Source organism: Thiomonas sp., from assembly GCF_054608695.1.
The window spans coordinates 1-53,338 of the sequence record NZ_JBTRXV010000019.1; the positions used below are offsets into that span (position 1 = coordinate 1).

Genomic DNA, 53,338 nt, shown 5'->3' on the forward strand with positions numbered 1-53,338 from the left:
CGCGGTGCTCCTGCACCATCCGCACGGCGCGCTCGCGGACTTCAGGGGAAAACTTGTTTGACTTGTTCATGGCTCCATTCTCTTCAAGGTTGGAGCCTCCTCAAAAACCGGGGCGGTTCAGTGTCGCGCGGCGGTGCCACCAACTCGCCGGCCGCCGTCTACGCGCTCACCAAGTATGTCGACTGGATGAAGAAGTACGCGCCGAAGGAAGCGATCGGCATGACCTTCGGCGAAGCCGGTCCGGTGCCTGCACAAGGCCAGATCGCACAGCAGATCTTCTGGTACACGGCCTTCACTGCAGACATGACCAAGCCCGGCCTGCCGGTGGTCAACGCCGACGGCACACCGAAATGGCGCATGGCCCCCGGCCCGAACGGTCCGTACTGGAAGCCGGGCATGCAAAACGGCTACCAGGACGTGGGCTCGTGGACCTTCTTCGCCAACCACGACGCCAACCGGACGGCTGCGGCCTGGCTGTACGCGCAGTTCGTGACCGCCAAGACCACCTCGCTGAAGAAAACCATCGTCGGACTGACGCCGATTCGCCAGTCCGACATCCAGTCCAAGGCGATGACCGACCTGGCACCCAAGCTCGGCGGCCTGGTCGAGTTCTACCGCAGCCCGGCGCGCGTGGCCTGGACGCCGACCGGCAACAACGTCCCCGACTACCCCAAGCTGGCGCAGCTGTGGTGGAAGAACGTCGCCGTGGCCGTGACCGGCGAGAAGACGCCGCAGCAGGCGATGGACAACCTGGCCACCGAGATGGACGACGTGATGGGGCGCCTGCAGCGCGCCGGCATGGCGCATTGCGCACCCAAGCTCAATCTCAAGAGCGACCCCGCCAAGTGGCTGAGCGACAAGCACGCGCCGTGGAAGAAGCTGGCCAACGAGAAGCCGAAGGGCGAGACCATCGCCTACGCCACGCTGCTGAATGCGTGGAAAACCGGCAAGGTGCGCTGACCGGACGCAACTGCTGATCCGACACCGCAGCGGCGCACGCCGTTGCGGTTCGCGCCTCCTCGACACGATCTGGCCCTGCTCGACGAACGAGCGGAGACACATGCCGAGTACCAGCCAGCAAAGCGGCGCAGATTGCCCAGTTGCTGGGTTGGTCCACGGCCACCGTGCATGGGATCCACTCGCGCTGGGCCAAGGAGGGCGATGCGATCTTCGAACTGTCAGTGCAGCAGCTTGATGATCGTCGCTTATTTAACATAATGCCAATATGCTCCGTATAAACGGCAGTCGTTAGCGCCTTACCAATGGGCCCGAACTGGCTCTTTGGAGTCTTTGGGCTCTTCAGGTTGATAGCTGGCAAGCAAATTCGCCGTGTCTTTGTGGTCACGCTGCTGGGCCAGATCCAGGGCGGTAAAACCCATCTGGTTCTTCAAGCTAGCGTCGGCACCTTCGTCCAGCAGCAGTTTGACGGTGGCACTGTGACCAAAATAGGCGGCCATCATCAGAGGCGTCGTGCCGTTGGGGGCTGCGGCGTCGATGGAGGCTGAATGGTCGAGCAGGTATTTGACGATCTGGGTATGCCCGTTCGTCGCCGCGTAGGCCAGTGGCGTCCAACCCGGCTTGTTGATTTCCGCGCCGCGCTCGACCATGAGTCGGACCAAGCTTTCATCACCGAGCAGGCTGGCGATCATCAAGGCGTTTTCATCGCTTGGGTTGAGTTGGTCCAGATTGATTTTCGGCTGCTCAATCAATAACTTGGCAACCTTCAACGACTTGTCGCGCAGGGCCAGGTACAAAGCTGAATCACCCTTGACATTCACCGCATTGGGGTCAAAACCCTGGGCAAGCAGAGACTGAACGGCGCCGACATCATCCACATCAACGGCGCGAAAAAAATCGGTGAACGAACCAGCTTGAGCCAATCCAAGAAAAAAACTCAATAATGCTGCTAAAACAATGGTATAAAAGCTTCTGTTCATGTTATGCATGAGAAGTGTTGAATGTACTTTCAGGCATGAAAAGACGGTTGAAATTCTGCTCCGTGAAATCTTCAACCTCGTCTTCAGCACATTGGCGCAATTCGGCAAGGCAACGCGCGACGAAGCGGGTGTAAGCCGGTTGGTTGGTTTTGCCACGGTAAGGCGTGGGGGCGAGATAGGGGCTATCGGTCTCGACCAGAATACGATCTTCAGGTAATTTCTTCGCAACCTCTTGCAACTCTTTGGCATTCTTGAATGTCAAGATGCCGGAGAGTGAGATGTAGAAACCCAAGTCGAGCGCCTGGCGGGCAACGTCCCAGCTCTCGGTGAAGCAGTGGAACACCCCGCCGACACCCTCGGCGCCCTGCTCTTTCAAGATGGCCAGCGTGTCGTCGGCCGACGATCGGGTGTGGATGACCAGCGGTTTTTGCGCTTGGCGCGCTGCGTCGATATGGGCACGAAAGCGGTCGCGCTGCCATTCCATATCGGCCACGCTGCGACCGTCGAGTCGGTAGTAGTCGAGTCCGGTTTCGCCCAAGGCGAGGACGCGGGGATGGCTGGCCAACAAGGCCAGTTGCGCGGCCGATGGCTCGGTCAGCCCCTCCTGGTCGGGGTGGACGCCAACGGTGGCCCAGATGTGCGGGTGCTTCACGGCGCAGGCCAGCACGTCGTCGAATTCCTCGATCTGGGTGCAGATATTCATGGCTCGCGTCACGCCGTTGTCGCGCATGGCGGCAAGCACGCTGTCCATCTGTTCGCGCAGGCCGGGAAAATTGAGGTGGCAGTGGGAATCGGTCAGGGCCATGCTGGGTGCGGCGCTGCTCGCGGGTCGAGCCGTTGCAGCTTTATAGGGTATGGGTCGCGCGGCTGGCGATTTCGGCCGTGGGACCGAGGATTTCTTCAATCACCTGGCGCAATTGCCGGGCTTTTTCGTCGGCTGGAAAACGCACACCGATTCCTTGGGTCTTGTTACCCGCCGCATTGGCCGGTGTGATCCATGCGACTTTCCCGGCCACCGGGAAGCGCTGGGGATTGTCCATGATGGTCAGCAGCAGATAAACGTCGTCACCCAGGCGATATTCCCGCGTCGTCGGAATGAAGATGCCGCCTTCGGTCAAAAACGGAATGAAGGCGGCGTACAGCGCGGGTTTTTCCTTGATCGCAAGTTGGATCACGCTGGGGCGGGCGGTGGAGGCCCCAGGTGGGGCGGCTGCATTGGGTGTGGCCATATCAGTGCGCGCTCCGAGTGAACAGTTGTTTGAATTCTAGGATCAGGGCTTCCGCCGTGAGATTCGCATGGAGGGGAAAGGTGGCGGTGCGGCTGTAATCGCCGAGTCGCTGCCAGAAAGCCAGAAGACGAGGCGCAGAGGCGATGCTCGCCAAGCGTCCCAGCACCGATTGGTCAGCCGGTAAATACAGGGGTTGTTGGCGGAACTGGGTGCGCATCATGTCGACGCAGAGTTTTTGCAGTGCGGCCACGGCGACCGGCATCTGTGGCGTGGAACCTGCCGCGCTGGCTGCGCTGGCCCCCTGCCCCGCAGTCACGGTTTGCAACAGGCTGCGCGCCCAGTCCATTCCGCTCGCGGGTTCGGGTTCATACACGGCGTGATGACACCAATGGGCGACCTGCTCGGGTTGCGCGATCTCCCGCGCCTGCAATGCGCGCAATGCATCCACTGCCTGGGGCCTGGGCATGGCCTGGAGCTGGCAGCGGCTGCGCAAGGTGGGCAGGACTCTGTCGAGTCGATGAGTTCCCGTTAGAAAATAGAGGCTTGGAGGTGGTTCTTCCAGTGTTTTAAGAAGTGAATTGGCCGCGGGCGCGCCCATGGCATCGAGCGGATAGACCACAGCCACCTTGAAACCGCCGCGGTGGCTGGTGGTGTGCGACCAGTCCACCAAACTGCGTACCGCGTCGATGCTGATGTCCTTGCTGGGGTTGCGCTTCTCGGCACTCGTTGCCTCTTCCGTGTCGGCCGCCTGCCCCATGCCCAGTTCCAGGGCCAAGGCCTCGGGCAGCAGCCGCTTGAGGTCCGGGTGGGTACCGGCTTGGCGCAAGCGGCATGCCGGGCATTGGCCGCAGGCCTGGTGTGCAAAGCCGGGCAAGGGTATGGGGCTAGTGGCTTTCGCCGGCATCGGGCTTTCACACAGCAGCGTTGCGGCTGTGCTGTCGAGCGCATCCCAAACACCGATGCCAGTGGCTCCATGCAAGAGAAGTGCCGGAAAATCCTGCATATCAATCATGGAGTTGCAATTTTTTCTTCAGGTTTTGGATCACGTCCTGACGCACCTGATCCAAGCCCTGCGTGCCGTCGATCACAACCCAACGTGCGGGTTCTGAAGCGGCAAGATGGAGATACTGCTGACGCACACGAGCGAAAAATTCGAGCGGTTCGCGCTCGAAGCGGTCCGGCTGGCGCTGCTGCGTTTGCAAGCGGCGTGCGGCCACCTCGGCGGGCACGTCGATGAGGAGGGTGAAATCCGGCTTCAAACCGGGGTGGACCCAGCGCGCCAGGGTTTGCAAGCGATCTTGCGGGATACCCTTGCCGGCGCCCTGGTACGCCAGCGTGGCATCGGTGAAGCGGTCGCAGACGACATCGTGCCCTTGCAGCAAGGCCGGTTCGATCACCCGCAGCACATGCTCCTGGCGTGCGGCGAACATCAACAGCGCTTCGGTGGTGGTGGTCATGGGCTCGGCCAGCAAAATCTCGCGGATGCGCTCGCCCAGCGGTGTGCCGCCCGGCTCACGCGTGGCCGTCACATGTCGGCCCGCAGCGCGCAAAGTGGCGACAACGGCTTCGAACTGGGTGGTCTTGCCGGCGCCGTCGATGCCCTCCAGCGTGATGAACAGGCCTTGGTGCGAAGTTGGTTTCACGGAGATCTCTTGAGGATGTAACGGTCGACCGCCGCATTGTGCTCGGCCAAAGTATCGGAAAACGCGCTGCTGCCATCGCCACGCGCGACGAAATACAAGGCCCGGGTGGCAGCCGGATGCAGCACGGCCTGCAGCGCAGCGTCCCCGGGCAGGGCGATGGGCGTGGGCGGGAGGCCGGCATGCACATAGGTGTTGAACGGCGAGTCGGTCTGCAGATTTTTACGCGTGAGCGCCCCGGTATAGCGCGTGCCCAGGGCGTAAATCACGGTGGGATCGCTTTGCAGCGGCATGCCATTGCGCAGGCGATTGATGAAGACACCGGCAATTTTGCTGCGGTCGCTCGGGCTTCCGGTTTCCTTCTCCACGACCGAAGCCAGGATCAGCGCCTGGTACGGGGTTTGCAGCGGCAAGCCGGGTTCGCGCGCATCCCAAGCGCTGGTCAATTGGCGCTGCATGGCGTGGTAGGCGCGCTTGAGGACGGTGAGTTCCGAAGAATTGCGAGCGTACAAATAGGTATCGGGGAAAAACCAGCCTTCGGGCGGCATATTCGGCGGAGCGCCGATGCGTTGCATGATTTGCGCATCACTCAGCCCGGCGGCATCGTGATCGAGCCCCGGGGCCAGGTTGAGTTCCTGCAGAAATTGGGCGAAGGTCCAGCCTTCGGGCACGGTCACGGCCAGCAAGGATTGGTCGCCACGCGCCATTTTCTGCAGCAGTTGCCAAGGGCTCGTGCCCTGCTCGATTTCATAGCTGCCGGCCTTGAGTTGCGTGCCCTGCCCACTCAGCCGCGCCAGCCAATAGAACAGGCGCGGCGAGAGATCGGCGCCCTGGGTTCGAATTTGCGCGGCGGCCGCACGCGCCGTGCTGCCGGGCTTGACGGAGAAGTCCAGCGGCGTTGCGCTCAGCCGCATCGGTGCCAGCGCCCAGTAAGCGAACAGGGCAAAGGCCAGGAGGCCTGCGGTCAAGCCGAGCAGGAACAAACGAACAGGCCAGCGGGTCTTCAAAGACGGGCTCACTCATGAACACATGGAAACGCCGCTCCAGCGCTGGCACGCTGGTTGGAGCCGGCAGCTGGGCAGCATGAAACCCTGGGGCAAGCGCAAGGTGGACAGCTTTCTATACTAGCCCAGCACTTCGCTGAAAGTGCCTGAAGAAACGATGCACTGTACCGCGCCCGACTGCCGCGTAACCGGCTCGTGCCATACCCTGCTTCATAACCGCCACCTTGGCTTTGCGCCCATAACCCGACGCTCCCCGAATGCCATCCACCATCACCCCCCTGCCCCATCTGGCCATGCTGCGAGCCCATGGCCCGCAAGCTGCCGATCTGCTGCAAGCCCAGCTCACCCAGAGCGTGCAAAACTGGCCCGAGAAAACGGCGCGCATGGCTGCGATGTGCACGCCCCAGGGTCGCATGCTGGCTGATTTTTTGCTGTGGAGGGAAGCCGACGGCGCGATTGCCATGTTGCTGGACGCCACCCTTGCCGAGGCCACGCTCAAGCGCCTGCGCATGTTCATCCTGCGCCTGCAATGCAAGTTGGACGACGTGACCCCGGAGCGTGCGCTGTTCGGCTTGCTGCTGCCCCAGGGCGAGGCACCTGCCGGACTGCCCTGTCCTGCCGCTCCCTGGTCGCTGCTGCGGGAGGCGGGCCTGTGCGTGGTGCGCCTGGCCGATGCGCCCGGCCTGCGACGCCTGCTCCTGGTGGCCGAATCGCCGGAAGGACGATCCGCCGCCGCGCAGTGGGTCGCAACCATGGCCGCCGGTTCGACCGAGGCCTGGTCGCTCGGCGAGATTCGTGCCGGCATCGGTCATGTCACGGCCGCCACGGCACAGCAGTTCGTGCCGCAAATGCTGAATTACGAAGCCCTGGGCGCGGTCGACTTCAAGAAGGGTTGCTATCCGGGGCAGGAGATCGTCGCGCGGACGCAGTACCGTGGCACCATCAAGCGGCGCACTTACCGGCTGCTCAGCCCAACGGCCCTGGCGCCGGGGGACGAGATCGTCCACAGTGCCGATCCCGCGCAGCCCTGCGGCTTGGTGGTGAACGCCGCGCCGGCCGAGACCGGCTGGGAAGCTTTGGCGGAGCTGAAAATCACCGCGGCGACCGAGCCCGGCAGTCTGCACGCTGGCACGGCGGACGGCCCGGCGCTGCGCCTCGCGACACTGCCCTATATCCTGCCCCCGCAAGATTGAGAGGGCGGCCGCGATGTGCCTCATCGCCTGGTCATGGCAACCCGGGCGGCCGCGAACCCTGCTGCTCGCCGCCAACCGCGACGAATGGCTGGACCGCCCGACCCTGCCGATGCGCTGGTGGCGCCCCGACGCCGCACCGGCGACCGAAGTGCTCAGCGGCCAGGACTTGCGCAGCGGCGGCATCTGGCTGGGGCTGACACGTCGCGGACGTTTCGCCGCCGTCACGAATGTGCGCGATCCGGCGCTGGAGCGCGCCGAAGCCCCCTCGCGCGGACTGCTGCCCTTGCGCTATTTGCTCGGCCTGCATCCGCAGGATGGCAGCATCATGGCCGACTGTTCCCCAGCCGCCTTCGCCCAGGCCGTTCAATCCAGCGCGCAGGCCTACGCCGGGTTCAACCTGCTGCTGGGTGACATGCGGTCGGGTGCCATGCGCTGGTTGTCGAATCACCCGCAGCAGAACTGCAGCGTGGCGCCGGGTCTACACGGCCTCTCCAACGCCGCCTTGGAGACGCGCCCTGGCCCAAGGTCCAGGCTTTGAAGGCTGCGCTGGCCGAGAGCGCGGAAGTCGCGGATGCTGAAAGGCCAGTGTCGTTCGGCGTCCTGACCCAGGCCTTGCAGCGTGAGCAGATCGCCCCCGATGCCGCCTTGCCGCAGACCGGCGTCAGCCTGGAATGGGAGCGGGCGCTATCGGCTGCATTCATCCGCATGCCGGGTTATGGCACGCGCTGCTCGACCCTGCTGCGGCTGGATTTCGACGGCAGCGCGCTGGCGCGTGAACTGCAGCATCAACCCGGCATCGCCAGCCCGCCGGACTTTGTCTGGAACTGGCGCGCGGCACCGTAGGCCGCAAGCTGCATTGCGGCACCAACCCCGCCCAGGCAGGCGCTGAAAATCCGTGCTCAACCCAGTGCAGCGCGCATGCGAATGTGGGCAATGCCAGCTTCGGCATAGGGCTCACCCAGGCTGCTGAAACCCAGGCGGCGATAAAAGCCGGTCACCGCTTGCTGCGCCGAAATTTCCGCATGGCTGTGGCCAGCCGCATGGGCTGCTTGCATGAGGGCTTGCATCACCAGTTTGCCGGCCTGGCCACCGCGCATGGCCTGCACCACGGCCACACGGCCGATATGCCCGTCCGGCAACAAACGCCCGCAAGCCACGGGCATGTCCAGACGGTTGAACACCACGGCGTGGCGACATGTGGCGTCGTGCTCGTCCCATTCCATCTCGGCGGGAATGCCTTGCTCGTGCACGAACACGGCGGTGCGCACGCTGCCGGCGGCTTCACCGAGTTCGGTCCAGTCGCCGAGTTGCACGCGCAGCATGGGCTCGCCGCGCGCATGGGCTTCGAGCAGCTCGCGCAGCGCAGGTGGCAAGGTCTGCGACTTGGCCTGCGCGCCGCTGGTGGTGAAGACATAGACCATTTCGCCACTGACCAGCAGACGGTCCTGCACGAACATGGCGGTGTGCAGGGTGAAGCTGCTGTGGCCCAGCCGGGTCAGGCCGATCCCGATGTCGATCCAGTCGTCGAGCCGTGCCGGGCGGTGATAGGTGAGGCTGGCTTTTTTCACATACAGGTCGCCACCCAGGGCCTGCAGGCCCTGGGCATACGGCAGGCCGAGGGCCTTCCAGAAGGCGCTCATGGCGGTATCGAAGTACAGCAGGTAATGGCCGTTGAACACCACTTGCTGCATGTCCACCTCGGCCCAGCGCACCTGCAGGCGGTGGAGAAAACGGTAGGTCTCGCGTTGCATGGGAATCATGGTTCGAGGCGATGGAAACATTGCCGGGGTGTCGGGCGTGGAAGGAGAGCGTGGCTCAAGGCCCCTGGCATTCAAGCTTGCGGCTGACAGGCATGGCGCAAGGCAGCGGCAGCTTCCTGCACGGCCTGGCCTGCCTGCGGCAGGGCGCGGCCCATGCGAATGAAGTCGTGCGTGACACCGGGCCATTCGCGCAGCGCCACGGGCACACCCGCCTGACGCAGACGCTCGGCGTAGAGCACGCCTTCATCATGCAGGGGGTCGCAGCCGGCAAGGCCGATCCAGGCCGGTGCCACGCCATGCAGATCGGGCGCCAGCAGCGGGGCGAAACGCCAGTCGTGACGGTCTTCGGGCCGGGGTAGGTAATGGTTGAAGAACCAGTCGATGGATTCGGCTTCGAGCAGAAAGCCATGGGCGAAATGCGCGGCAGATGCGGTCTGCGCCCACCCCGCCGTGCCTGGATAGAACAGGAGCTGCAGCGCCAATGGCCAGGCCGCATCGCGTGCCAGGATGGCGCAGACGGTGGCCAGGGTGCCGCCCGCGCTGTCGCCACCGATGGCGATATGGTCTGCATCCACGCCCAGCATGGCCGCGTTTTCGCGCAGCCATGCGAGTGCGTCCCAGGCGTCGTTCACGGCTGTCGGGAAGGAATGCTCAGGCGCCAGACGGTAGTCGCATGAAAACACGGCACAGCCGGAATGCAGTGCCAGTTGCCGGCACAGGATGTCGTGTGTCGCCACACTGCCGATGACGAAACCACCGCCGTGCAGGTAGAGCAAAGCGCCAGGTGGTGTGTTGAAGTCCGCCGTGGTGCCAGCCAGCTTGGCGCAGTAGCGTCGCACCGGCAAGCGAGCGCCATCACGGGCAGGGCAGTCCAGGTCCATCACCTCGGCAAGTGGCGGTGGGGCGATATCGAGCACGCCGGAGGCTGCCTCGTACGCCGCCCTCGCCTGCTGGACACTCAGGCGCCACAAGGCAGGCGGTGCGGCGCGGGCAATGCGTTGCAACAGCTCCTGCATCACAGGGCTGGGGCTGGAAATGGTTGGATGCGTGGGCTTGGTCATGGCCATGAAACAGCGGAGATGCAGCGTTGAGTCGGAAGTTCGTCCAAGGCAGCATAAAGCGCCGCTGCGTCTGTTGCCACGACCACCTTCGATCAAACCGACATGCCCACCGCGTAGCCGCTGGCCCAGGCCCACTGGAAGTTGTAGCCGCCCAGCCAGCCGGTGACATCGACCACTTCACCGATGAAATGCAGCCCGGGAACTTTGTGGGCTTCGAGCGTGGCGGGGTGCAGCTCCGCCGTGTCCACCCCACCCCGCATGACCTCGGCCTTGCGCCACCCTTCGGTACCCGTGGGCTGCAGCGTCCATGCGCAAAGCGAAGCGCCAAGGGCCTTGAGTTTGGCATCCGCCAGTTCGGCGATGCGTCGGTCGGACGGAAGCCGCTGCATCTCCACCCAGGTCTGCGCCAGGCGGCGCGGCAGAAATTGCCCCAGCGCGTTGAGCAGCGACTGGCGCGATTGCAGTTTGGCAAGCCACAGCGCTTCACCCAGATCGTTGCCCGGCGACAGGTCGAGTCGCAAGCTGTCGCCCGGGTTCCAAAAACTGGAGATCTGCAGGATGGCGGGGCCGGACAGGCCACGGTGCGTGAACAGCAAGTCCTCGTCGAAATGCTGTCCGCCGCACGCCACCCTCACCTCAAGCGCCACGCCAGCCAGCTCGGCAAAAGGCCTCCAGGGTTCGGCAGCGAAGGCCAGGGGAACAAGCGCGGGTTGTGGCGACACCACCTGCAAACCCATTTGCCTGGCCAGCCGCAGGCCGTAGTCGGTGGCGCCGATCTTCGGCACCGGCAAGCCACCCGTGGCCACAACCACGCGCCGCGCCTGCAGCGGGCCTTGATCGGTCTCGAGTCGAAAACCCGAGCCCTCGCGTGCCACGCCACGCACACCGCAGGGTTGCAGCCATTGCACGCGTCCGAGTTCGCATTCGGCTCGCAGCATGTCGATGATCTGCTGGCTGCTGCCATCGCAGAACAACTGGCCTTTGTGTTTTTCGTGATGGGCAATGCGGTACCGGCGCACGAGGGCCGCGAAGTCGCGCGGGGTGTAGCGAGACAGAACGTCGCGGGCGAAGCCGGGTTGGCGGGAAACGAAGTGCTGCGGTCCCGCCCGGGCATTGGTGAAATTGCAGCGACCGCCACCCGAGATGCGGATCTTCTCGCCCACGCGCGCCGCGTGCTCGATGAGGACCACCCGCAGACCCCGCTGCCCCGCCACGGCGGCGCACATCATGCCAGCAGCCCCGGCCCCGATGATGGCGATATCATGGTGCATGGGATGGCTCACGGTGCATGACCTTTTTTGGGGTTGACGCCATGTTGGCAGGCAGGAGCCAACCCAAGCACGGCCAACGCACTTCCGCACTCCCTGCATTTCCTGATCCCCTCGCCCTCGTGCACGTCAGCGAAGGCCCATGAAAAAGCCGGTTGTGCAGGATATGCACAACCGGCTGGTGAAGATTGGTCGGGGCGAGAGGATTCGAACCTCCGACCCCCTGCACCCCATGCAGGTGCGCTACCAGGCTGCGCTACGCCCCGTCGACCAAGCCGAAGACTATAGCAGATCACTCGAGGCTCAACAGCGCGCGCAATGCCTGCAATTGGCTGCGTAGATCGTCCTGTATCGTGGCAGGCCAAACGGCGGGCTCGCCAATGGGCAAGCGCTGAAGTGGCGATGCGGCATCTTGTTTATCGGAAAATCTGCGGCCCATTGGCATGTGAACCGTGGATCCCGCGGCCTCTTCGGTGTCGTGCTGGGAAGCCTCGCCCTGTGATAGCCGCGCCCGTGCTCCCTGAATGGTGAAGCCTTGGTCGTAGAGAAGTTCGCGGATGCGGCGAATCAGGAGAACCTCATGGTGCTGGTAATAGCGGCGATTGCCGCGGCGCTTCATCGGCCGCAGCTGGCTGAATTCCTGTTCCCAGTAGCGCAGGACATGCGACTTGACGCCGCACAATTCGCTGACTTCACCGATGGTGAAGTAGCGCTTGGACGGGATGGGCGGCAAATCCGAAGAGTCGGTCATGGTGAGGAAGAAAAAGCAATGCGTGTGCGTTGAGACATGACCGGACTATAGGACGCTACAGGCGGTGTATTTTCGCGTCCCGCCAGGGCCGGCTGAAGCCCGCTCCTGGTCATCACGCTTCGTCATTGAGTTGACTCTGCAGTTGTTCTTTGAATTTCTGACTGGGGTGAAAGGTGACGACGCGCCTGGCGTCGATGGGAATGATTTCCCCCGTGCGCGGGTTGCGCCCCGGACGCTGTGCCTTGTCGCGCAACTGGAAATTGCCGAAGTTCGAAAGCTTCACATCGTGTCCGGATGCCAGTGCGTCACGAATGAGGTCGAAGAATGCGTCGACCATGTCTTTCGACTCACGCTTGTTCAGACCTATGCGTTCGTACAGCAGTTCGGACAGCTCGGCCTTGGTCAGGCTGGGCGTCTGTAGCGTGGTGACGAGTTTTTCCATGTTCTGTGGCTCCCCTATGTTCAACGTCGGTAGGCGCGGTCAGTTTCTCAGGTTGGCACCGAGAGTCCGTCGCATGGCCTCGATCACACCTTCACTTGCGGCATCGGCTTGCATATCGGTCAAGGTCTCCGCAGCTTGTAGCGTCAGGCGCAGTGCCACGCTTTTGCGCGTCTTGCCTTCCTCGTGCTGGGGAAGAAAGACATCGAAAAGCTCGACATCCTGGACGATACCGCAACGCGCATCCGATGTACGCGCCCCGCGCACGACTTGCAGGATCCTTGCCGCGGGAATGGTTCGATCCATCACGAAAGACAAGTCGCGCAAAATAGCTGGTGCACGTGCCACGGGGCGGATTGTTGGCATGGCCTGCGATTGCAGGGCCATGGCATCCAGCTCGAACACCACTGGAGCATGAGGCAAAGCGTACTTTTGCATCCAGCGGGGATGCACCTCACCGAGGATGCCGACCGCTTGGCCATTGAGTAAAACCGCTGCGCTTCGACCAGGATGCAAGGCCGGATGCACCAATGGCTCGAAGCTCAACAAACCAGCGCCGGCACAGAGCTGCTCAATGTCGTTCTTCACGTCGAAAAAATCCACCAGGCGTTCGGCCTGCGCCCACTGCATGGGCCAGACCGGGCCATAGGCCAGGCCGCCGACACGCATGGGCTGCGCAATGCCGGCAGGCTGCGCCGCATCTGCTGCGCGCGTGTCGCGCATGAACACGCGCCCCAGTTCGAACAGTCGAACACGCCGCGCCTTGTGGCTCAAGTTCAGGCGCAGCGCCTGGAGCAAGCCGCCGAGCAGACTGCTGCGCATGACGCTGGCCTGCGCAGCGATGGGGTTCAGCAGTTGGATGGGTTGGAAATTGCCGACAAGATCGGTTTCCCACTCAGGTTCGGCAAAGCTGAAATTGATGGTTTCCTGGTACGCGCGGGCAGCGAGCAATTCGCGCAGCGCATGCTGACTGCGCCGCCCTTCGGGGGCAGGCAGCATGCGGACCTGAGCCAGGGGCGGAACCGTGGGAATGTTGGCATAGCCATGAATGCGAGCGACTTCCTCGATCAGGTCTTCTTCAATCTCGAGATCGAAGCGGTAGCTTGGCGGGGTGACGCGGAACGCGACGTCAGCGCCAGATCCTTCTTGCTGGAATGGCAAACCGAGACGCGTAAAAACGTCCGCCATGCGATCAACGCCGATGGACATGCCCATGATGCGCTCGCAACGTGCCGCGCGCATGCGCACCGGTTCGCGTTCCGGCAACTGCAGGATGTGGTCGTCGAGCGGGCCCGGCTGCCCACCGCAGATGTCGAGGATGAGGCGGGTGATGTGCTCGGCGTGCTGCGTGGTTGTTGCGGCATCGACCCCGCGCTCGAAGCGCATGCCGGCATCGGTGGAAAAGTTGTAGCGGCGGGCACGACCACGGACGGCGTCGGGCCACCAGAACGCCGCTTCGACGTAGACATTGCGCGTGTCCAGGCTGACGGCCGTGGCGTCACCTCCCATGATCCCGGCGAGGGACTCGATGCAGCGTCCAGCGGCAATGACACCGACTTGCGCATCCACCTCCACGGTCTGCCCGTTGAGCAGCTTGAGCGACTCCCCCGCCCTGCCCCAACGCACCTCAAGCCCACCTTCGATCTTGTCGAGATCGAACACATGCGAGGGCCGGCCGAGTTCCAGCATGACGTAGTTGGAGATGTCCACCAGTGCCGAAATGCTGCGCTGGCCGGCGCGTTCCAGGCGCTGGCGCATCCAAGCAGGAGTCGGGGCCTGCGCATTCACGCCACGGATCACACGGCCGGAAAAACGACCGCAGAGTTCGGCTGCCTCGATGCGGACCGGCAGGACCTCATCCAGGGCCGGAATCACGGGAGGAAAACTGGGTTGCACCAACGAAGTTCCGGTCACTGCGGCCAGCTCGCGCGCCACACCCAACACGCTGAGACAGTGGCCCAAATTGGGCGTGAGCTTGATGGTGAAGACGCAGTCGTCGAGGTCCAGCGCCTGGCGCAAGCCCTGCCCGGTTTTGAGCTCTTGCGGCAAGGCCAGTAGGCCAGCGTGATCGGAGGACAAACCCAGCTCCTTGGCCGAGCACAACATGCCCTGGGAGGTCACGCCGCGCATGGTTGCCGCAGTAATCTGCAGCGGCTTCCCATCCGCCGCAGATGGCGGCAGCACGGCGCCCAGCAGGGCGCAGGGGGCCTTCATGCCCAAAGCCACATTGGGTGCGCCACAGACGATTTGCAAGGCCTCGGCTTGTCCCACTTGCACTTGGCAGACACGCAGCCGGTCTGCATTCGGATGGGGTTCGACCTTCACCACCTCGCCCACCACGACGCCACTGAACGCGGGTGCGGCGGCCTGCATGTCTTCAACCTCGAGGCCGGCCATGGTCAAACGGTCGGCAATCTGTTCGCTGCTCAGGTCCGGATTGCAGAACTGTCGCAGCCAGGATTCGGGCACTTGCATGGGCTAGGTTTCGTCGGGGTGGGATGAAGAAAGGTTGGCGGGTCGAGGCAACGGCCTAGGGGCCATCAAGCCGGGTTGAACTGCTCGAGAAAGCGCAAGTCGCCACTGTAAAACTGGCGCAGGTCACCCACGCCATAACGCAACATGGTCAGGCGCTCGATGCCGGAACCGAAAGCGAAGCCGATGTATTGCTCGGGATCCAGGCCGAAGTTGCGCACCACCGTGGGATGCACCTGCCCAGCGCCGGAAATTTCCAGCCAGCGGCCTTTGAGCGGGCCGCTGTCGAACATCATGTCGATTTCGGCCGAGGGTTCGGTGAAGGGGAAATAGGATGGCCGAAACCGCAGCGTGATGTCATCGCGCTCGAAAAACGTCTGCAGGAAATTGGTGTACACGCCCTTGAGGTCGGCCAGGGAAACACGCTCTCCAATCCACAGGCCTTCAAACTGGTGAAACATCGGCGAATGCGTGGCGTCACTGTCGACGCGGTAGGTGCGCCCAGGAGCAATCACCTTGATGTCGGGCATTGCACCTGTACCTGCTGCGTAACGCCGCACATGCGCCCGCGCATGCCGGACCTGCATCGGCGAGGTGTGCGTGCGCAACAGCAATGGCTGGCCGCGTTCGTCCTGCACGTCCACATAGAACGTGTCCTGCATCGACCTGGCAGGATGGTTCTGCGGCGAATTCAACGCCGTAAAGTTGGTCCAGTCGTCTTCGATTTCAGGGCCTTCGGCCACGGCAAAGCCGATGGAACTGAAGATCTCCTCGATCCGCATCCAGGAACGCACCACCGGATGCAGTCCACCGCCATGCTGGCCACGGCCCGGCAAGGTGACGTCGATGGCTTCGGCTGCGAGCTTGGCGTGCAACTCCAATTCCGCGAGGGCCGCGCGCCGTTGCTGCAAGGCAGATTCAATGCTCTGTTTGGCCAGATTGATGCTTGCGCCTTGCTCACGCTTGCGTTCAGGCGAGAGTTGCGACAAATCTTTCATCAGGGCCGTGATCGCCCCGGCTTTGCCAAGGTAGCGCGCCTTGGCGTTTTCCAACTCGGCAGGGTGCGAGATGGCCGCAAACTCCGTTTCGGCCCGATGCACCAGATCTTGCAATTCCGTCATGGCATGAAGACTCGTGTGAACGCACTACGACTGTGCTGCGAAGCGGCGAGAAAAAAGGCCCGGATTGACCAGGCCTTGGAATCGGGACGCCGGACGTGCCCCTGGGCACATCCGGTCGTTGAGCAGCACAGGGCTGCTGCAATCAGGCTCAGGCCAGCTGGGCCTTGACCTGTTCGACGATCTTGCCGAAGGCGATCGAGTCGTGCACAGCCATATCAGCCAGCACTTTGCGGTCGATTTCGATGGCGGCCTTTTTCATGCCGTTCATGAACACGCTGTAGCTCATGCCGCGCTCACGCACTGCCGCATTGATCCGCGTAATCCAGAGCGCGCGGAACACACGCTTCTTGGCACGACGGTCACGGTAGGCGTATTGGCCGGCCTTCATCACCGCCTGCTTGGCGATGCGGAAGACATTTTTACGGCGGCCGCGGAAACCCTTGGCCTGATCCAGAACTTTTTTGTGGCGGGCGCGAGCCGTTACACCACGTTTGACGCGAGGCATTTGATCACTCCTTCATCAGAAAAAACGCGAGAGCCCTGGAGCTCAAGCAAACGGCATCATCTGGGCGACATGGCCCATATTCGCCGCATGCACTTCGGTGGAGCCACGAAGATGACGTTTGTTCTTGGTTGTCTTCTTGGTGAGGATGTGACGCTTGAACGCCTGGCCACGCTTGACCGTGCCGCCTGGGCGGACACGAAAGCGCTTGGCGGCGCTTTTCTTGGTTTTCATCTTGGGCATTGATTGCTCCATTGAGGTTGACATGGTCGCAGGCGTCTGCCGAAGCAGCACTTGAGCCTGCGCTCACTTGTAATCAGCCAGCCCCGATGCTCCGGGAATCTGGCTGTGGACCGCACACAGGCAGCGCCTGCGCATCGGATGTCGAGCAGCTGAGCTGCTATTTTTTCTTGCGAGGCGACAGCACCATGATCATCTGCCGCCCTTCGAGTCTGGGCATTTGCTCGACCTGGCCATGCGGCTCGAGGTCGTCGCGTACACGCTCCAGCAAACGCATGCCAATGTCTTGGTGGGTGATTTCGCGGCCGCGAAAACGCAAGGAAACCTTGGCTTTATCCCCATCATCAAGAAACCGCTTCAAGTTCCTGATTTTAATCAGGTAATCGCCTTCATCAGTAGCCGGTCGGAACTTGACTTCCTTGATCTGGATTTGCTTTTGCTTGAGCTTGGCTTCGTGTGTTTTTTTCTGTTCCTGATACTTGAACTTGCCGTAATCCATCAAGCGGCAGACCGGGGGCACGGCCGTCGGTGCGATCTCGACCAGATCGACGCCGTGCTCTTCAGCCATGCGCAGCGCCTCGGTGATGGAGACGATGCCTAGGGCCTCGTTTTCCTCGCCGGTCAGGCGAACTTCCGGGACGGTGATTTCACGATTGAGGCGGTGGGCCCTTTTTTCCGGGGCATTACGGCTCTGTACAGTAGCGATGGTTCAACCTTTCAATGCTGAGAACAACTGTGCACCCCGGCTATTGCAAATCAGCCAGTTCCTGGAGCATTCTTTGGGAAAACTCGGACAGGGGAAGCACACCCAGGTCTTTGTTGCCACGCGCCCGCACTGCAACAGCCTGGGATGCGCGCTCCTTATCACCGACCACGAGCAGATAAGGAATTTTTTGCAACGAGTGTTCCCTAATTTTATAGGTGATTTTTTCGTTGCGCAAATCGGACGCAACTCTAAGGCCTTGTTTTTTCAGCGCTTGTGTCACTTCGGCTGCGTAGGCGGCGGAATCGTCGGTGATATTGAGCACCATGGCCTGCACCGGCGCGAGCCAAAGTGGCAAGGCTCCGGCATGGTGCTCGATCAACACGCCGATGAAACGCTCCATCGAACCGACGATGGCACGATGCAGCATGACGGGCCGCACGCGGGCCGAATGCTCGTCGACATAGCTCGCGTCGAGACGCTCGGGCATCATGAAATCAACCTGCATGGTGCCAACCTGCCAGGCGCGGCCGATCGAATCCTTCATGTGGTATTCGATCTTGGGGCCGTAGAAGGCGCCCTCGCCCGGCAGCTCGGTCCAACGCACACCGCAAGCCTTGAGCGCCGCGCGTAGCGCAGTTTCTGCCTTGTCCCAGACCGCATCGTCGCCAATGCGTTTTTCGGGTCGCAGGGCAATTTTCAGGCCGATCTCGGTGAAACCGAAATCACTGTAGACCTTCATGGCCTGCCGGTGAAAAGCGGTGACTTCGGATTCGATCTGATCTTCGGTACAGAAAATGTGCCCATCGTCCTGGGTGAAACCGCGCACCCGCAGCAGGCCGTGCAGCGCGCCCGATGGTTCGTTCCGGTGGCAGGCACCGAACTCGCCGTAGCGCAGCGGCAAGTCGCGATAGCTGCGCAAGCCCGTGTTGAAGACTTGCACATGGCCAGGGCAGTTCATCGGCTTGAGCGCGTACTCGCGCTTTTCCGACTCGGTGAAGAACATGTTCTCGGCGTAGTTGTCCCAGTGACCGGACCGCTTCCATAAGCTCACATCCAGCACCTGGGGGCAGCGAACTTCCTGGTAGCCGCTGTCACGGTAGACCTGGCGCATGTACTGCTCGACCGCCTGCCACAGCGCCCAGCCCTTGGGATGCCAAAAGGCGAGGCCCGGCGCTTCATCCTGGAAGTGGAACAGGTCGAGTTCTTTGCCCAGGCGACGGTGGTCGCGCTTCTCGGCTTCTTCCAATCGCTGCAGGTAGGCGGCCTGGTCTTCCTTGCGGGTCCAGGCCGTACCGTAAATGCGCTGCAACTGCTCATTGCGGTGGTCGCCACGCCAGTAGGCGCCGGCAAGCTTCATCAGCTTGAACACCTTGAGCTTGCCGGTGGAAGGGACATGCGGGCCGCGGCAAAGGTCGGTGAACCGGCCTTCGGTGTAGAGCGAGACATCTTCGCCTGCGGGGATGCTGGCGATGATTTCAGCCTTGTAGATCTCGCCCTGGTCCTTGAAAAAAGCGACGGCCTCGTCACGCGGCAAAACCCGACGCGACACGGGCTCGTCCTGCGCGGCAAGGGAAACCATCTTGGCTTCAATCGCCACCAGGTCTTCCGGGGTGAATGGCCGCTTGTAGGCAAAGTCGTAATAGAAGCCGTTTTCGATCACCGGGCCGATGGTGACCTGGGCTTGCGGGAACAATTCCTTCACCGCATAGGCCAGCAAATGGGCTGTGGAATGGCGAATAATGTCCAGCCCTTCCGCGTCCTTGTCGGTGACGATGGCCACTTGTGCGTCGTGGCTGAGGGTGTGGCTCAAGTCGACAAGACGGCCGTCAACCTTGCCTGCGAGCGCCGCTTTGGCTAGCCCCGGACCAATGGAAGCAGCGATTTGCGCGAGCGTGACGTCACCATCGAAGTGACGAACAGAGCCGTCGGGAAGCGTGATTTGAGGCATGGCGTGTGACTCTGGAAATGAAAAAGTGCGGTCAAGCCGCACTTTCAGTAGCCCCTGGAAGGAGCCGCGCGAACCTAACCCTGTTGTTCAAGGCTTGGGGCAAGTTCGCGGTGTCATAACCATGGTGTCGCAGTTATTGTGTGTGCGCAAGTTCGCGGGGAAGCTCGCAGAAAGACTGGTAGGCGGTATTGGAATCGAACCAACGACCTCTTGCATGTCAAGCAAGCGCTCTAACCATCTGAGCTAACCGCCTGGGAACCTAAAATCTTAGCATGAGCTGCCTCAACGTCGTGCCGCTCTGCGCACGCCTTTGACGTCGCGCAGCATGCCCAGGGCATGTTGCAAACCCTCCAGTCCAAGCAGCTCCACGGTGAACAACATGTGCGCAACATCGCCGCGGCTCTGGGTCTGCACACCGATGACGTTGATTTTTTCTTTCGAAAACACTTCGGAAATGTCGCGCAGCAGGCCCTGCCGATCCGAGGCCTCGACGATCAGGTCGACTGGATAGACGGCATTGCTGCGCACGCCCCAGGTGACGGGAATGACGCGCTCAGGATGCTGGCGGGTGAGGTTGCGTGCATTCGGGCAATCGACCCGATGCACCGAGACGCCGCGCCCGCGGGTGACGAAGCCGCAAATGGCATCGGGCGGGGCTGGTTTGCAGCATTTGGCGAGTTGCGTGAGCAAGGCATCGACGCCGACCACCAGCACGCCCGCATGTTGCTGGGGCTTGGGTGGCTTGAGCGGAAGGTCGATGTCGGCTTCGGTCGGATGGCTTGCGTCCTGTCCGCGCAGATGGGTTTCAATCTGACGCAGGGACAAGGCATCGCTACCCACGCGCTCGAACAGTTGTTCGGGGCTACGAAATCCGAGTCCGGCGGCCAGTTCCTGCAAGTTCACGCCGGTCTTGCCCTCGCGCTGCAGCAGCTTTTCGACCTGCGCACGGCCGCTGGTCAACGTTTGCTCGATGACCTGGGCGTTGAACCAGGCACGCACCTTGGCTCGCGCACGCTGGGTTTGCAGAAAACCGAGTTCGGGGTTGAGCCAGTCACGTGACGGGCCGCCTTGTTTGGCGACGACAATATCCACCGTCTGCCCGCTGCGCAAGGGCGTGGTCAAAGGGACGAGCGCACCATCCACGCGAGCACCGCGGCAGCGGTGCCCCATGTCGGTGTGCACGGCGTAGGCGAAGTCCACCGGGGTTGAGCCGCTGGCCAGTTCGACGATGCGGGCCTGGGGCGTGAGCACGTAGATGCGGTCGTCGAACAACTTGGCGGCGCTGCTGCTCAATGGATCTGTGTGCACTGGCATTCCGCGCTCAACCAGTTCCCGCTGCAGCGATAGCAGTTGACGCGCCAAGGCAATCTTGGCGTCGTATTCCGAGGCGGCCAAAACACCTCGATAGCCCTGCACGCCAGCTTCCTTGTAGGCCCAGTGCGCGGCAAACCCTTGCTCGGCATGGTCGTGCATCTCCTGGGTACGGATCTGGATTTCGATGGGCACGTTTCCAGGGCCATGAACCACGGTGTGCAGCGATTGGTAGCCGTTGGGTTTGGGTTTGGCGATGTAGTCGTCGTACTCGGTGTCGACCGGTGTCCAGAGCGAGTGCACCGTGCTGAGCGCGGCATAGCAGGCATCGACCGATGGCACGATGACGCGAAGCGCAAGCAGATCCATCACCTCATCGATCCCGAGCGACTTGCCTTGCATCTTGCGCCAGATGCTGTAGATGTGTTTGCTGCGCCCGCTGATCTGGGCACGGTGGCCCTGTTCGGCCAGCGCGAGGCGCAATTGCTGCCCCGCTTCGGCGATGAGGGCTTCGCGCTGTGCCCCATGTTGTTCGAGCCAGCGCGCAATGCGGGCATAAGCCTGCGGCTGGGCGAAGCGAAAAGCGAGGTCTTCAATTTCCCACTTGAGCGACCACAGACCCAGCCGGTTGGCCAGCGGCGCATAGACCTCCAGGGACTCCTGGGTGAATTCGGTGGTCGGCTGTCGATCACAACCGGCGTAGTAGCGCAGCGATTGCAAGCGAGACGCCAGGCGCAGCATGACCACGCGCAAGTCCTGCGAGAAAGCGAGCAAGAGGCGGCGCATCAACTCCTGGTGATGCGCCGCCTCTTGCGCGGTTTCCTGCTCCGACACGCCACGGGCGACGCGGAACACATCGACCAGTTTGCGGTTTTCCATCGCCAGCACGGCGAGTTCGCGGCCGAAGGCCTTGGTCAATTGCTCTTCGGGCTTGGCGAGTTGCGTGGCTGCCTGGCTGAGATAGGCGGCGGCTTGGGACTGGGCGTCGGCGCCGATGGCGCTCAGAATGCGGCAGGCGCCATCCGCATGCAGCAAGACCGGCTCGCCGGTTTCCATCTCCACGCCACCCAGCAAGGCCGATGCGAACGCCCGCGCTTTGGTTTGCAGCTCGGGGGCCGCGTCAGCGACACGTGAGCCAGGCGTACCCAGCGGCACTGGCTCAAGGGACAAGTCAGGCAACATGGGCTGCCAGGTGTCGGCTGAGAAAGGCGTCGACGGCCGCAATCTGGTCGGCGTGGACGAGTGTCGCCGCGTGCCCCACCCCAGCCAGTTCGATGAGGCTGGCTTTCGGGCCGCGCTCGGTCATGGCGAGCGCTGTGGGTCGGGCCAAGATATCGGAATCCGCCCCGCGCAACACCAGCGTCGGCGCGGCGATGCTGTCATACAAGGCCCAGAGTGCCGCTTCCCCAGCCCGTGCGGCCTCAGGCGTGCTTTGCGCCATGGGGGCACGAATGCTGGGGTCGTAGTGCAGACGCCAGCCGCCCTCGTGCGGCACGACCATCGGACGACTGAGTTCCAGCCACTCCTCGTCCGTATGAGGGCCGAAGCCGGCGGAGATGGACGCGAGATAGGTGGCTGCGTCGGCCACGGTGGCGAACGCATTGGGTTGGCCGACGTAGCTGCCAATGCGCTGCAAGCCACCCGGCGCGATGGACGGGCCGATGTCATTGAGCACCAATGCGTCGATGGGGCTGCGCTTCAGGCCGGCAAGCCCCATGCCGATGAGCCCTCCCATGGATGTACCCACCCAGCCGACGCGCCGCGCCTTCAGCCGCGCCAGCAGGGTGACCATGTCGGCGACGTATTGCGGCAGTTGGTAGAGCATGGGCTGCTCCAGCCAGTCCGACTTGCCGCGACCGACCACGTCAGGGCAGATCACCCGGAAGCGGTTCTGCAAGGCCCGCGCGAGTTGGTCAAAATCGCGTCCTTGCCGGGACAGGCCATGCACGCAGACCACCACGTCAGGGTTGTCGGGCGCGCCCCATTCCCAATAAGCCATGCGGTGCAGACCACCGGCATGCAGGCACTGCACGAAGTCGAGCCTGGGCTGGCTTGGGTCGGTCATGGTGGCGCTCGCAAGGTCTGAGGTCGATGGCTGCGGGATTTGATCTTAGACCGTGGCATGGTTCCGTGTGATCCCCCGGCCCGACCCATCAACCTGAATACACTGACGAGTCACCCGATCGAGAACGCCGATTGGCCTACGGATTGCAGCGACCCCGCGCCAGCTGGATTCGCCCGCACCGTCGCGCCGAACATCATGACAAATCCCATCATTCCCAGCCCCTATGAAGACTTGCTGCGCGAGGTGATGCGCGGCGGTGCCGACAAGGCCGACCGCACAGGAACTGGAACGCGCAGCCTGTTCGGTGCGCAACTGCGTTTCGATTTGCGCCAGGGGTTTCCGCTGGTGACGACCAAGAAAGTGCACCTCAAGAGCATCATCGTCGAGCTTCTCTGGTTTCTGCGTGGTGACAGCAACGTGCGTTTCTTGCATGAGCATGGCGTCACCATCTGGGACGAGTGGGCCGATGCCAACGGCGAACTTGGCCCGGTTTACGGCGTGCAGTGGCGCGCCTGGCCGGCGCCAGATGGGCGCCAGATCGACCAGATCGCCCAACTCGTCGAGGGCCTGAAGCGCAATCCGGATTCGCGCCGTCATCTCGTCAGTGCGTGGAATGTCGGCCAAATTGGCGAGATGGCGCTGCCGCCCTGCCACCTGCTGTTCCAGTTCTATGTGGGCCCGCCGGGGCAAGCCGGTGGCCGGCCGCAGCTCAGTTGCCAGCTCTACCAGCGCAGTGCCGATCTTTTCCTCGGCGTGCCGTTCAACATCGCCAGCTACGCGCTGCTCACGCATATGGTGGCGCAGCAATGCGACATGGATGCGGGCGATTTCATCTGGACCGGTGGCGATTGCCACATCTATCACAACCATTTCGAGCAAGTGCGCCTGCAGCTTTCGCGCCCGCCCCTCCCCGCGCCGGTGCTGCGCATCCAGCGCAAGCCCGGCAGCCTGTTCGACTACACCTTGGCAGACTTTGAGGTGCTGGATTACCGCCATCACCCAGCCATCAAGGCGCCGGTCGCGATCTGAGACATCCCCGTGCCAATCCCTCAACATCAAAACACCGGGCCGCGCGTGGCCATCATTGCCGCAGTGGCCCATAACCAGGTCATTGGGCGCGGCCACGCGCTCATCTGGCATCTGCCGGCAGACTTGGCGCATTTCAAGCGCGTCACCCTCGGTCACCCCATCCTGATGGGGCGCAAGACCTGGGAATCCATCGGCAGGCCGCTCCCGGGCAGGCGCAATGTGGTCATCAGCCGCGATGCCGATTTCATCGCGCCTGGTGCTGAAACCTCGACCTCGCTGTCGGACGCCATGAGCATCTGCGCCGAAGCACCCGAAGTCTTCATCGTCGGCGGTGCCAAAATCTATGCCCAGGCCATCCCGCTGGCGCAACAACTGTGGCTGACCGAGATTCACGCCGAGCCGCAGGGCGACGTGTATTTTCCGGCCTGGAACCGCGACGCCTTCGTCGAAGTCAGCCGCGATCCGCATCCCGCCCAGGGCAATCTCCCCGCGTTCGACTTCGTCCTTTACGAACGCAAAGCTTGATGCCACAAAAAAGCCGCCCCTTGGGGCGGCTTGAGCCGAATGCCAAACGATGCAGCTTTACAGCTTGCGCGTCATCATGAAGCGGTCGAACTCATTCTCGGCAATGCGGAACCAGAGAATGTCGTCGTTGCGGAACTTGGCCCAGTCGGTGTAGACCTTCTTCCAATTCGCATTGCTGCTCGACAACTCGGCATACAGCTCATTGGCCGCCTTGTAGGCACTTTCCATCACGTCCTTGGGGAAAGGCTGCAGCTTGGCCCCCTTGCCCACCAGTTCGCGCAGCGCATTGGGGTTGCGCGCGTCGTACATGGCTTGCATGTTGACATGAGCGTGTGAAGCAGCCAATTCGACGGCAGCCTTGTAGTCGTTGGGCAGCGCGCTCCAGGCCTTGGTGTTGACGAACAGATCCAACTCGGGACCGCCTTCCCACCAACCGGGGTAAAGGTAGTTCTTGGCGACCTTGTAGAAGCCGAGTTTCAGGTCGTCATAAGGACCGATCCACTCCGCTGCATCGATGGTTCCCTTTTCCAGCGAAGGATAGATATCGCCGCCAGGGATGTTCTGCGGAATCACGCCGATGCGCTCCATCACCTTGCCGGCGAAGCCGCCGATGCGCATTTTCAAGCCCTTCATGTCGGCCAGGCTCTTGATGGGCTTGCGGAACCAGCCGCCCATTTGCGCGCCGGTGTTGCCCATGGGGAAGTTGATGATGTTGTAGCCGGCGTAGAACTCGCGCATGAGCTTCAGGCCATTGCCCTGATACATCCAGGCCGTCATTTGGCGCGAATTCATGCCGAAGGGCACGGCGCAACCCAGCGCGAAGGTCGGGTCTTTGCCGAAAAAGTAATACGGCGCGGTGTGGCAGCACTCAACCGTGCCCTGCTGCACGGCATCGACCACGCCGAAGGGCGGAACGAGTTCACCGCCGGCATGCACCGAAATTTCAAACTTGCCGTCGGTGGCTTCCTTCACCTTCTGCGAGAAGATGCTGGCCGCACCGAAAATCGTGTCGAGCGAATTGGGAAAGCTTGAAGCCAGGCGCCAGCGCACGGTTTGCTGCGCCATCACGGCGGCCGGGGCCGTGCCAGCGGCAAGAATGCCTGCCAGACCAGCATGTTTGACGAATGAACGACGTTCCATCGTGGAGTCTCCCTCAAAAGTTGTGAAGTGATTTGCAGTCTCGGTACTCGTCTCGTACAGATTGACGCTCATTGTATTGACTGGTTACAACAAAATTGCCCTCTGGCTTACCCGAAGATCAGCCTCGGAAATGATGAAGGTGATCAGTCGTGTGAGTCGCCCGGCAAGCCCGGGCGGCGCGTTCAGCTGCCGGCCACAGTCATGGCATCCAGAAGAATGGAGCCCGTTGATCTGCTGCCGCTTTGGTAGACGTCAGCTCCCACGGCTGCAATGCCCAGGAGCATGTCGCGCAAGTTCCCGGCGATGGTGATTTCCTGCACGGGGTATTGAATGACGCCGCCATCCACCCAGAAACCCATGACGCCACGGGAATAGTCGCCGGTCACGTAATTCACGCCATGGCCCATGAGTTCGATGACCAAGAGGCCGCGATGCATCTTGCGCAACATGGCCGCCAGATCGTCATCAGGCCGGGTCAGCCGGCTGGTGAGCATCAGGTTGTGCGGACCGCCGGCATTGCCTGTGGTCGGCATGCCGAGTTTGCGCCCGGAATAGGTGGAAAGAAAATAGCCTTCCAGCCGCCCGGCTTTCACCACGCGGCGGGCACTTGTGCGTACACCCTCGTCGTCGAATGGCGCGGTGCCCATGCCGTCCGCAACCTTGGGATCCTCGGCCAGGTCAAGGTGCTTGGCCATCACCGGCTTGCCGAGATGGTCGACCAGAAATGAGGCCTTGCGGTACAGCATGCCACCGCTTGCCGCATGCACCAGCGAGCCGATGAGCCCTGCGGCGATGGGCGCCTCGAACAACACCGGATACTGCCCGGTTGGCAGTTTGCGGGCGCGCAAGCGCGACAGCGCGCGCTCGGCGGCGTAACGGCCCACCACTTCGGGCGATGCCAACTCCGACGCCCGGCGCTTGCTGCTGTACCAGTAGTCGCGCTGCATATCGTTGCCCCGTCCGGCGATGGGCACGCAGGACAGGCTGTGGCGCGTGGTGGCATAGCCATTGGAGAAGCCGCGCGAGTTGGCGAGCACGAAATGCATGTGCTGGGCCGAGACGCTGGCTCCCTCGCTGTTGCGGATGCGGCCATCGGTGGCGAATGCTGCGTCCTCGGAGCGGCGTGCCAGTTCGGCAGCGTCTTCCACCGAGATATCCCAAGGGTGGTTGAGCTGCGGGTCGCGTACTGCCTTCGCCAGCAACTCGGGCTCGGGCAGACCGGCGCAATCGTCTTCGGCGGTGTAGCGCGCAATGTCGAAAGCGGCAAGTGCCGTACGGCGTATCGCTGCAGGGGAAAAGTCCGAGGTACTCGCATGCCCCTTGCGCCGGCCTGCGTAAACCGTGATGTCGAGCCCCTTGTCGGTGTTGTGCTCAACCTGCTCCACCTTGCCACGGCGCACATTCACACTCAAGCCCTGGCCTTCGGACACCTCGACCGCCGCGTCGCTGGCGCCGGCGCTGCGAGCCTCGGCCAACGCCAACGCTGCCAAGTCTTGAAATTGAGATTTGGAAAAGGAAAATTGGCCCACATTGAACCTTTGTTTGGAACGGAAAGTGTCGAGTTGACGCAAGCCCTGTTCTTGTGAAAACCAGAGCAACGATGCGATGCGACAGAACAGCGAACGATAATACGAGCCGATGAAATCCCCGCCCTTCCATCACACCACCCCGCATGCTGCGGATGCTTCGTCGGCAGACGACGCAGGCCCCAGCAAGAGCCAGCTCAAACGCGAGATGCAGGCCTTGCAGGACTTGGGGGAGCGCCTGGCTGCCCTCCCCAATCACCGCATCGACCTGCTCGACGTACCCGCAGCGCTGCGCGACGCACTGCGTGAACTGACGCGCATTCATGCCCACGAAGGACGCAGGCGGCATGCCCAGTACATCGGCAAACTGATGCGCAAGGTCGACCCGGAACCCCTGCGCCAGGCCTTGCTCGACGCAACGGGCGAGAACCGCGAGGCCGTGGCCCGCATGCACCTGCTCGAAGACTGGCGCACACGCCTGCTGCAGGGCGACGACGCGCTCACCGCCTTCATGCAGGAACACCCTCACGCCGACGCCCAGGCGCTGCGCCAGCTGGTGCGCGCGACGCGCGCGGAACAAGCCGCAGGCAAACCGCCGCGCCAGTATCGGGCGCTCTATCAAACCCTCAAAACCCTGCTCGAGCCGCAAGACGATGAACCCGACGACCTCTGAGATCCAGTCCGCAGCCCTCGACGGCCTGCACATCGGCCTGGTTTCCGTCAGCGACCGTGCTTCCAGCGGCGTGTACCTCGACCAAGGCCTGCCGGCCCTGCGCGAATGGCTGGGCCGCGCCTTGCGCAACCCGGTGCATTACACCGAACGGCTGATTCCCGACGAGCGCGCAGAAATCTCCCAAGCCTTGCGCGAACTGGTGGACGACCTTGGCTGCCATCTGGTGCTGACCACCGGCGGCACGGGTCCGGCTGTGCGCGACGTCACGCCGGAGGCCACCATGGATGTCGCCGACAAACTCATGCCAGGCTTTGGCGAGGAAATGCGGCGCATCAGCCTGAACTTCGTCCCGACGGCGATTTTGTCGCGCCAGGTCGCGGTCATTCGCAAAACCTGCCTGATTCTCAACCTGCCAGGCCAGCCGAAGTCCATCCGCGAGACCCTCGAAGGCCTGCGCAATGCCGAAGGGGCCGTGACGGTTCGCGGCGTGTTTGCCGCAGTGCCCTACTGCGTCGACCTGATCGGTGGGCCGTATCTGGAATGCGATCCAGCCGTGTGCGACGCCTTCCGCCCGAAATCTGCTCAGCGGCCCAAAGGCTGAACTCGCAGCATCGCCGGATTTCAATCGCAGCGGAAAACCTTGCATGACGTCCGGATGGGTTCACGTCTACGATATGCTTGGAATGTTTATCGCCTGCAACAACAACGCGAGCGGTAGTTCAAGCTCGAGCAGGCTACCAGCCCCCTGAAACGCGGAGACAGCCATGCACAAATCCAAGCAGTTGAACAAATCCCTCGTCGCACTGTTACTCGGCGCCTTGGCGCTGGGAACGGCCGCCCAAGCCAGTGCAACCACCCTCAGCGTCCTTGCAGCCGGAACCCTGGGGAAGACCTTCAGAGAGGCGGCGAAAGGCTTCGAGAAGTTACACCCCGGCGTGACCGTGGAGCCCCAATTCGGCGGTAGCGTGAAAATGGTCAAAATGGTGACCCAGTTGCACACCCCGGCGGATGTCGTGGCCGTGGCCGACTACTCGGTCATCCCCAAATACATGTACGCCAAGGGTGACCAGGCCGCGACTGCGGACTGGTCGATCGGCTTTCTGCGCAACGCCATCACCTTCGTCTACACGCCCAAAAGCAAGGATGCCGGCAAGATCAACGCCAGCAATTGGTATCAGGTCTTGAGTCAGCCCGGCGTGCAGATCGGCCGCTCCAACCCGAACACCGATCCTTCCGGCTACCAGACCCTGCAAATGCTCGACCTGGCTTCGAGCTACTACCACGATCCGCAACTCGAGCAGAAGGTGCTGGCGAACGCGCCCACAACCAATATGCGCGATACCGAGACCGACCTGATCGCCGCACTGCAACTCGGCCAGATCGACTACCTCGCCATCTACCAGTCGGACGCGCTGCAGCATCACCTGGAGTCGATCCGGTTGCCCGCGCAGATCAACCTGAGCGATCCGAAGTACGCCGCGGACTACGCCAAGAGCACGGCCGAAACTGCGAACGGCGCATTGCCCGGCAGGCCCATTGTCTATGCGCTGACGATTCCAACCGGAGCCCCTCACCCCAAACTGGCTGCCGAGTTCATTGCCTATCTGCTCGGCCCGCAAGGCCAGAAGTTGATTGCGCAAAATGGCTTCACGCCGGTGCACCCAGCCTATGCGCAATACGCCGCCAAAATGCCCGCATCCTTGCGCAAAATGACGGTTGCATGGCCCGGGCAGTGACCTGCGACGCCACCATTCCGGCGCGCAGGCTGACGCCCGGGCTTAGGACGTCGACCTCGAAGCCATCATGACATCGCGCCGCGGATTGATGTTCTGGATTTTCTGGCTCTCGGGCTGCCTGGTCCTGAGCTTCATCTCGTTGCCACTGCTGGCGCTGCTTCTGCGGCCAACGCTCGGGCAACTGCGCGACGCTGCCATGCACGCCGGCATTCGCGATTCGTTTTTGCTGAGTCTGGAAGGCGCGGCGCTGGCAACATCCCTCTCCATGCTGTTCGGCTTGCCGCTTGCATATGTGCTGGCTCGCCAGAGCTTTCGCGGCAAAGCGGTGGTCGAAGCCATGGTCGATTTGCCGCTCACCATTCCCCACACCATTGCCGGAATCGCCTTGCTCCTGGTGTTTTCGCGCAATGGCTGGCTCGGCCCCGCCGCCGCCAGCATTGGCCTGACGTTCTGGGGCACGTTCGCCGGCGTGGTTCTGGCCATGGCTTATGTTGGCCTGCCCTACGCCGTGAACGCCGCGCGTGTCGGCTTCGAGGCGGTCGATCCACGCATCGAGAAGGCGGCGCGCAGCCTGGGCGCGGGGCCATGGGCCACGTTCTACCGTGTCAGCATGCCCCTGGCTTGGCGTGGTGTGATGACGGGGCTGACGCTTTGCTTTGCGCGTGCCATTGGCGAGTTTGCCGCCGTGGTTCTGCTCGCCTACTATCCGATGACGGCGCCCGTGAAAATCTACGACCTGTTCCTCCAGGCCGGTCTGAACGAATCGGTGGCTGCCTCGGTCCTGTTCCTCGTCATCGTGCTCGGCCTGTTCTGGGCTCTGCGTCTGCTGGCTTATGGACGCCACTCGGACCGCCGCGTCGAACCTGCTGCGGCGCGATGAATTGACAACGCAATCGCCGGCACAGCAGACACTCGAGCTGGCTGCCTTGGTGACAGCCGTCGGCAGCTACCGCAGCCAGCCCATCAGCTTTCGCCTGGGGCCGGGGCAGACCTTGGCGCTGCTTGGCGGCAACGGCGCCGGCAAAACCACGCTGCTCGAAACCATCGCCGGCTTCCTGAAACCGCGGGCGGGCAAGGTTCTGTTGGCCGGAAGGGATTGCACCCATGCCCCACCCGAAGCCCGGCGCGTTGGCTATCTGTTCCAGACGGACGCCCTGTTTCCGCATCTGACCGTCGGCCAAAACCTGCAATTCGGGCGACTTGCCAGCGAGAACCTCGACACCCTGCTCGATCGCTTCGAGCTCCGCGACCTGGCCGCGCGCCGCCCAGGGCAACTGAGCGGCGGTGAGCGCCAGCGCGTGGCCCTGGCAAGAACCCTGGCGGGCAATCCGGATGCCGTGCTGCTGGATGAGCCACTCTCCGCCATTGACCCGGCGACACGCCCAGCCATGCGCGACGAGTTGGCACGCCACTTGCGCGCCTGTTCGGCGCCCTCCATCGTCGTCACGCACGATCCGGCCGAGGCCATGGCCCTTGGGCAGCTGGTGGGAGTGATGGATGCGGGCGAACTGCTGCAAATCGGCCCGGCTTCAGCCATGTTCACGCACCCAGCCCGTCTGCGGTCGGCCCAACTGCTGGGCGTTGAAAACATCTGGCAGGGTGTCGTTGCGGCCTTGCCAGACAACGGCACGGTACGGATACGCCTCGGCTTGGAACCCGAGGCTTGCTGGATCGAGGCCCTGCGCGGCGATGAGCTTGCCGACTTGCAAATGGGTGCCCGCGTGCGCCTGTGCGTGCGCGCTGCCGACTTGCAACTCATCGCTCCAGGGCAAGCAGAACCAGACAGCCCCAACCAACTCGAGGTCCGACTTGTCGAACGCACCGACTTGGCTTCGGTCGTGCAACTGCACTGTCGCTTGGGCGACCGCCTCGACATCCTGGCCTACGTCCTGCCCTGGCAATTGCGAGGCTGGCCCCTGGCGCCTGGCCACACGCTGCGCTTGCACCTTGCCGCAGAGGCCATGCATGTGCTGCCTGCCTGAAGCCTGATGCATCAGGTGGGTAGACTTCAGCATCCTGGTTCTCAAGCTCCGCATTTCAACCCCAACCATGCGACTCATCGGCAACATCATCTGGCTGGTTCTTGGCGGCTTCTTCATGGGCCTGGCTTGGTGGTTGGCAGCCCTGCTCTGCGCCATCACCATCGTCGGCATCCCCTGGGCGGTCGCGGCATTTCGCATTGGCACATTCAGCTTCTGGCCCTTCGGCCAGCGCGTTGTGGACAAGCCAGAGGGGGCCGTTGCCGCTGGCCTGAGCACCATTGGCAATCTGATCTGGGCCGTTTTCTTCGGGTGGTGGCTGGCGTTGGGGCATTTGATCTCGGCGGTGCTGTGTGCCATCACCATCATCGGCATACCCTTTGCGCTTCAACACATCAAGCTTGCCGCACTTTCATTTTTCCCCTACGGCAAGCAGATCGTCCCCATCGTGGATTGATTGATGTTGGGCCGCGCGAGTGCCCATTGCATTGCGCGCTGAGAAAAAGTACCGCCGCCCGAAGTTCCCTGATCCCCTCGGGGCGATCAGATCAAACCGAGTTGGAGCAGCTGCGTTGGCTCGTCCAGAATGAATTGCGCGCCCCAATGGCGCGGCTCCTGGTGGCCGCAATAGCCATAAGCAGCCGCCACAGCTCCCATGCCAGCCGCATGCGCGGCCTGCATGTCGCGCAAATCATCGCCGACATAAAGGCACCGTTGCGCAGGCACACCGAGCACGGCAGACGCATGCAAAAGCGGATCGGGTGCAGGTTTGGGTTTGGCTGTGGTGTCCCCGCTCACGACACAGCCAGGCGGGAATGGCAGCGGCATACAAGCCAGCAGCTGATGCGTCAGCGTGGCCACCTTGTTCGTGACAATGCCCCATGGAATCGCCTGATCCGCCAGTTGCCGGAGGACCCGCTCAACGCCGGGAAACAGGCGCGTGTGGACGCAGATGTCTTGCGCGTAATTGCGCAGAAACTCATCGCGTAGCGGTAGATACCCGGCGTGGTCCGGCCCCAACTCGAAACCGACCTGGATCAGGCCCCGCGCCCCATGCGAAGCCATGGGCCGTAACAACGCCAATGGCAACGCCTCCATGCCTCGCTCCAGGCGCATGCGGTTGAGTGCAGCAGCCAAATCTGGCGCCGTATCGGCCAGCGTTCCGTCCAGGTCGAACAAGATAGCTTGGAAAGGCGGCGTCATGCTGCGCGCCGGCACGCAAAAAAATAATTCACGTCGACATTCGCGCCGAGACGAAATGTCCGGTCCAGCAAGCCGAATTCCAGGCCCTTGAATTCAACGGGCTCCAGGCCCGAGCTCCGTGCCCAGCTTGCAAGCTCGCTGGGCCTGATGAATTTGGCATAGGAATGGGTGCCTTTGGGCAGTAGGCGCAAAAGATATTCAGCGCCCAGAATGGCCATGGCGAACGCCTTGACGTTGCGATTGATGGTGGAGAAAAAGACCCAGCCACCAGGGCGCACCAGCATTGCAGCGGCTTGCACGACCGAGGCCGGATTCGGGACGTGCTCCAGCATTTCCATGCAGCACACGACATCGAATTGCCCTTTTTGCTCGGAAGCGAGCTGCTCGGCGGAGATCAGCCGGTAGTCCACGGACAGGCCGGATTCCAGTGCATGAAGCCCCGCCACCTTGAGCGCTTTCTCCGCCAGATCGATGCCGGTGACCTGCGCGCCGACGGCGGCCATCGACTCGCTGAGTATGCCGCCGCCACAGCCGATATCCAGCACGCGGCGACCGGCCAAGCTGGCATGGCTCTGGATCCAATCCAACCGCACCGGGTTGATGTCATGCAGCGGCTTGAACTCGCCATTCAAATCCCACCAGCGATGCGCCGCATCTCCGAATTTTTTCAACTCCGCAGCTTCAGCATTCATGTTCGATCCCTTCTGGATGTGCTGGAAGATTGTCGACAGCTTTCCATGCTATCCGCCCGGCTCAAAAAAAAGCCCCGCCGAAGCGGGGCTTTTCGAACCGAGACGGATCTTGATTACTTGGTCACAGTGCGTGAGCCAACAATCTCGACCACAGCGCGGCGGTTAGGTGCCTGGCACTCGATCTGTTTCTTGAAGGTGCCCTTGCAGCTCTTGGGGTCGACACGGAAATCGGTCTTGCCCTTGCCTTCGATGTAGATCTTGTCAGCAGGAATGCCCTTGCTCACCAGATAAGCCTTGACCGCTTCAGCACGACGCAGCGAGAGCTTCTGGTTGTAGGCAACGCTGCCGAAGCTGTCGGTGTAGCCGGTGGAGATGACGGTTTCCAGATTGACAGCCTTGATCTTGTCAGCCAGATCGTCCAGCGATTGTTTGCCGGCTGGCTGCAGAACAGCCTTGTTGAACTGGAAGAAGGCGTCCGCCGAATAGGTGACCTTCTCGCTCACGGGCACAGGAGCAGGCACGGGGGCAGGTGCTGGAGCCGGGGCAGGTGCCGGGGCTGGAGCCGGAGCAGGTTCCACGGCCTTGGCGACGATGGCACCATCGCAGCCCTCGGCGGCAGTTGCCGGAGTCCAGAAGTTGTCGCGCCAGCACAGAGTGTTGTCCCCATTTTTCCAGACCAGACCGAACGGGTCCTTCCAGTTGTCGATGGTTTTCGCGTCTTGAGCGAAGGCAACCGTGCTTGCTGTGGCGGCTAGCGCCGTCACGACCAGGAGTTTTGCGAATTCGTTGGCTTTAATCATCGTTCTTTCCTCTCAAAAGTAAGGACCGCAATCAATCTTATACGGACATCATAGAGCGTCAAGCCTGCGAGTTACAGACCTGCGCCGGGATCAGTCATCAGCCGTGTCAATTCTGCCACATCGCCTCTGTGAGTTCGATGACATTTATGGACATCACCGATCGGATGCCTTAACCGCAGGCAGCAAGATTCGAGAGTGCGTCATTGCCGATTCAGCCCTAAACCGCGCTGCTACCATTGAAGGCTTGATTTGAAATAGCACTGCTCATGCAAACCCGCAGCAGTGCCCCGCACTGGGTCCCGAATGTCCGCCTACGCCAAAGAAACCCTTCCAGTCAGTCTGGAAGAAGAAATGCGCCGTTCCTACCTGGATTACGCGATGAGCGTGATTGTCGGGCGCGCCCTCCCGGATGTGCGCGACGGCTTGAAACCGGTGCACCGCCGGGTGTTGTTTGCTATGCACGAACTCAGCAACTCCTGGAACCGGCCGTATAAAAAATCGGCCCGTATCGTGGGCGATGTGATCGGTAAATACCACCCGCACGGCGACCAGTCGGTCTATGACACCATCGTGCGCATGGCGCAGGATTTCTCCTTGCGCTACATGCTGGTGGACGGCCAGGGCAATTTCGGCTCGGTGGATGGCGACAACGCCGCGGCGATGCGCTACACCGAAATCCGTCTGGCCAAGATTGCCCATGAAATGCTGGCCGACCTCGATAAGGAAACGGTGAATTTCGGCCCGAATTACGACGGTTCCGAGCAGGAACCGCTGGTCTTGCCGGCGCGTATTCCCAACCTCCTGCTCAATGGTTCGGCCGGCATTGCTGTGGGCATGGCCACCAATATTCCACCGCATAACCTGGGGGAGTTGGTCGACGGCTGCCTGCATCTGCTGCGTCATCCGCAAGCGGATGTCGAAGAACTGATGCAGCACATCCCGGCACCGGACTTCCCGACTGCCGGCATCATTTATGGCCTGACCGGCGTGCGCGACGCCTACCGCACCGGGCGCGGCCGGGTGGTGATGCGCGCACGTTGCCACTTCGAGGACATCGATCGCAGCCAGCGCCAGGCCATCATCGTCGATGAGCTTCCCTACCAGGTGAACAAACGGACCCTGCTGGAACGCATCGCCGAACTGGTGCAGGAGAAAAAGCTGGAGGGCATCAGCCACATCCAGGACGAATCGGACAAATCCGGCATGCGCGTGGTGATCGAACTCAAGCGCGGTGAACTGGCCGAGGTGGTGCTCAACAAGCTCTACAAGCAGACGCAGTTGCAGGACACCTTCGGCGTCAACATGGTGTGCCTGGTGGACGGCCAGCCGCGCCTGCTGAACCTCAAGCAGATGCTGGCCGCCTTCCTGCAGCATCGGCGCGAGGTCATCACCCGCCGCAGCGTGTTCGAGCTGCGCAAGGCGCGCGAGCGCGGTCATGTGCTCGAAGGCCTGGCCGTTGCCCTGGCCAACCTGGACCGCATGATCGAACTGATCAAGGCCGCGCCCACGCCGCCCATCGCCAAGGAAGGCTTGCTGGCCGAGGTGTGGGCGCCGGGTGAGGCGCGTGCCATGCTGGCGCGTGTCGAGGGCAATCCCGCTGATTTCCAGCCTGACGACCTGGACCCGCGTTATGGCCTGAAGACCGATGGCTACCACCTGTCCGACGTGCAGGCCCAGGAAATCCTGCAAATGCGCCTGCAGCGGCTGACTGGCCTGGAGCAGGACAAGATCGTGCAGGAATACAAGGATGTCATGGCGCAGGTGGCCGATCTGCTCGACATCCTGGCCAAGCCAGAGCGCATCACCGTCATCATTGCCGACGAGTTGGCCGCGCTCAAGACTGAATTCAACGATGCGCGCCGCTCGACCATCGAGCCGAACGCGACCGAGCTGGACATCGAAGACCTGATCACCCCGCAAGACATGGTGGTGACGATCTCGCACGTGGGCTATATCAAGAGCCAGCCCATGGATGAGTACCGCGCCCAGCGCCGCGGCGGCCGGGGGAAACTGGCCACCGGAACCAAGGAAGACGACTGGATCGATCAGCTCTTCGTCGCCAACACCCACGCCATGCTGTTGTGCTTCTCGAATCGCGGCCGGGTGTATTGGATGAAGGTGTATGAAGCGCCCCAGGGTGGGCGCGGCTCGCGCGGCAGGCCGCTGGTGAATCTGTTCCCGCTGGCGGAAGGCGAAAAAATCACGGTCGTGCTGCCGGTGAAGGCGTTCGACGAGGATCATTTCGTCTTCATGGCCACGGCGCGCGGCACGGTGAAGAAGACGCCGCTGTCGGCTTTCGCCAACCGCCGCACCGCCGGCATCATCGCCTGCGGGCTGGACGATGACGACTACCTCGTGGGCGTGGCCATCACCGACGGCCAGCACGACGTGATGCTGTTCTCCGACTCCGGCAAGGCCGTGCGCTTCGACGAAAACGATGTGCGCCCGATGGGCCGCGAGGCGCGCGGCGTGCGCGGCATGAATCTGGAGGACGGGCAGAACGTCATCGCCATGCTGGTGGCCGAGGACGAGAGCCAGAGCGTGCTGACGGCCACCGAAAACGGTTTCGGCAAGCGCACTTCCATCGTCGAATACACCCGCCACGGCCGCGGCACCAAGGGCATGATCGCCATCCAGACCAGCGAGCGCAACGGCAAGGTCGTGGCGGCTTGCCTGGTGCGCGCGGATGACGAGATCATGCTCATCACCGACACGGGGGTTCTGGTGCGAACCCGCGTGGCCGAGATCCGCGAACTCGGCCGGGCCACGCAGGGCGTCACGCTCATCGCCCTGGACGACAAGGCACAGCTCATCGGCGTGCAGCGCGTGGCGGAATCGGATGCCCAGGTGATCGAGGCCGAGCCGGATTCCGAGCCAGGCGTCGAACCGCCGCAAGATTCCAGCGACGATGCCTGAGCGGCTGCCATCCACCATGCTGCAACGCCCCTACAACTTTTCCGCCGGGCCGGCCGCGATGCCGGACGAGGTCTTGCAACAGGCTGCCGCCGAGATGCTGGACTGGCATGGCAGCGGCATGAGCGTGATGGAAATGAGCCATCGTGGCCCGCAATTCGGCAGCATCCTGGCCCAGGCCGAGGCCGACCTGCGGGAACTGCTGGCCATCCCTGCCGACTACCACGTGCTGTTCATGCAGGGCGGCGCGCTGGCCGAAAACGCCATCGTGCCGCTGAATCTGTCGCGCGGGGCCAAGGCGGATTACGTCGTCACGGGTTCGTGGTCGCAGAAAAGCCAGTTGGAAGCGCGCAAATTCTGCGACGTGCATCTGGCAGCAAGCACCCACGACACCACGGGCTATGGTTTGATTCCGCCGCTGGACATGTGGAATCCGCGGCATGACGCGCAGTATCTGCACTACTGCGCCAACGAAACCATCGATGGCGTGGAGTTCCACGTCGTGCCCACCCAGTTCAGCCTGCCACTGGTGGCCGATATGTCGTCCACCATCCTGTCGCGCCCCATCGACGTCGCAGCCCATGCCTGCATCTATGCCGGGGCGCAAAAGAACATCGGCCCCGCCGGCCTGACGCTGGTCATCGTCCATCGCGACATCGTCGGCCACGCCCTGCCCTCCTGTCCCAGTGCCTTCGACTACGGCGTGGTCGCGAAGAACGCTTCCATGTACAACACCCCACCAACCTATGCCATCTATGTGGCGGGGCTGGTGTTCCAGTGGGTCAAGCGCCAGACCGAAGACGCACTGCGGGGTATCGCCGCCATCGCCGAGCGCAACCGCAAGAAAGCCGATTTGATCTATGCCTGCATCGACGCCTCGGAGCTGTTTACCAGCCGCGTCGCGCGCGAATGCCGCTCGCGCATGAATGTGCCGTTTTTTCTGCGCGACGCGAGCCTGAACGACGCCTTCCTGCAAGGGGCGCAGCAACGCCAACTGCTCCAGCTCAAAGGCCACAAGTCCGTGGGGGGCATGCGTGCCAGCATCTACAACGCCATGCCCTTGGCCGGCGTCCAGGCTTTGGTCGATTACATGCACGAGTTCGAGCGCAGCCACTGACATCCTCCCGATGGATACCGACCTCACACCCCTGCGCGACCGGATCGACGCGATTGATCGCCAATTGCTCGAGCTGCTGAACCAGCGTGCCCGCCACGCCCAGGACATCGGGCAGCACAAGCACCGCGCCGGTCAGCCGGTGTTTCGGCCCGAGCGTGAGCGCGAAGTCATCGCCAAGGTGCTGCAAGCCAACGCCGGCCCGCTGCTGAGCGACGGCGTGACGGCGATCTGGCGCGAAATCATGTCGGCCTGCCGTGCCCTGGAGGCGCGTCAGCAGGTGGCTTTTCTCGGCCCGGAGGGAACGTACAGCGAACAGGCAGCGCGCCAGTTTTTCGGCTCCAGCTGCAGCTTCGCTGCTTGTACCGATCTGGATGAGGTCTTCCGCAGCCAGCTCAGCGGCAGCAGCGCCTTTGCGGTGGTGGCCATCGAAAACTCCACCGAAGGCGCAGTCGCCCGCACGCTGGATTTGCTGCTGGCGCATCCCGTGCAGATTTGCGGCGAAATCAGCCTCGCCATCCACCACAACTTGCTGCGCCGGCACGACGGGCTTGACGGCGTCGCCGCCGTGCTGGCCCATCCTCAGGCCCTGGCGCAGTGTCGGCAATGGCTGGACAAGCACCTACCCGGCGTCGAACGCCGCGCTGTGTCGAGCAACGCCGAAGGAGCGCGCCTGGCCGCGCATGACGCGAGCCTGGCCGCGATTGCCGGTGAGCAGGCTGCGAGCCAATACGCGCTGCAGGTTGCCGCCCCCCGCATTCAGGACGAGGCGCAGAACCGCACCCGTTTCATCGTGCTCGGTGGCCAGCCCACCCAGCCCAGCGGACATGACCGCACCAGCCTGATCCTCGCCGTGCCGAACCGTGCCGGCGCCGTGTTCGGCATGCTCAAGCCGCTGGCCGCTCATGGTGTGAGCATGAGCCGTTTCGAATCGCGCCCGGCCCGCTCCGGCGCCTGGGAATATTTTTTCTACGTCGACATCGAGGGCCACCAGGACGACGCCCGCGTCGCGCGTGCGCTCGATGCCCTGCGTCAATCCTGCGCCTTCTTCAAAAACCTCGGCTCCTACCCCATCGGGCGGGAATGACTGCAAGTGTCTTTTGCAGAAATGCCAGCCGCAACCACCTGAATCGCCCATCACCATGCCCACATCGTCCAGCGCTCCGCAATGGGGCACCGATTACGTCCGCACCATCTCGCCCTACGTGGGCGGCCGGCCCATTGCGGAAGTTGCCCGCGAAATCGGCATGGACGAGACCCGCATCGTCAAGCTCGCCTCGAACGAAAACCCGCTGGGCATGTCGCCCGCTGCGCGCCAGGCCATCGTCGATGCGCTGGCCGAATCGCCCCGCTACCCCGACAACGACAGCTATGCCCTGCGCCAGGCGCTGGCCGCGCACCTGGGCGTGCCGGCCGACTGGATCGTGCTGGGCCACGGCTCCAGCGACATCCTGGAAATGGCCGCACGCGCCTTGCTGAGCGAGGGTGACTCCTGCGTCTATTCGCAGTACGGCTTCATCGTCTATCCGCTGGCGGTGCAGCAGGCCGGAGCGCGGCACATCGTCGTGCCGGCCCGCGATTACGGCCACGACCTGCCGGCCATGGCTGGCGCCATCGAGCCGTCCACCCGGCTGGTGTTCGTGGCCAACCCCAACAACCCCACCGGCACCCTGGCGTCGGCCGAGGCGATCGCCGCCTTCCTGCAGCGCGTGCCGCCGGACGTGGTCGTGGTGCTGGACGAGGCCTATGTCGAATACCTCGACCCGGCACTGCGCACCGACAGCATCGCGCTGCTGCGCAAGCATCCCAATCTGGTCGTGTCCCGCACCTTTTCCAAGGCTTATGGCCTCGCGGGATTGCGCATTGGCTACGCCGCGGCGCACCCGGCATTGGCCGACGTGCTCAACCGCGTGCGCTCGGCTTTCAATACCAGCACGGTGGCGCAGGCCGCCGCGCTTGCTGCCCTCGCCGATGCCGACTTCCTGCAACGCGCCGTGGAGGTCAACCGCACCGGCATGGCCCAACTGACGGCAGCTTTTGACGAACTCGGCTTGCGCCACTTGCCTTCGCACGGCAACTTCGTGCTGGTGCGCATGGGAGAAGACGACCAAGCCGGCGCCCGCATCAACGCGGCCCTGCTCAAGCAGGGCGTGATCGCCAGACCGGTTGGGAATTACGGCCTGGGTCCATGGCTGCGCATTTCGGTGGGGCTGGAGGCCGAAAATGCGCGCTGCATCGGGGCGCTGCGCAGCGCCTTTGGGGCGCGCTGAATCCATGGACACCTTGATCGGTACCTACGCCGACACTCCCGCGAAACCGCAGTTCAAACGTCTGGCCATTCTGGGCGTGGGCCTGCTGGGTGGCTCGTTCGCCTTGGCGGCCAAGCATGCAGGCCTGGCGCAGGAAATCGTGGGTTACAGCAAGTCGCCCTCCACCATCAAGGCGGCGAAAGCGGCCAAGGTCATCGACCACGGCGCCGACTCGGCGCTGCATGCCGCCACCGGCGCCGACCTGATCCTGCTGGCCGTGCCGGTCTCGGCCATCGGCCCCCTGCTCAAGCAGATTCGCATCGGCCTGTCGCCCCACGCCCTGGTGATGGATGTCGGCAGCACCAAGGGCGATGTGGCCGCCGCCGCGCAGGAGGCTCTGGGCGAAGTGGCCAGCCGCCAGTTCGTACCTTGCCACCCCATTGCCGGGGGCGAGCACAGCGGGGTGCAGTACGCGCGCTCGGCGCTGTTCGATGGCCGCCGCGTCGTCATCACGCCGATGGCCAACAACCCCGACCGTTTCGTCGAGGTCGCTTCGCAAATCTGGGAGGCGGTCGGTGGCGTGGTGTCCATCATGGACCCATCCGAGCACGATGCCGCTTTCGCGGCCGTGAGCCATCTGCCCCACCTGGTGGCCTTCGCCTACGTCTACGCCATGGCGCGCCAGCCCAAGGGCGGCAGCTACTTGCAGCTCGCCGGCCCTGGCTTTCGCGACTTCACCCGCATCGCCGCCAGCGACCCCACCCTGTGGCGCGATGTGTTCAGCGCCAACAGCGCCGAAACCCTGCAGCAATTGCAGTTGTTCAAGCAGGCCATCGCCGGCTTCGAGGCGCAGATGCGCCAGGGCAACTGGAGCGTGCTGGAGTCCCTCATTCGCCAAGCCAGCCAGTCGCGCAAGGACTGGGCCTCGCCGTCTCCCGCCGATGACATCGCCTGAATTTCTCGACCTGCCCCCGCTGATCGGCGCCGGCGGCACGGTTCGCCTGCCCGGCTCCAAAAGCATTTCCAACCGCGTGCTCCTGCTGGCCGCGCTGGCCAGCGGCCCGACTGACATCACCGGTCTGCTCGATTCCGACGACACCCGCGTGATGCTCGCCGCGCTGCACGCGCTGGGCGTGAAGGTGGAGCAGAGCGACGCCGTCACCCTGGTGCACGGTTGCGGCGGCCGCTTTCCTGTGGGCAAGGCCGATTTGTTCATGGGCAACGCCGGAACCGCCATCCGCCCGCTCACCGCGGCGCTCGCGCTGCTTGGCGGCGGCTACACCCTGCGTGGCGTGCCGCGCATGCACGAGCGCCCGATCGGCGATCTGGCCGACGCCTTGCGCGCCATAGGCTGCGACATTGAATACGGCGCCCAGCCCGGCTACCCGCCGCTGCGCATCGGCATGGGGCTGGTCGACATCGCCGCCCCCATCCGCGTCCGCGGCGATGTCTCCAGCCAGTTCCTCACGGCCCTGCTGCTGGCGCTGCCGCTGGTGGCTGGCACGCGCGACATCACCATCGAAGTCGCCGGCACGCTGATTTCCCGCCCTTATGTGGACATCACGCTGAAGCTGCTGGCGCGCTTCGGCGTGCAGATCGAGCACCAGAACTGGCAGCGTTTCATCATCGCTGCCGGCAGCCGCTACGTCAGTCCGGGGCGCATCGCGGTGGAGGGCGACGCCTCCTCCGCATCGTATTTCCTGGCCGCCGGCGTGCTCGGCAGTCTGCACGGCCAGGGCGAAGCCGTGCGGGTGGAGGGCGTGGACGCCCGCAGCATTCAGGGCGACGTGGAATTTGCCCATGTGCTCGAACGCCTGGGGGCGAACGTCGAATGGGGCGATGGCTACATCGCCACGCGTGGCCTGCAAGCCGGGCGCAGCCAACTGGCGGGAGGGGGAATCGACTGCCTGGCGATACCCGACGCCGCCATGACCCTGGCCCTCACCGCCCTGTTTGCCGCGTCTCCCACCCTGCTGACCGGCATCGGCAGCTGGCGGGTGAAAGAGACCGATCGCATCGCCGCCATGGCCACCGAACTCGCCAAGATCGGCGCCCATGTCCAGTCCGGCGATGATTGGCTGCGCATCGAACCCTTGGCCGATGCGCACTGGCGCAATGCCAGCATTGCCACTTACGACGACCACCGCATGGCCATGTGCTTCTCGCTGGCCAGCTTCGGGCCGACTGACATCCGCATCCTCGAACCCGGCTGCGTCTCCAAGACTTTCCCCGGCTATTTCCTGGCCTTCGCCGCGATAGCGCGTCCCGTTCCCGTCATCACCATCGACGGCCCCACCGCATCCGGCAAAGGCACGGTGGCTTCGCATCTGGCGCAAGCCCTGGGCTTTCACTACCTCGACTCGGGCGCGCTGTACCGCGCCACCGCCCTGCTGGCGCAGCGCCAGGGCATTGCGCTGGACGACGAAGCGGCGCTGGCCGAGCTGGCCCGGCACCTGCCCATCCGCTGCGAAGGCAGCGCCGTGTGGCTGGGGCCAGAAAACGCCAGCGAGGCCATACGCACCGAAGCCGTTGGTCAGGCGGCCTCCACGCTCTCGGCCCTGCCCGCCGTGCGGCGCGCCTTGCTCGAGCTGCAGCACAGCCTGCGCCGGGCACCGGGCCTGGTGGCGGACGGGCGCGACATGGGCACCGTGGTGTTCCCGGGAGCGCGGCTCAAGGTGTTTCTCACCGCCGACGCTCATGCTCGCGCGCAGCGGCGGTATAAGCAATTGATTTCTAAAGGGATTTCAACTACAATATCCAACGTTTTGCACGAGCTCGAACAACGCGATGCGCGCGATACCCAGCGCAGTGTTGCAGCCCTCAAGCCCGCGCAGGATGCGCTGCCCCTCAACACCTCCGAGCTCGACGTCGATCAGACCGTGCGTCAGGTGCTGCAGTGGTGGCGTCAACGTTCCTGAGTTCGCGCAGCAGCCGTACTCAGGTTGTGCAACCAACCCCGCGGGGCCACCTGCGGATTTGCGAGTCTGTCCATGTCAGTCAACCCTAGCGCCAGCACGTCTGGCGAATCTTTCGCCGCTCTGTTCGAAGAGTCGCTCAAGACGCGCGATATGCGCACCGGTGAGGTCATCACCGCAGAAGTGGTCGGTGTCGATCCCAACTTCGTGATCGTCAACGCCGGCCTGAAGTCGGATGCCTACATCCCTCTCGAAGAATTCAAGAACGACCATGGCGAAATTGAAGTCAAGGTCGGCGATTTCGTTTCGGTCGCCATCGATGCGCTCGAAAACGGCTATGGCGACACCATGCTGTCGCGCGACAAGGCCAAGCGCCTGGCCTCCTGGATGTCGCTGGAAAAAGCGCTCGAATCCGGCGAGTTCGCCGAAGGCACCGTGACCGGCAAGGTCAAGGGCGGCCTGACCGTGATGATCAACGGCATTCGCGCCTTCCTGCCCGGCTCCCTGCTCGACACCCGCCCGGTGAAGGACACCACGCCGTACGAAAACAAGACCATGGAGTTCAAGGTCATCAAGCTCGACCGCAAGCGCAACAACGTCGTGCTGTCGCGTCGTGCCGTGGTCGAAGCCAGCCAGGGCGAAGAACGCGCCAAGCTGCTGGAGAACCTCAAGGAAGGCCAGATCGTCACCGGCGTGGTCAAGAACATCACCGACTACGGCGCTTTCGTCGACCTCGGCGGCATCGACGGCCTGCTGCACATCACCGACCTGGCCTGGCGTCGTGTGCGCCACCCCAGCGAAGTGGTCACGCCCGGCCAGGAAGTCACCGCCAAGGTGCTCAAGTACGACGTGGAAAAGAACCGCGTCTCGCTCGGCCTCAAGCAAATGGGCGACGACCCCTGGGTCGGCGTGGCGCGCCGCTACCCGGCCAGCACCCGTCTGTTCGGCAAGATCACCAATCTCACCGACTACGGCGCGTTCGTCGAGATCGAGCCCGGCATCGAAGGTCTGGTGCACGTTTCTGAGATGGACTGGACCAACAAGAACGTGGCCCCCAGCAAGATCGTCCAGCTCGGCGACGAAGTGGAAGTGCAGGTGCTGGAAATCGACGAAGACCGTCGCCGCATCAGCCTGGGCATGAAGCAGTGCCGCGCCAACCCCTGGGACGAGTTCGCCGCCAACCACAAGCGTGGCGACAAGGTCACGGGTCCGGTCAAGTCCATCACCGACTTCGGCGTGTTCATCGGCCTGCCAGGCGGGATCGACGGCCTCGTGCACATGTCCGACCTGTCCTGGAACGAGACCGGCGAAGCCGCCGTGCGCAACTACAAGAAGGGCCAGGACGTCGAGGCGCTGGTTCTTGGCATCGACATCGAGCGTGAGCGTATTTCCCTTGGCATCAAGCAGATGGAAGGCGATCCGTTCATGAACTTTGCCGCCATGAACGACAAGGGCAAGGTTGTCGAAGGCACCGTCAAATCCGTGGATGCGAAGGGCGCCACCATCGACCTCGGCGACGACATCGAAGGCTATCTGCGCGCCTCCGAAATCTCGCGCGACCGCGTCGAAGATGCCCGCAACTTGCTGAAAGAAGGCGACCAGGTCTCGGCCATGGTCATCAACATCGACCGCAAGAACCGCAGCATCCAGCTCTCGGTCAAGGCCAAGGACAGCGTGGACCAGCAAGAGGTCATGAACCGCCTGGCCGGCGAGCAGCGCGAAGCCACGGGCACCACCAATCTGGGGGCCCTGCTGCGCGCCAAGCTCGACAATCAGCAACAAGAGTAAGTTGTTTTGGAACGAGCGCCCGCCGGCCACAAGTCAGGCGGGCGTTTTTTTAAGCGGCCTCTGTTTAAGCGATGAATTTCAAAAACCCATTCGAAACGGGTCCATCCAATCCACCTGCTGCAACTTCAACCCTTGCCATGACCCGTTCCGATCTGGTGGATTTGCTTGCCGAGCGCTTTGCTCAACTGACCCATCGCGATGCCGAGTTGGCCGTGAAGACCATACTCGACGCGCTATCCGACGCGCTGGAAAACAGCCACCGCGTTGAGATTCGCGGCTTCGGCAGTTTTTCCGTCAGCCATCGCCCCGCACGCATCGGCCGCAACCCGCGTTCCGGCGAACAAGTCATCGTGCCGGAAAAGCGCATGCCCCATTTCAAACCCGGCAAGTCCTTACGCCTGCTGGTCGACCAGCCCGAGGCTGCTGCCTCGACGCCGGCCTCCAACCTCAAATCCAGCACCTGAGCCACAAAGCGGCTGGCCTTTCACGCGCCCGCATGGGCCGATCGGCCCATGCGGCAGTCCATCAGTTCGGCACGACAAGACGCTCGCGCCAAGCCGTCGCGACCACGGCGTCTTCTCCAGGATTTCCCTTCGCGCTCGCCGCCTAAAATGCGCGCTACTGCGCACTCCACGCGCGGTCTTTCGAACTCCTACCCATGCGCGCCCTCAACTGGTTCGTCCGTCTGATTCTGTTCCTGCTGCTGTTCGGCCTGGCGCTGAACAACCTGGAGCCCACGGTTCTCCATTTGCTGTTCGGCACTCAATGGACCGCCCCGCTGTTCGTGTTGTTGCTGGCGGCGTTCACGTTGGGCGCCGTGCTCGGAGCCCTGGCCATGCTGCCGGGCTGGATGCGTGCGCGTCGCACCCAGGTCGCTCGAAATCCTGGTCCCAACATGCCGGCGCTGGAGCCCCAGGAGCAAGCGCCCGTGCGGCCTGTGCCCACCGCCATCGACGGAAGCACGCCCGATGGAGTTTGAGCTGTGGTGGCTGCTCGCGCTGCCCATCACCTTCGGGCTGGGCTGGTTGGGTTCCAGGCTGGACCTGCGCCAGTGGAAGCGTGAGAGCGAGCTCAAGCGCGATGCTCCCCTGTCCTATTTCCGTGGCCTGAATTTCCTGCTCACCGAGCAGCAGGACAAAGCGATCGACGCCTTCATCGAGGCCGTCACCGCTGACCCGAACACGGTGGATTTGCACTTCGCGCTCGGCAACCTGTTCCGCCGGCGCGGCGAGTACGAACGTGCCGTGCGCGTGCACCAGAATCTGCTGTCGCGCAACGACCTTCCCGCTGCCGAACGGCAACGCGCCCAGATCGCGCTCGCGCAGGATTTTTTCAAGGCGGGTCTGCTCGACCGTGCCGAAGCTGTCTACACCACGCTGGCGGCATCACCCTACAAGTCGGAGGCGCTGGCGGCCTTGCTGCAAATTCACGAACGCACCAAGGAATGGCCGCGCGCCATCGACATCGCCGGCCAACTCGAACGTCTGGGCGCCGGCAGCTATGGCCGGCAGATCGCGCATTACTGGTGCGAACTCGGCCTGCAACGCCAGCAGTCGGGTGACATCCAGGGCATGCAGGAGGCGCTGGAGCAGGCGGTGCAGGCGCAGCCCCAGGCGGTACGGCCCTGGCAATTGCGCGCCGCCATCGCCCAGCAGCAAGACAATCCGCCGCAGGCACTCGAGCACTTGCGCCACATTGCGCAAATGCAGCCCGATTTCACCGCGCTCGTCGCGCTGGATGCGGCGCGTTTGTTCCTGCAACTCGGCCAGGCCGATGCCGGCCGCGCCTGGCTGCTGGCCCAGTTGCAGGACTACCCCGCCATCGATGTGCTCGATGCCGTGCTTCTGCTCGAAGCCGACGCCAGCGAGCGTTACCACCTGGCGCTCTCGTATTTGCAGACCCACAAGAGCCTGCTGTCCGCGCGCCGCGTGCTCGACCAGTCCAGCACCGCCTTGTCGCCCGAACCGGCGCGGCTGGCGCTGGCGCAAGCCGTGGAAGGCGCGCTCAAAACCCGGCAGCGCTACCGTTGCGCCGCCTGCGGCTTCGAGGCGCGCAATTACACCTGGCATTGCCCGGCCTGCCAGGGCTGGGAAACGTATCCGCCGCGCCGCACCGAAGAACTCCAACTCATCACTCCATGACCGCCGATCAACTCGCCAAGGCCCGCGTGCTCGTCGTGGGCGACGTCATGCTCGACCGCTACTGGTTCAGCGCGGTGGAGCGCATCTCGCCCGAAGCGCCCGTCCCGGTCGCTCTGGTGCAGCGCGAAGAAGACCGCATGGGCGGCGCCGCCAATGTGGCGCTCAATGCCGCCAGCCTCGGTGCCCAGACCACGCTGCTGTCGGTGGTGGGCTCGGACGACGCCGGACGGCGCCTGGCCCATCTCGTCACCGACTCGCCCATCCGCAGCGCCATGCGCCAGATCGTGGGGCTCAGGACCACGATGAAACTGCGCGTGGTCTCGCGTCAGCAGCAACTCATCCGCATGGACTTCGAGTCCATGCCCGACCACGAGGTGCTGCTCGACCTGATGGACCGCTACGAGCAGGAACTCGACCTGCACGACGTGGTGCTGCTGTCCGACTACGGCAAGGGCGGGCTCACCCACGTGGCGCGCATGCTCGAGATGGCGCGGCTGCGCGGCAAGCCGGTGCTGGTCGACCCCAAGGGGCGCGACTACTCGCGCTACAAGGGCGCCACGCTCATCACCCCCAACCGCGCCGAGTTCGCGCTCGCCACCGGCGACTGGCAAGGCGAGGCCGAGCTGCAACAGCATGCCGACAAGCTGCGCGCCGCGCTCGGGTTGCAGGCCGTGCTCGTCACCCGCGCGGAAGACGGCATGAGCTTGTTCACCGACGCCGGCCACTTGCACGTGCAGGCCGCGGCCAAGGAGGTGTTCGACGTCTCGGGCGCGGGCGACACCGTCATCGCCACCCTGGCCGTGATGCTCGGCGCCGGCAGCAGCCTGGAAGAGGCGGTACGCACCGCCAACCGCGCCGCCGGCATCGTCGTCGGCAAGCTGGGCACCGCCAGCGCCACGCCCGCCGAACTCTGGCCGCAGCCCTGAATGTGCCGCCCCGATTCGGATTCACACGCAAGAACCCACGTAAGAGCGCACGCCCCACCATGACCCAGCACATCATCGTCACCGGCGCGGCCGGCTTCATCGGCAGCAACATCGTGCGCGGCCTGAATGCACGCGGCATCACCGACATCATCGCCGTCGACAACCTCACCCAGGCCGACAAATTCCACAATCTGGTGGATGTGCAGATCAGCGACTATCTCGACAAAACCACCTTCTACGCCGACTTCGCGCAAGGCCGTTTCGGCAAGGTCGATGCCATCTTCCACCAAGGCGCCTGCTCCGACACCATGGAGCACAACGGCCGCTACATGCTGGACAACAATTACGCCGCAAGCAAGCTCTTGCTCGACGCCTGCCAGGCCAGCGGCACGCGTCTGCTCTACGCCTCCAGCGCCGCCACTTATGGCGGCTCCACCAGCTTCATCGAGCAGCCGCAGTTCGAGCGCCCGCTCAACGTCTACGGCTATTCCAAGCTGCTGTTCGACCAAGTGGTGCGCCGCGCCCTGCCTGCGGCGCGCAGCCAGGTTGCCGGGTTTCGCTACTTCAACGTCTACGGCCCCGGCGAGCAGCACAAGGGGCGCATGGCCTCGGTGGCGTTTCACCACTTCAACCAGTACCGCAGCGACGGCAAGGTGAAGTTGTTCGGCAGCTACGGCGGCTACGGCCCCGGCGCTCAAATGCGCGACTTCGTCTACATCGACGACGTCGTCGCAGTGAACCTCTGGTTCTTCGATCACCCGGAGCACAGCGGCGTGTTCAACCTCGGCAGCGGCCGTGCCCAGCCCTTCAACGACGTGGCCTACGCCGTCATCAACAGCCTGCGTGGCGCGCACGAACTGCAAGCGCTGAGCCTGGAGCAGATGGTGCGGGACAAGCTGGTGGAGTACATCGACTTCCCCGCCGCCCTGGTCGGCAAATACCAATGCCATACCGAGGCCGACCTCCAAAACCTGCGCGCCACCGGTTGCAACCACGTCTTCACCGACGTCGCCATGGGCGTGGGCAGTTATATGCGGCGCCTGTTGCAACATCTGCCGCATTGACGCTGTGGCGCTTCTCTCCAACCGCACCAAGCCCCACCCCGCAGGATCGACGCCATGAAAACCGCCCTTCTCCGCGCCATGCTGGCAGGCGGCCTGCTCGCCCTGGCTGCGACCGCGCACGCTGCCACCGAGGTCAACACCGCGACCCAGTCGGAACTGGAAAGCATCCATGGCTTGGGCGTCACGCGGGTCGAGCAAATTCTCGCGGAGCGCGAGCACAACGGCCCTTACACCGACGCCGCCGATCTGGCGCGGCGCATCCCGGGTCTGGGCCGCAAGTCGGTGCGGCAGTTGCAGGAAAACGGCTTGAGCATCAACGGCCAGACAGCGGCACCTTCGCCTGGCAACTGATCAGCGCTGGCTCCACAGCCAGGCCGCTCCGCGCACGCCGGACGAGTCGCCGTGCTGCGCGGGCAGCAAACGGCTACGCACCGCATCCGAAAACGCCCACGCGCCCCAGCGCAGCGGCACCTCGGCGTACAACTCCGCCACATTGCTCATGCCGCCGCCCAGCACGATCACATCCGGGTCGAGGAGGTTGATGACGACGCCAAGCCCCCGCGCCAGCCGGTCGCAATAGCGGGTGAAACTCGCCCGCGCCGCAGCATCACCCGCGCGCATGGCAGCGATGATGTCGGGCGCAGTCAAGGCCTGCCCGGTGTGCGCCGCATGGTCGGCGGCAAAACCCGGACCGCTCAGCCAGGTTTCGATGCAACCCAGTTGCCCGCACCAGCAATGCGGCCCTGGCAGTTCACGCCACGCTGTGTGCGGGCGCGGCCAGGGCAAGGGGTTGTGGCTCCACTCCCCGCCGATGGCGTTCGCGCCCAGCCAATCGGCACCGTCGATGGCGATGCCAGCACCCACGCCAGTGCCCAGAATCACCCCGAACACCATGCGCGCACCCTGCCCCGCGCCGTCCACCGCCTCGCTCACCGCCAGGCAGTTGGCGTCGTTGCGCACCCGCACCGGGCGCGCCAGCGCCTGCTCCAGATCGCGCAGCAGGGGCTGGCCGTTGAGCGCGGTGGAGTTGGCATTGCGAATCAGCCCGCTCGTCGGCGACAGCGACCCTGGAATCGCCACGCCCACAGGCAGCGCGCTCGCCCCGATCCGCCCCAGCCGCGCGTCCGCCAAGGCCACCAACTCCGTCATCACCCGCAACGTGCCCGCATAGTCGCCTTGCGGCGTGGCCTGCCGCTCGCGCAGCAGAAAGCGCCCCTGCGCATCGAGCGCGGCGACTTCGATCTTGGTGCCGCCAAGGTCGATACCGAGAAAAACATCAGGCGTCACGGCGATGGTCAAAGTCGTGTTCTGGATAGGCAAGGTTTCGCATCGTGACCGCGTCGGTTAGCGCAGGCCGTACCAAACGCCCCGACCGCTGCCATGCTGAATCAAAGCGCCGCGTTCGACCAAGGCGCGGAAATGCTGCTTGAGGGTGTTGCGGCTCGCCCCGGCCAGACGGGTGATGGCCGATGCCGCCCAGCCTGGAGCGGGCGAGCGCCTCGTTGCTGACTCGTGCATGGGTATGCGCCGCCACGACGAGGTCGGTCCCTTCCGGGATTGCGCCTGCCGGCACGATCTTCGGGTTGTCCAGCACGAAACAGGCACCTGGGCGGCTTGCGCTGCGAGCGCCAGCCGGTCGTCTGCGGCCGGCGCGACGACGTGCACGATCTCGACGCCATCGTTTCGCAAGGCCTTGAGCACCATCGCTCCAAAAAAGCGGGATCCACCAAAGTGCACTTCATTGAATCTCTCTCCTGTTGTTTGAGCCGGCCCCGAGGCTTGGGCCAGGGGCTTTTCAGGATTGCGCGCACACCCCGTGGAAGCTGGGCCTAGTTCAGCGCCGGCTCAATCCAGAAACTCGCAATGGGCTTCGACGTGGTCTGCAAGGTCAAGCGAATGCTGGCGCACCAGCTTTTCCGCCAGCTCCGTGTCGCGCTGCTCCAGCGCCTCGATGATGCCCAGGTGATCGACGATCGAGCGCGAGGCGCGGTCGCTTTGCGAAATGGTCATGCGCCGGATCGCCCGGACATGGATGAAGATGTTCTTGATCGCCTCCATGATGACCTGCGATTTCGACAACTGCACGATGGCCTGGTGAAAGGCGATGTTGGCGTCCGAATACTCCTGGATATGTTCGGCGGGGGTCGTGTCGCGGAAGTTGTCGAACATGTGCCGCAGCGACCGGATCTCCTCGTCGCTGGCCCGCTTGGTGGCCAGGCGCGCAGCCATGCTTTCGAGCGCTGCCCACATCTGGATCATTTCGACGATTTCGCGCTTGGTCTTGCGCACGACATAGATGCCGCGCCGCGGCACCATGCGCAGGAAGCCCTCCTGCTCGAGCAGGGTCATGGCCTCGCGGATCGGGGTGCGGCTGACGCCCAGCGCCTCGCTCAGGACGCGCTCGTCGAGACGGATTTCCTCGCGGGTCTGGTAGATGTCGGCATCGGCAATCGCCTGGCGCAGCATGGCATAGGCCTGATCGCGCAGGCTCGCGACCGGGTTGATCGGCTGCAGCGACAGGGTCAGGGTGTTGGCCCGTGCTTCAGTTGGAGAAACGATGGACATTCATTGACCCGTACTGTGCTTGCAAATGCCCCGGCCAACCGCCTGGGCGACGCTGCCGGCGAGCCGTGGGAGTTCCTGTGAAGGCTCATCCGCCTTCACAGGAATGCTGTCGGCCAGCAAAAACGTCGCAGCCGAACCTGCCGCGATCAACTCAATGGCGAAAATGAACAACGATGACGTATCCATGAAAACTCCCGATCCTGCTCGATGCAAAAGTGGTTGAAGAGTTTTCATTTTACGCTGCGCTGCAACAAAATTTCAACGCATCCTCGATACAGTATACAAAAAACAACGAGTCTTGCCCACGTTCTTTGCGACCCCTGAAAACCTGCACGGGCCATGACCATGGCCTGCAACACGGCGCGGGCCTGCGTTGGCAGCGGATGGCGCGGCTTATTGCCGCAGCAGCACCATTTTTTCTCTCAGCTTGATGAGGGCGAGCACGGCATCGGCCAGTGGCGTCGGCCGGCCGACCAGGCGTCCGATTTCCTGGATCACGCCCAGCAAGGGATCGATCTCCATCGGCCTGCCCTGCTCCAGATCCTGCAACATGGATGTCTTGTGGCCGACGATGGCGCCGGCCCCGTCCAGGCGCCGTTCGATCCCGACCCGGAAGCGCACCCCCAGCAATTCGGCGAGTGCTTGCGCTTCCAGCATCATGCCGCGCGCCAGCGCGCGCGTCGCCGGGTCTGTGGTGATGACGTCCAGGGTCGCGTGCGTGAGCGCGCTGATGGGATTGAGGCACAAATTACCCCAGAGCTTGAGCCAGATCTCGTCGCGGATGTCGTTGCGTACCGGAGCGTCGAACCCTGCGGCCGTCATCACTTCGTGCAGGCGGGCAATCCGCTCCGTGGACTGTCCGCTCGGTTCGCCGATGGGGAATTTCTTGCCGTAGGCATGCTGGATCACCCCAGGGGCGATGAGATCGGCCGCCGGGTACAGCACGCAGCCGATGCCGCGTTCGGGTCCCAGGATGTTCCACTGCAGGCCGCCAGGATCCACGCTGTTCAGTACGGTGCCCGCATACGGGCCGCCATGCTGATGGAAATACCAATAAGGCAGTCCGTTCACTCCGGTGACCACGGCGGTATCCTGGCCCAGCAGCGGGTGCATCGACTCGACCGCGCCAGGCACTGAATGAGCCTTGAGCGTGATGAAAACATAGTCCTGAGGACCGAGTTCGGCGGGATTCGAGGTGCACGGAACCCGGACCACATGCTCCTGGCCGTCGATCCGCAGGCGCAGCCCATTCGTTTGCATGGCCTGAAGATGTGCTCCCCTGGCGATGAAGCTCACGTCGGCCCCGGCCCGGGCGAGCTGGCCTCCGATCAGGCCGCCAATGGCACCGGCACCAAAAATACAGACTTTCATCGCCCCCTCCTCTTTCATGTGTCCAATACGGCATGCAACGCGCCGTTCAGCGTGTCGGGAAAGACGTGGCGCTGACTGAACCATCGTGCATTTCGCCAGGCGCGTCCAGCACGGACGGTACGCTGCCAAAGATCCCTGGTCAATCGCGGGGCGCGCTCTGGATGCTTGCGATTCAAAGTCCTGGCCTGCCTCGCCCGTCTCAGCGCAGTTTTTGGTGGATGAGTTGGCCCATTTCCGACGGGTTGCGGGTGACGGTGAAGCCGCAGGCGTGCATCACTTCCAGCTTGGCTTCGGCGGTGTCGGCGCCGCCGGAGATGAGCGCGCCGGCATGGCCCATGCGCT

53 protein-coding genes, 2 tRNA genes and 2 pseudogenes are annotated in these 53,338 nt (G+C 63.4%); 25 read left to right on the forward strand and 32 right to left on the reverse strand.

Translation table 11 applies throughout. The features are described 5' to 3' along the window. Nucleotides 1-111: 111 nt before the first annotated feature. A pseudogene (locus tag ACYCUK_RS08935) lies at nucleotides 112-960 on the forward strand (type 2 periplasmic-binding domain-containing protein); the annotation flags it as partial. 296 nt (nucleotides 961-1,256) lie between these two features. On the opposite strand, the gene ACYCUK_RS08940 reads toward ACYCUK_RS08935, so the two are convergent. Genes ACYCUK_RS08940 through mltG form a run of 6 tightly spaced genes read right to left on the reverse strand, consistent with a single transcriptional unit; the run spans nucleotide 1,257 to nucleotide 5,774 of the window. Then, a complete protein-coding gene (locus ACYCUK_RS08940; RefSeq protein WP_461594438.1) occupies nucleotides 1,257-1,946 on the reverse strand; it encodes an ankyrin repeat domain-containing protein in 690 nt (229 codons plus the stop codon). Then, complete coding sequence (locus tag ACYCUK_RS08945) at nucleotides 1,939-2,742, reverse strand: TatD family hydrolase (RefSeq protein WP_461594439.1); 804 nt, start codon at nucleotides 2,740-2,742, stop codon at nucleotides 1,939-1,941. Before ACYCUK_RS08945 ends, ACYCUK_RS08940 begins: the two co-directional genes overlap by 8 nt. 40 nt (nucleotides 2,743-2,782) lie before the next feature. Then, complete coding sequence (locus tag ACYCUK_RS08950; protein WP_461594440.1) at nucleotides 2,783-3,166, reverse strand: PilZ domain-containing protein; 384 nt, start codon at nucleotides 3,164-3,166, stop codon at nucleotides 2,783-2,785. A 1-nt stretch (nucleotide 3,167) separates the two neighbouring features. After that, entirely contained in the window at nucleotides 3,168-4,178 is a 1,011-nt protein-coding gene (locus tag ACYCUK_RS08955; protein WP_461594441.1) for a DNA polymerase III subunit delta', read from the reverse strand. Then, nucleotides 4,171-4,809, reverse strand: coding sequence for a dTMP kinase (gene tmk, locus ACYCUK_RS08960; protein WP_461594442.1), 639 nt, complete (start codon nucleotides 4,807-4,809; stop codon nucleotides 4,171-4,173). Before tmk ends, ACYCUK_RS08955 begins: the two co-directional genes overlap by 8 nt. Next, nucleotides 4,806-5,774 (reverse strand): endolytic transglycosylase MltG, encoded by a 969-nt coding sequence (mltG, locus tag ACYCUK_RS08965; RefSeq protein WP_461594443.1) that lies wholly within the window; start codon nucleotides 5,772-5,774, stop codon nucleotides 4,806-4,808. Before mltG ends, tmk begins: the two co-directional genes overlap by 4 nt. 293 nt (nucleotides 5,775-6,067) lie before the next feature. Between mltG and ygfZ the strand changes: the two genes are divergently transcribed. The 3 genes from ygfZ to ACYCUK_RS08980 are packed head-to-tail and all read left to right on the forward strand — an operon-like array spanning nucleotide 6,068 to nucleotide 7,846. Beyond that, nucleotides 6,068-7,003, forward strand: a complete 936-nt coding sequence (gene ygfZ, locus ACYCUK_RS08970) for a CAF17-like 4Fe-4S cluster assembly/insertion protein YgfZ (RefSeq protein ID WP_461594444.1) — start codon at nucleotides 6,068-6,070, stop codon at nucleotides 7,001-7,003. Between the two features lie 13 nt (nucleotides 7,004-7,016). After that, nucleotides 7,017-7,541: an NRDE family protein gene (locus ACYCUK_RS08975; RefSeq protein WP_461594445.1), complete on the forward strand. Its 525-nt coding sequence runs from the start codon at nucleotides 7,017-7,019 to the stop codon at nucleotides 7,539-7,541. Then, nucleotides 7,538-7,846 (forward strand): NRDE family protein, encoded by a 309-nt coding sequence (locus ACYCUK_RS08980; protein ID WP_461594446.1) that lies wholly within the window; start codon nucleotides 7,538-7,540, stop codon nucleotides 7,844-7,846. Before ACYCUK_RS08975 ends, ACYCUK_RS08980 begins: the two co-directional genes overlap by 4 nt. A 56-nt stretch (nucleotides 7,847-7,902) precedes the next feature. Here ACYCUK_RS08980 and ACYCUK_RS08985 read toward each other — a convergent pair whose 3' ends face one another. The 15 genes from ACYCUK_RS08985 to ACYCUK_RS09055 all read right to left on the reverse strand — a co-directional run bounded on the left by ACYCUK_RS08985 (nucleotide 7,903) and on the right by ACYCUK_RS09055 (nucleotide 22,647). Then, on the reverse strand, nucleotides 7,903-8,763 hold the full coding sequence (locus tag ACYCUK_RS08985) for a YbgC/FadM family acyl-CoA thioesterase (RefSeq protein WP_461594447.1): 861 nt from the start codon (nucleotides 8,761-8,763) through the stop codon (nucleotides 7,903-7,905). Between the two features lie 71 nt (nucleotides 8,764-8,834). Next, on the reverse strand, nucleotides 8,835-9,824 hold the full coding sequence (locus ACYCUK_RS08990) for an alpha/beta hydrolase (RefSeq protein WP_461594448.1): 990 nt from the start codon (nucleotides 9,822-9,824) through the stop codon (nucleotides 8,835-8,837). 92 nt (nucleotides 9,825-9,916) lie between these two features. Then, complete coding sequence (locus ACYCUK_RS08995) at nucleotides 9,917-11,095, reverse strand: BaiN/RdsA family NAD(P)/FAD-dependent oxidoreductase (RefSeq protein WP_461594449.1); 1,179 nt, start codon at nucleotides 11,093-11,095, stop codon at nucleotides 9,917-9,919. 186 nt (nucleotides 11,096-11,281) lie between these two features. Continuing rightward, nucleotides 11,282-11,358 (reverse strand) — tRNA-Pro (locus ACYCUK_RS09000). A 26-nt stretch (nucleotides 11,359-11,384) separates the two neighbouring features. Then, entirely contained in the window at nucleotides 11,385-11,843 is a 459-nt protein-coding gene (locus tag ACYCUK_RS09005; protein ID WP_461594450.1) for a MerR family transcriptional regulator, read from the reverse strand. Nucleotides 11,844-11,955: 112 nt separating this feature from the next. Next, entirely contained in the window at nucleotides 11,956-12,285 is a 330-nt protein-coding gene (locus ACYCUK_RS09010) for an integration host factor subunit alpha (RefSeq protein ID WP_199195271.1), read from the reverse strand. Between the two features lie 39 nt (nucleotides 12,286-12,324). Beyond that, a complete protein-coding gene (pheT, locus tag ACYCUK_RS09015) occupies nucleotides 12,325-14,757 on the reverse strand; it encodes a phenylalanine--tRNA ligase subunit beta (RefSeq protein WP_461594451.1) in 2,433 nt (810 codons plus the stop codon). A gap of 65 nt (nucleotides 14,758-14,822) precedes the next feature. Next, complete coding sequence (gene pheS / locus ACYCUK_RS09020; RefSeq protein WP_461594452.1) at nucleotides 14,823-15,875, reverse strand: phenylalanine--tRNA ligase subunit alpha; 1,053 nt, start codon at nucleotides 15,873-15,875, stop codon at nucleotides 14,823-14,825. Between the two features lie 148 nt (nucleotides 15,876-16,023). Then, entirely contained in the window at nucleotides 16,024-16,380 is a 357-nt protein-coding gene (gene rplT, locus ACYCUK_RS09025) for a 50S ribosomal protein L20 (protein WP_461594453.1), read from the reverse strand. A gap of 42 nt (nucleotides 16,381-16,422) precedes the next feature. Further along, nucleotides 16,423-16,620, reverse strand: coding sequence for a 50S ribosomal protein L35 (rpmI, locus tag ACYCUK_RS09030; RefSeq protein ID WP_461594454.1), 198 nt, complete (start codon nucleotides 16,618-16,620; stop codon nucleotides 16,423-16,425). A 157-nt stretch (nucleotides 16,621-16,777) separates the two neighbouring features. Continuing rightward, complete coding sequence (gene infC / locus ACYCUK_RS09035) at nucleotides 16,778-17,323, reverse strand: translation initiation factor IF-3 (protein WP_461594485.1); 546 nt, start codon at nucleotides 17,321-17,323, stop codon at nucleotides 16,778-16,780. Nucleotides 17,324-17,363: 40 nt separating this feature from the next. Then, nucleotides 17,364-19,271, reverse strand: a complete 1,908-nt coding sequence (gene thrS, locus ACYCUK_RS09040) for a threonine--tRNA ligase (RefSeq protein ID WP_461594455.1) — start codon at nucleotides 19,269-19,271, stop codon at nucleotides 17,364-17,366. A gap of 176 nt (nucleotides 19,272-19,447) precedes the next feature. Then, nucleotides 19,448-19,524: transfer RNA gene (locus ACYCUK_RS09045), tRNA-Val, on the reverse strand. Between the two features lie 29 nt (nucleotides 19,525-19,553). Continuing rightward, a complete protein-coding gene (locus tag ACYCUK_RS09050) occupies nucleotides 19,554-21,764 on the reverse strand; it encodes a RelA/SpoT family protein (RefSeq protein ID WP_461594456.1) in 2,211 nt (736 codons plus the stop codon). Beyond that, on the reverse strand, nucleotides 21,754-22,647 hold the full coding sequence (locus ACYCUK_RS09055) for an alpha/beta fold hydrolase (RefSeq protein ID WP_461594457.1): 894 nt from the start codon (nucleotides 22,645-22,647) through the stop codon (nucleotides 21,754-21,756). Before ACYCUK_RS09055 ends, ACYCUK_RS09050 begins: the two co-directional genes overlap by 11 nt. Nucleotides 22,648-22,842: 195 nt before the next feature. Between ACYCUK_RS09055 and ACYCUK_RS09060 the strand changes: the two genes are divergently transcribed. Both ACYCUK_RS09060 and ACYCUK_RS09065 read left to right on the forward strand, forming a co-directional pair. Next, nucleotides 22,843-23,676 carry a thymidylate synthase gene (locus tag ACYCUK_RS09060; protein WP_461594458.1) on the forward strand — a complete coding sequence of 278 codons (834 nt, stop codon included), beginning with the start codon at nucleotides 22,843-22,845 and terminating at the stop codon, nucleotides 23,674-23,676. Nucleotides 23,677-23,685: 9 nt separating this feature from the next. Continuing rightward, nucleotides 23,686-24,201 (forward strand): dihydrofolate reductase, encoded by a 516-nt coding sequence (locus ACYCUK_RS09065; protein ID WP_461594459.1) that lies wholly within the window; start codon nucleotides 23,686-23,688, stop codon nucleotides 24,199-24,201. Nucleotides 24,202-24,258: 57 nt separating this feature from the next. Here ACYCUK_RS09065 and ACYCUK_RS09070 read toward each other — a convergent pair whose 3' ends face one another. Together ACYCUK_RS09070 and pmbA are read right to left on the reverse strand one after the other, a co-directional pair. After that, a complete protein-coding gene (locus tag ACYCUK_RS09070; RefSeq protein WP_461594460.1) occupies nucleotides 24,259-25,341 on the reverse strand; it encodes a TRAP transporter substrate-binding protein in 1,083 nt (360 codons plus the stop codon). Between the two features lie 182 nt (nucleotides 25,342-25,523). Then, on the reverse strand, nucleotides 25,524-26,870 hold the full coding sequence (pmbA, locus tag ACYCUK_RS09075) for a metalloprotease PmbA (RefSeq protein WP_461594461.1): 1,347 nt from the start codon (nucleotides 26,868-26,870) through the stop codon (nucleotides 25,524-25,526). A gap of 109 nt (nucleotides 26,871-26,979) precedes the next feature. Between pmbA and yjgA the strand changes: the two genes are divergently transcribed. The 6 genes from yjgA to ACYCUK_RS09105 all read left to right on the forward strand — a co-directional run bounded on the left by yjgA (nucleotide 26,980) and on the right by ACYCUK_RS09105 (nucleotide 31,712). After that, nucleotides 26,980-27,540 carry a ribosome biogenesis factor YjgA gene (gene yjgA / locus ACYCUK_RS09080; RefSeq protein ID WP_461594462.1) on the forward strand — a complete coding sequence of 187 codons (561 nt, stop codon included), beginning with the start codon at nucleotides 26,980-26,982 and terminating at the stop codon, nucleotides 27,538-27,540. Then, nucleotides 27,521-28,141 (forward strand): molybdopterin adenylyltransferase, encoded by a 621-nt coding sequence (gene mog / locus ACYCUK_RS09085; protein ID WP_112486569.1) that lies wholly within the window; start codon nucleotides 27,521-27,523, stop codon nucleotides 28,139-28,141. The genes yjgA and mog overlap by 20 nt, the downstream gene beginning before the upstream one ends. 163 nt (nucleotides 28,142-28,304) lie before the next feature. Then, the gene (locus tag ACYCUK_RS09090) at nucleotides 28,305-29,276 is read left to right on the forward strand and encodes an extracellular solute-binding protein (protein ID WP_461594463.1); all 972 of its coding nucleotides are present in this window, start codon (nucleotides 28,305-28,307) and stop codon (nucleotides 29,274-29,276) included. Nucleotides 29,277-29,343: 67 nt separating this feature from the next. After that, the gene (locus tag ACYCUK_RS09095; RefSeq protein WP_461594464.1) at nucleotides 29,344-30,156 is read left to right on the forward strand and encodes an ABC transporter permease; all 813 of its coding nucleotides are present in this window, start codon (nucleotides 29,344-29,346) and stop codon (nucleotides 30,154-30,156) included. A gap of 49 nt (nucleotides 30,157-30,205) precedes the next feature. Next, nucleotides 30,206-31,258 (forward strand): ABC transporter ATP-binding protein, encoded by a 1,053-nt coding sequence (locus tag ACYCUK_RS09100; RefSeq protein WP_461594486.1) that lies wholly within the window; start codon nucleotides 30,206-30,208, stop codon nucleotides 31,256-31,258. A gap of 67 nt (nucleotides 31,259-31,325) precedes the next feature. Beyond that, entirely contained in the window at nucleotides 31,326-31,712 is a 387-nt protein-coding gene (locus ACYCUK_RS09105; protein ID WP_461594465.1) for a YccF domain-containing protein, read from the forward strand. An 86-nt stretch (nucleotides 31,713-31,798) separates the two neighbouring features. Here ACYCUK_RS09105 and ACYCUK_RS09110 read toward each other — a convergent pair whose 3' ends face one another. The 3 genes from ACYCUK_RS09110 to ompA form a co-directional block, all read right to left on the reverse strand. Then, nucleotides 31,799-32,458 carry an HAD family hydrolase gene (locus ACYCUK_RS09110; protein ID WP_461594466.1) on the reverse strand — a complete coding sequence of 220 codons (660 nt, stop codon included), beginning with the start codon at nucleotides 32,456-32,458 and terminating at the stop codon, nucleotides 31,799-31,801. After that, a complete protein-coding gene (gene ubiG, locus ACYCUK_RS09115) occupies nucleotides 32,455-33,150 on the reverse strand; it encodes a bifunctional 2-polyprenyl-6-hydroxyphenol methylase/3-demethylubiquinol 3-O-methyltransferase UbiG (RefSeq protein WP_461594467.1) in 696 nt (231 codons plus the stop codon). The genes ACYCUK_RS09110 and ubiG overlap by 4 nt, the downstream gene beginning before the upstream one ends. A 113-nt stretch (nucleotides 33,151-33,263) precedes the next feature. Continuing rightward, nucleotides 33,264-33,950, reverse strand: coding sequence for an outer membrane protein OmpA (ompA, locus tag ACYCUK_RS09120; protein WP_461594468.1), 687 nt, complete (start codon nucleotides 33,948-33,950; stop codon nucleotides 33,264-33,266). A gap of 303 nt (nucleotides 33,951-34,253) precedes the next feature. On the opposite strand from ompA, the gene gyrA reads away from it, so the two are divergent. From gyrA to ACYCUK_RS09185, 13 genes are all read left to right on the forward strand, one after another. Then, complete coding sequence (gene gyrA, locus ACYCUK_RS09125; RefSeq protein WP_461594469.1) at nucleotides 34,254-36,866, forward strand: DNA gyrase subunit A; 2,613 nt, start codon at nucleotides 34,254-34,256, stop codon at nucleotides 36,864-36,866. A 19-nt stretch (nucleotides 36,867-36,885) separates the two neighbouring features. Next, nucleotides 36,886-37,980 (forward strand): 3-phosphoserine/phosphohydroxythreonine transaminase, encoded by a 1,095-nt coding sequence (serC, locus tag ACYCUK_RS09130; RefSeq protein ID WP_461594487.1) that lies wholly within the window; start codon nucleotides 36,886-36,888, stop codon nucleotides 37,978-37,980. A 10-nt stretch (nucleotides 37,981-37,990) separates the two neighbouring features. Continuing rightward, the gene (gene pheA / locus ACYCUK_RS09135) at nucleotides 37,991-39,064 is read left to right on the forward strand and encodes a prephenate dehydratase (RefSeq protein WP_461594470.1); all 1,074 of its coding nucleotides are present in this window, start codon (nucleotides 37,991-37,993) and stop codon (nucleotides 39,062-39,064) included. Between the two features lie 55 nt (nucleotides 39,065-39,119). Further along, a complete protein-coding gene (hisC, locus tag ACYCUK_RS09140; RefSeq protein ID WP_461594471.1) occupies nucleotides 39,120-40,247 on the forward strand; it encodes a histidinol-phosphate transaminase in 1,128 nt (375 codons plus the stop codon). A gap of 4 nt (nucleotides 40,248-40,251) precedes the next feature. After that, on the forward strand, nucleotides 40,252-41,181 hold the full coding sequence (locus tag ACYCUK_RS09145) for a prephenate dehydrogenase (protein WP_461594472.1): 930 nt from the start codon (nucleotides 40,252-40,254) through the stop codon (nucleotides 41,179-41,181). Next, a complete protein-coding gene (locus ACYCUK_RS09150; protein WP_461594473.1) occupies nucleotides 41,168-43,144 on the forward strand; it encodes a bifunctional 3-phosphoshikimate 1-carboxyvinyltransferase/cytidylate kinase in 1,977 nt (658 codons plus the stop codon). Before ACYCUK_RS09145 ends, ACYCUK_RS09150 begins: the two co-directional genes overlap by 14 nt. A gap of 72 nt (nucleotides 43,145-43,216) precedes the next feature. Next, nucleotides 43,217-44,929: a 30S ribosomal protein S1 gene (rpsA, locus tag ACYCUK_RS09155; RefSeq protein WP_461594474.1), complete on the forward strand. Its 1,713-nt coding sequence runs from the start codon at nucleotides 43,217-43,219 to the stop codon at nucleotides 44,927-44,929. A 137-nt stretch (nucleotides 44,930-45,066) separates the two neighbouring features. Then, nucleotides 45,067-45,393 carry an integration host factor subunit beta gene (locus ACYCUK_RS09160; RefSeq protein WP_112486581.1) on the forward strand — a complete coding sequence of 109 codons (327 nt, stop codon included), beginning with the start codon at nucleotides 45,067-45,069 and terminating at the stop codon, nucleotides 45,391-45,393. A gap of 194 nt (nucleotides 45,394-45,587) precedes the next feature. Continuing rightward, on the forward strand, nucleotides 45,588-45,908 hold the full coding sequence (locus ACYCUK_RS09165; protein ID WP_461594475.1) for a lipopolysaccharide assembly protein LapA domain-containing protein: 321 nt from the start codon (nucleotides 45,588-45,590) through the stop codon (nucleotides 45,906-45,908). Further along, on the forward strand, nucleotides 45,898-47,070 hold the full coding sequence (lapB, locus tag ACYCUK_RS09170; protein WP_461594476.1) for a lipopolysaccharide assembly protein LapB: 1,173 nt from the start codon (nucleotides 45,898-45,900) through the stop codon (nucleotides 47,068-47,070). Before ACYCUK_RS09165 ends, lapB begins: the two co-directional genes overlap by 11 nt. Next, nucleotides 47,067-47,996: a D-glycero-beta-D-manno-heptose-7-phosphate kinase gene (rfaE1, locus tag ACYCUK_RS09175; protein WP_461594477.1), complete on the forward strand. Its 930-nt coding sequence runs from the start codon at nucleotides 47,067-47,069 to the stop codon at nucleotides 47,994-47,996. Before lapB ends, rfaE1 begins: the two co-directional genes overlap by 4 nt. Nucleotides 47,997-48,055: 59 nt before the next feature. Continuing rightward, nucleotides 48,056-49,060, forward strand: coding sequence for an ADP-glyceromanno-heptose 6-epimerase (rfaD, locus tag ACYCUK_RS09180; protein ID WP_461594478.1), 1,005 nt, complete (start codon nucleotides 48,056-48,058; stop codon nucleotides 49,058-49,060). A gap of 54 nt (nucleotides 49,061-49,114) precedes the next feature. Beyond that, nucleotides 49,115-49,411 (forward strand): ComEA family DNA-binding protein, encoded by a 297-nt coding sequence (locus tag ACYCUK_RS09185; RefSeq protein WP_461594479.1) that lies wholly within the window; start codon nucleotides 49,115-49,117, stop codon nucleotides 49,409-49,411. Here the strand turns inward: ACYCUK_RS09185 and ACYCUK_RS09190 are convergent, their stop codons facing one another. From ACYCUK_RS09190 to ACYCUK_RS09215, 6 genes and pseudogenes are all read right to left on the reverse strand, one after another. Next, the gene (locus ACYCUK_RS09190) at nucleotides 49,412-50,380 is read right to left on the reverse strand and encodes an ROK family protein (protein WP_461594480.1); all 969 of its coding nucleotides are present in this window, start codon (nucleotides 50,378-50,380) and stop codon (nucleotides 49,412-49,414) included. Between the two features lie 24 nt (nucleotides 50,381-50,404). Next, on the reverse strand, nucleotides 50,405-50,578 hold the full coding sequence (locus ACYCUK_RS09195) for a hypothetical protein (RefSeq protein ID WP_461594481.1): 174 nt from the start codon (nucleotides 50,576-50,578) through the stop codon (nucleotides 50,405-50,407). A gap of 327 nt (nucleotides 50,579-50,905) precedes the next feature. Next, a complete protein-coding gene (locus ACYCUK_RS09200; RefSeq protein ID WP_461594482.1) occupies nucleotides 50,906-51,625 on the reverse strand; it encodes a GntR family transcriptional regulator in 720 nt (239 codons plus the stop codon). Beyond that, complete coding sequence (locus ACYCUK_RS09205; RefSeq protein ID WP_461594483.1) at nucleotides 51,626-51,859, reverse strand: hypothetical protein; 234 nt, start codon at nucleotides 51,857-51,859, stop codon at nucleotides 51,626-51,628. A 159-nt stretch (nucleotides 51,860-52,018) separates the two neighbouring features. Next, nucleotides 52,019-52,996, reverse strand: a complete 978-nt coding sequence (locus ACYCUK_RS09210; RefSeq protein WP_461594484.1) for a 2-dehydropantoate 2-reductase — start codon at nucleotides 52,994-52,996, stop codon at nucleotides 52,019-52,021. Nucleotides 52,997-53,195: 199 nt separating this feature from the next. After that, nucleotides 53,196-53,338: pseudogene (locus tag ACYCUK_RS09215) on the reverse strand (succinate--CoA ligase subunit alpha); the annotation flags it as partial.

Excerpts from the sequence above, each read along its gene's own strand:
- rfaE1 (WP_461594477.1), top strand. The coding sequence starts at position 47,067 with ATGACCGCCGATCAACTCGCCAAGGCCCGCGTGCTCGTCGTGGGCGAC.
- ACYCUK_RS08945 (WP_461594439.1), bottom strand. The coding sequence starts at position 2,742 with ATGGCCCTGACCGATTCCCACTGCCACCTCAATTTTCCCGGCCTGCGC.
- pheS (WP_461594452.1), bottom strand. The coding sequence starts at position 15,875 with ATGACGGAATTGCAAGATCTGGTGCATCGGGCCGAAACGGAGTTTGCG.
- hisC (WP_461594471.1), top strand. The coding sequence starts at position 39,120 with ATGCCCACATCGTCCAGCGCTCCGCAATGGGGCACCGATTACGTCCGC.
- ACYCUK_RS08975 (WP_461594445.1), top strand. The coding sequence starts at position 7,017 with ATGTGCCTCATCGCCTGGTCATGGCAACCCGGGCGGCCGCGAACCCTG.
- ACYCUK_RS09185 (WP_461594479.1), top strand. The coding sequence starts at position 49,115 with ATGAAAACCGCCCTTCTCCGCGCCATGCTGGCAGGCGGCCTGCTCGCC.
- gyrA (WP_461594469.1), top strand. The coding sequence starts at position 34,254 with ATGTCCGCCTACGCCAAAGAAACCCTTCCAGTCAGTCTGGAAGAAGAA.
- ubiG (WP_461594467.1), bottom strand. The coding sequence starts at position 33,150 with ATGAATGCTGAAGCTGCGGAGTTGAAAAAATTCGGAGATGCGGCGCAT.
- ACYCUK_RS08940 (WP_461594438.1), bottom strand. The coding sequence starts at position 1,946 with ATGCATAACATGAACAGAAGCTTTTATACCATTGTTTTAGCAGCATTA.
- ygfZ (WP_461594444.1), top strand. The coding sequence starts at position 6,068 with ATGCCATCCACCATCACCCCCCTGCCCCATCTGGCCATGCTGCGAGCC.
- rfaD (WP_461594478.1), top strand. The coding sequence starts at position 48,056 with ATGACCCAGCACATCATCGTCACCGGCGCGGCCGGCTTCATCGGCAGC.
- rpmI (WP_461594454.1), bottom strand. The coding sequence starts at position 16,620 with ATGCCCAAGATGAAAACCAAGAAAAGCGCCGCCAAGCGCTTTCGTGTC.
- ACYCUK_RS09150 (WP_461594473.1), top strand. The coding sequence starts at position 41,168 with ATGACATCGCCTGAATTTCTCGACCTGCCCCCGCTGATCGGCGCCGGC.
- ACYCUK_RS09005 (WP_461594450.1), bottom strand. The coding sequence starts at position 11,843 with ATGACCGACTCTTCGGATTTGCCGCCCATCCCGTCCAAGCGCTACTTC.
- thrS (WP_461594455.1), bottom strand. The coding sequence starts at position 19,271 with ATGCCTCAAATCACGCTTCCCGACGGCTCTGTTCGTCACTTCGATGGT.
- lapB (WP_461594476.1), top strand. The coding sequence starts at position 45,898 with ATGGAGTTTGAGCTGTGGTGGCTGCTCGCGCTGCCCATCACCTTCGGG.
- ACYCUK_RS09105 (WP_461594465.1), top strand. The coding sequence starts at position 31,326 with ATGCGACTCATCGGCAACATCATCTGGCTGGTTCTTGGCGGCTTCTTC.
- mog (WP_112486569.1), top strand. The coding sequence starts at position 27,521 with ATGAACCCGACGACCTCTGAGATCCAGTCCGCAGCCCTCGACGGCCTG.
- ACYCUK_RS09070 (WP_461594460.1), bottom strand. The coding sequence starts at position 25,341 with ATGGAACGTCGTTCATTCGTCAAACATGCTGGTCTGGCAGGCATTCTT.
- ACYCUK_RS09110 (WP_461594466.1), bottom strand. The coding sequence starts at position 32,458 with ATGACGCCGCCTTTCCAAGCTATCTTGTTCGACCTGGACGGAACGCTG.
- ACYCUK_RS08995 (WP_461594449.1), bottom strand. The coding sequence starts at position 11,095 with ATGCACCATGATATCGCCATCATCGGGGCCGGGGCTGCTGGCATGATG.
- ACYCUK_RS08985 (WP_461594447.1), bottom strand. The coding sequence starts at position 8,763 with ATGATTCCCATGCAACGCGAGACCTACCGTTTTCTCCACCGCCTGCAG.
- ACYCUK_RS09205 (WP_461594483.1), bottom strand. The coding sequence starts at position 51,859 with ATGAAAACTCTTCAACCACTTTTGCATCGAGCAGGATCGGGAGTTTTC.
- ACYCUK_RS09060 (WP_461594458.1), top strand. The coding sequence starts at position 22,843 with ATGACAAATCCCATCATTCCCAGCCCCTATGAAGACTTGCTGCGCGAG.
- ACYCUK_RS09160 (WP_112486581.1), top strand. The coding sequence starts at position 45,067 with ATGACCCGTTCCGATCTGGTGGATTTGCTTGCCGAGCGCTTTGCTCAA.
- ACYCUK_RS09095 (WP_461594464.1), top strand. The coding sequence starts at position 29,344 with ATGACATCGCGCCGCGGATTGATGTTCTGGATTTTCTGGCTCTCGGGC.
- yjgA (WP_461594462.1), top strand. The coding sequence starts at position 26,980 with ATGAAATCCCCGCCCTTCCATCACACCACCCCGCATGCTGCGGATGCT.
- pheA (WP_461594470.1), top strand. The coding sequence starts at position 37,991 with ATGGATACCGACCTCACACCCCTGCGCGACCGGATCGACGCGATTGAT.
- ACYCUK_RS09200 (WP_461594482.1), bottom strand. The coding sequence starts at position 51,625 with ATGTCCATCGTTTCTCCAACTGAAGCACGGGCCAACACCCTGACCCTG.
- ompA (WP_461594468.1), bottom strand. The coding sequence starts at position 33,950 with ATGATTAAAGCCAACGAATTCGCAAAACTCCTGGTCGTGACGGCGCTA.
- pheT (WP_461594451.1), bottom strand. The coding sequence starts at position 14,757 with ATGCAAGTGCCCGAATCCTGGCTGCGACAGTTCTGCAATCCGGACCTG.
- ACYCUK_RS08955 (WP_461594441.1), bottom strand. The coding sequence starts at position 4,178 with ATGATTGATATGCAGGATTTTCCGGCACTTCTCTTGCATGGAGCCACT.
- ACYCUK_RS09210 (WP_461594484.1), bottom strand. The coding sequence starts at position 52,996 with ATGAAAGTCTGTATTTTTGGTGCCGGTGCCATTGGCGGCCTGATCGGA.
- ACYCUK_RS09165 (WP_461594475.1), top strand. The coding sequence starts at position 45,588 with ATGCGCGCCCTCAACTGGTTCGTCCGTCTGATTCTGTTCCTGCTGCTG.
- ACYCUK_RS08990 (WP_461594448.1), bottom strand. The coding sequence starts at position 9,824 with ATGACCAAGCCCACGCATCCAACCATTTCCAGCCCCAGCCCTGTGATG.
- ACYCUK_RS09145 (WP_461594472.1), top strand. The coding sequence starts at position 40,252 with ATGGACACCTTGATCGGTACCTACGCCGACACTCCCGCGAAACCGCAG.
- ACYCUK_RS09055 (WP_461594457.1), bottom strand. The coding sequence starts at position 22,647 with ATGACCGACCCAAGCCAGCCCAGGCTCGACTTCGTGCAGTGCCTGCAT.
- rpsA (WP_461594474.1), top strand. The coding sequence starts at position 43,217 with ATGTCAGTCAACCCTAGCGCCAGCACGTCTGGCGAATCTTTCGCCGCT.
- ACYCUK_RS09195 (WP_461594481.1), bottom strand. The coding sequence starts at position 50,578 with ATGCACGAGTCAGCAACGAGGCGCTCGCCCGCTCCAGGCTGGGCGGCA.
- ACYCUK_RS09010 (WP_199195271.1), bottom strand. The coding sequence starts at position 12,285 with ATGGAAAAACTCGTCACCACGCTACAGACGCCCAGCCTGACCAAGGCC.
- rplT (WP_461594453.1), bottom strand. The coding sequence starts at position 16,380 with ATGCCTCGCGTCAAACGTGGTGTAACGGCTCGCGCCCGCCACAAAAAA.
- ACYCUK_RS08950 (WP_461594440.1), bottom strand. The coding sequence starts at position 3,166 with ATGGCCACACCCAATGCAGCCGCCCCACCTGGGGCCTCCACCGCCCGC.
- ACYCUK_RS09050 (WP_461594456.1), bottom strand. The coding sequence starts at position 21,764 with ATGTTGCCTGACTTGTCCCTTGAGCCAGTGCCGCTGGGTACGCCTGGC.
- ACYCUK_RS09090 (WP_461594463.1), top strand. The coding sequence starts at position 28,305 with ATGCACAAATCCAAGCAGTTGAACAAATCCCTCGTCGCACTGTTACTC.